The sequence below is a fragment of the Guptibacillus hwajinpoensis genome (assembly GCF_001039475.1).
Taxonomy (GTDB): domain Bacteria; phylum Bacillota; class Bacilli; order Bacillales; family Guptibacillaceae; genus Guptibacillus; species Guptibacillus hwajinpoensis.
The window spans coordinates 920,061-977,731 of record NZ_LELK01000001.1 but is presented as its reverse complement, the minus strand read 5'-3'; the positions used below and the strand labels follow the sequence as shown (position 1 = coordinate 977,731).

Annotated in this window: 58 protein-coding genes (1 of these 58 only partly in view); 54 read left to right on the top strand and 4 right to left on the bottom strand. The window is 38.9% G+C overall.

Annotated features, from left to right (window positions below; all coding sequences use genetic code 11):
• From AB986_RS04990 to hfq, 10 genes are all read left to right on the top strand, one after another.
• A protein-coding gene (locus AB986_RS04990; protein ID WP_048309751.1) for a 2-oxoacid:ferredoxin oxidoreductase subunit beta crosses the window boundary here: on the top strand, positions 1-602 show its 3' portion. Its footprint begins 265 nt before the window's first position; only the last 602 of its 867 coding nucleotides appear in the window; the start codon falls outside the window, past its left edge; the stop codon is at positions 600-602.
• A gap of 191 nt (positions 603-793) precedes the next feature.
• Complete coding sequence (tdh, locus tag AB986_RS04985) at positions 794-1,834, top strand: L-threonine 3-dehydrogenase (protein WP_201779258.1); 1,041 nt, start codon at positions 794-796, stop codon at positions 1,832-1,834.
• A 42-nt stretch (positions 1,835-1,876) separates the two neighbouring features.
• Entirely contained in the window at positions 1,877-3,052 is a 1,176-nt protein-coding gene (locus tag AB986_RS04980; RefSeq protein ID WP_048309750.1) for a glycine C-acetyltransferase, read from the top strand.
• A 275-nt stretch (positions 3,053-3,327) separates the two neighbouring features.
• The gene (gene miaB, locus AB986_RS04975; protein WP_084006400.1) at positions 3,328-4,860 is read left to right on the top strand and encodes a tRNA (N6-isopentenyl adenosine(37)-C2)-methylthiotransferase MiaB; all 1,533 of its coding nucleotides are present in this window, start codon (positions 3,328-3,330) and stop codon (positions 4,858-4,860) included.
• Positions 4,860-5,276, top strand: coding sequence for a YlbF/YmcA family competence regulator (locus AB986_RS04970; RefSeq protein WP_048309748.1), 417 nt, complete (start codon positions 4,860-4,862; stop codon positions 5,274-5,276). The genes miaB and AB986_RS04970 overlap by 1 nt, the downstream gene beginning before the upstream one ends.
• Positions 5,277-5,545: 269 nt before the next feature.
• Complete coding sequence (gene cotE / locus AB986_RS04965) at positions 5,546-6,094, top strand: outer spore coat protein CotE (protein ID WP_048309747.1); 549 nt, start codon at positions 5,546-5,548, stop codon at positions 6,092-6,094.
• 517 nt (positions 6,095-6,611) lie between these two features.
• Complete coding sequence (mutS, locus tag AB986_RS04960) at positions 6,612-9,221, top strand: DNA mismatch repair protein MutS (RefSeq protein WP_048309746.1); 2,610 nt, start codon at positions 6,612-6,614, stop codon at positions 9,219-9,221.
• Positions 9,222-9,240: 19 nt separating this feature from the next.
• On the top strand, positions 9,241-11,103 hold the full coding sequence (gene mutL, locus AB986_RS04955; protein ID WP_048309745.1) for a DNA mismatch repair endonuclease MutL: 1,863 nt from the start codon (positions 9,241-9,243) through the stop codon (positions 11,101-11,103).
• Positions 11,104-11,139: 36 nt separating this feature from the next.
• Positions 11,140-12,081, top strand: a complete 942-nt coding sequence (gene miaA / locus AB986_RS04950) for a tRNA (adenosine(37)-N6)-dimethylallyltransferase MiaA (RefSeq protein ID WP_048310901.1) — start codon at positions 11,140-11,142, stop codon at positions 12,079-12,081.
• A 46-nt stretch (positions 12,082-12,127) separates the two neighbouring features.
• Complete coding sequence (gene hfq / locus AB986_RS04945; protein ID WP_048309744.1) at positions 12,128-12,361, top strand: RNA chaperone Hfq; 234 nt, start codon at positions 12,128-12,130, stop codon at positions 12,359-12,361.
• A gap of 54 nt (positions 12,362-12,415) precedes the next feature.
• Here the strand turns inward: hfq and AB986_RS04940 are convergent, their stop codons facing one another.
• Positions 12,416-13,399: a tyrosine-type recombinase/integrase gene (locus tag AB986_RS04940; protein ID WP_084006399.1), complete on the bottom strand. Its 984-nt coding sequence runs from the start codon at positions 13,397-13,399 to the stop codon at positions 12,416-12,418.
• Between the two features lie 122 nt (positions 13,400-13,521).
• Here AB986_RS04940 and AB986_RS04935 point away from each other — a divergent pair, with 122 nt between their 5' ends.
• The 6 genes from AB986_RS04935 (at position 13,522) to glnA (ending at position 19,303) form a co-directional block, all read left to right on the top strand.
• Positions 13,522-13,707 carry a cold-shock protein gene (locus AB986_RS04935; RefSeq protein WP_048309742.1) on the top strand — a complete coding sequence of 62 codons (186 nt, stop codon included), beginning with the start codon at positions 13,522-13,524 and terminating at the stop codon, positions 13,705-13,707.
• 13 nt (positions 13,708-13,720) lie between these two features.
• Entirely contained in the window at positions 13,721-14,071 is a 351-nt protein-coding gene (locus AB986_RS04930; protein WP_152670925.1) for a hypothetical protein, read from the top strand.
• A gap of 91 nt (positions 14,072-14,162) precedes the next feature.
• On the top strand, positions 14,163-15,092 hold the full coding sequence (spoVK, locus tag AB986_RS04925; protein WP_048310900.1) for a stage V sporulation protein K: 930 nt from the start codon (positions 14,163-14,165) through the stop codon (positions 15,090-15,092).
• Between the two features lie 55 nt (positions 15,093-15,147).
• Positions 15,148-16,410, top strand: coding sequence for a GTPase HflX (hflX, locus tag AB986_RS04920; protein WP_048309740.1), 1,263 nt, complete (start codon positions 15,148-15,150; stop codon positions 16,408-16,410).
• A 12-nt stretch (positions 16,411-16,422) separates the two neighbouring features.
• On the top strand, positions 16,423-17,688 hold the full coding sequence (locus tag AB986_RS04915) for a methionine gamma-lyase family protein (protein ID WP_048309739.1): 1,266 nt from the start codon (positions 16,423-16,425) through the stop codon (positions 17,686-17,688).
• Positions 17,689-17,965: 277 nt separating this feature from the next.
• Entirely contained in the window at positions 17,966-19,303 is a 1,338-nt protein-coding gene (glnA, locus tag AB986_RS04910) for a type I glutamate--ammonia ligase (protein WP_048309738.1), read from the top strand.
• A gap of 143 nt (positions 19,304-19,446) precedes the next feature.
• Here glnA and AB986_RS04905 read toward each other — a convergent pair whose 3' ends face one another.
• From AB986_RS04905 to AB986_RS04895, 3 genes are all read right to left on the bottom strand, one after another.
• A complete protein-coding gene (locus AB986_RS04905; RefSeq protein ID WP_048309737.1) occupies positions 19,447-20,589 on the bottom strand; it encodes a site-specific integrase in 1,143 nt (380 codons plus the stop codon).
• A complete protein-coding gene (locus AB986_RS04900) occupies positions 20,573-21,073 on the bottom strand; it encodes an ImmA/IrrE family metallo-endopeptidase (RefSeq protein WP_048309736.1) in 501 nt (166 codons plus the stop codon). Before AB986_RS04900 ends, AB986_RS04905 begins: the two co-directional genes overlap by 17 nt.
• Before the next feature lie 100 nt (positions 21,074-21,173).
• On the bottom strand, positions 21,174-21,620 hold the full coding sequence (locus tag AB986_RS04895) for a helix-turn-helix domain-containing protein (RefSeq protein WP_053216045.1): 447 nt from the start codon (positions 21,618-21,620) through the stop codon (positions 21,174-21,176).
• A gap of 135 nt (positions 21,621-21,755) precedes the next feature.
• Here AB986_RS04895 and AB986_RS04890 point away from each other — a divergent pair, with 135 nt between their 5' ends.
• The 38 genes from AB986_RS04890 to AB986_RS04730 all read left to right on the top strand — a co-directional run bounded on the left by AB986_RS04890 (position 21,756) and on the right by AB986_RS04730 (position 57,249).
• Positions 21,756-21,977, top strand: coding sequence for a helix-turn-helix transcriptional regulator (locus AB986_RS04890; protein WP_048309734.1), 222 nt, complete (start codon positions 21,756-21,758; stop codon positions 21,975-21,977).
• A 21-nt stretch (positions 21,978-21,998) separates the two neighbouring features.
• Positions 21,999-22,268 carry a group-specific protein gene (locus AB986_RS04885; protein ID WP_048309733.1) on the top strand — a complete coding sequence of 90 codons (270 nt, stop codon included), beginning with the start codon at positions 21,999-22,001 and terminating at the stop codon, positions 22,266-22,268.
• 64 nt (positions 22,269-22,332) lie between these two features.
• Positions 22,333-22,854, top strand: coding sequence for a helix-turn-helix domain-containing protein (locus AB986_RS04880; protein ID WP_048309732.1), 522 nt, complete (start codon positions 22,333-22,335; stop codon positions 22,852-22,854).
• Between the two features lie 22 nt (positions 22,855-22,876).
• Positions 22,877-23,029: a hypothetical protein gene (locus tag AB986_RS22555; RefSeq protein WP_169749937.1), complete on the top strand. Its 153-nt coding sequence runs from the start codon at positions 22,877-22,879 to the stop codon at positions 23,027-23,029.
• Entirely contained in the window at positions 23,029-23,367 is a 339-nt protein-coding gene (locus AB986_RS04875) for a hypothetical protein (RefSeq protein WP_048309731.1), read from the top strand. Before AB986_RS22555 ends, AB986_RS04875 begins: the two co-directional genes overlap by 1 nt.
• Positions 23,368-23,458: 91 nt before the next feature.
• Positions 23,459-23,656, top strand: a complete 198-nt coding sequence (locus tag AB986_RS04870) for a hypothetical protein (protein WP_152670924.1) — start codon at positions 23,459-23,461, stop codon at positions 23,654-23,656.
• 339 nt (positions 23,657-23,995) lie between these two features.
• Positions 23,996-24,817 carry a hypothetical protein gene (locus AB986_RS04860; RefSeq protein WP_053216044.1) on the top strand — a complete coding sequence of 274 codons (822 nt, stop codon included), beginning with the start codon at positions 23,996-23,998 and terminating at the stop codon, positions 24,815-24,817.
• A 14-nt stretch (positions 24,818-24,831) separates the two neighbouring features.
• Complete coding sequence (locus AB986_RS04855; RefSeq protein ID WP_048309728.1) at positions 24,832-25,644, top strand: ATP-binding protein; 813 nt, start codon at positions 24,832-24,834, stop codon at positions 25,642-25,644.
• 14 nt (positions 25,645-25,658) lie between these two features.
• A complete protein-coding gene (locus AB986_RS22255; RefSeq protein ID WP_161797334.1) occupies positions 25,659-25,826 on the top strand; it encodes a hypothetical protein in 168 nt (55 codons plus the stop codon).
• Between the two features lie 180 nt (positions 25,827-26,006).
• Positions 26,007-26,171: a hypothetical protein gene (locus tag AB986_RS22250; RefSeq protein ID WP_161797333.1), complete on the top strand. Its 165-nt coding sequence runs from the start codon at positions 26,007-26,009 to the stop codon at positions 26,169-26,171.
• Between the two features lie 90 nt (positions 26,172-26,261).
• Complete coding sequence (locus AB986_RS04850) at positions 26,262-26,450, top strand: XtrA/YqaO family protein (protein WP_048309727.1); 189 nt, start codon at positions 26,262-26,264, stop codon at positions 26,448-26,450.
• Between the two features lie 368 nt (positions 26,451-26,818).
• Entirely contained in the window at positions 26,819-27,274 is a 456-nt protein-coding gene (locus tag AB986_RS04845) for an ArpU family phage packaging/lysis transcriptional regulator (RefSeq protein ID WP_048309726.1), read from the top strand.
• Entirely contained in the window at positions 27,271-27,813 is a 543-nt protein-coding gene (locus AB986_RS04840; RefSeq protein WP_048309725.1) for a site-specific integrase, read from the top strand. The genes AB986_RS04845 and AB986_RS04840 overlap by 4 nt, the downstream gene beginning before the upstream one ends.
• A gap of 112 nt (positions 27,814-27,925) precedes the next feature.
• Positions 27,926-29,812, top strand: coding sequence for an ATP-binding protein (locus AB986_RS04835; RefSeq protein WP_048309724.1), 1,887 nt, complete (start codon positions 27,926-27,928; stop codon positions 29,810-29,812).
• A gap of 248 nt (positions 29,813-30,060) precedes the next feature.
• Positions 30,061-30,606: a hypothetical protein gene (locus AB986_RS04830; RefSeq protein WP_048309723.1), complete on the top strand. Its 546-nt coding sequence runs from the start codon at positions 30,061-30,063 to the stop codon at positions 30,604-30,606.
• A gap of 342 nt (positions 30,607-30,948) precedes the next feature.
• Positions 30,949-31,110: a hypothetical protein gene (locus AB986_RS22245; protein WP_161797332.1), complete on the top strand. Its 162-nt coding sequence runs from the start codon at positions 30,949-30,951 to the stop codon at positions 31,108-31,110.
• 172 nt (positions 31,111-31,282) lie between these two features.
• Positions 31,283-31,594 (top strand): HNH endonuclease, encoded by a 312-nt coding sequence (locus AB986_RS04825; RefSeq protein ID WP_048309722.1) that lies wholly within the window; start codon positions 31,283-31,285, stop codon positions 31,592-31,594.
• Between the two features lie 8 nt (positions 31,595-31,602).
• Positions 31,603-31,773: a hypothetical protein gene (locus AB986_RS22240; protein WP_161797331.1), complete on the top strand. Its 171-nt coding sequence runs from the start codon at positions 31,603-31,605 to the stop codon at positions 31,771-31,773.
• A gap of 171 nt (positions 31,774-31,944) precedes the next feature.
• Complete coding sequence (locus AB986_RS04820; RefSeq protein WP_048310897.1) at positions 31,945-32,220, top strand: P27 family phage terminase small subunit; 276 nt, start codon at positions 31,945-31,947, stop codon at positions 32,218-32,220.
• Positions 32,221-33,867: a terminase TerL endonuclease subunit gene (locus tag AB986_RS04815; RefSeq protein WP_048309721.1), complete on the top strand. Its 1,647-nt coding sequence runs from the start codon at positions 32,221-32,223 to the stop codon at positions 33,865-33,867.
• 7 nt (positions 33,868-33,874) lie between these two features.
• Positions 33,875-35,008, top strand: coding sequence for a phage portal protein (locus AB986_RS04810; RefSeq protein ID WP_425545205.1), 1,134 nt, complete (start codon positions 33,875-33,877; stop codon positions 35,006-35,008).
• Positions 35,008-35,775, top strand: a complete 768-nt coding sequence (locus AB986_RS04805) for a head maturation protease, ClpP-related (protein ID WP_053216043.1) — start codon at positions 35,008-35,010, stop codon at positions 35,773-35,775. The genes AB986_RS04810 and AB986_RS04805 overlap by 1 nt, the downstream gene beginning before the upstream one ends.
• A gap of 13 nt (positions 35,776-35,788) precedes the next feature.
• On the top strand, positions 35,789-36,916 hold the full coding sequence (locus tag AB986_RS04800; protein WP_048309720.1) for a phage major capsid protein: 1,128 nt from the start codon (positions 35,789-35,791) through the stop codon (positions 36,914-36,916).
• Positions 36,917-36,942: 26 nt separating this feature from the next.
• Complete coding sequence (locus AB986_RS22550) at positions 36,943-37,305, top strand: hypothetical protein (protein ID WP_048309719.1); 363 nt, start codon at positions 36,943-36,945, stop codon at positions 37,303-37,305.
• A 12-nt stretch (positions 37,306-37,317) separates the two neighbouring features.
• A complete protein-coding gene (locus tag AB986_RS04790; RefSeq protein WP_048309718.1) occupies positions 37,318-37,629 on the top strand; it encodes a hypothetical protein in 312 nt (103 codons plus the stop codon).
• A complete protein-coding gene (locus tag AB986_RS04785; RefSeq protein ID WP_048309717.1) occupies positions 37,598-38,008 on the top strand; it encodes a hypothetical protein in 411 nt (136 codons plus the stop codon). Before AB986_RS04790 ends, AB986_RS04785 begins: the two co-directional genes overlap by 32 nt.
• On the top strand, positions 38,001-38,393 hold the full coding sequence (locus tag AB986_RS04780; protein WP_048309716.1) for a hypothetical protein: 393 nt from the start codon (positions 38,001-38,003) through the stop codon (positions 38,391-38,393). Before AB986_RS04785 ends, AB986_RS04780 begins: the two co-directional genes overlap by 8 nt.
• On the top strand, positions 38,377-38,781 hold the full coding sequence (locus AB986_RS04775; protein ID WP_048309715.1) for a hypothetical protein: 405 nt from the start codon (positions 38,377-38,379) through the stop codon (positions 38,779-38,781). Before AB986_RS04780 ends, AB986_RS04775 begins: the two co-directional genes overlap by 17 nt.
• Positions 38,781-39,368, top strand: a complete 588-nt coding sequence (locus AB986_RS04770) for a hypothetical protein (protein WP_048309714.1) — start codon at positions 38,781-38,783, stop codon at positions 39,366-39,368. Before AB986_RS04775 ends, AB986_RS04770 begins: the two co-directional genes overlap by 1 nt.
• A 54-nt stretch (positions 39,369-39,422) precedes the next feature.
• Entirely contained in the window at positions 39,423-39,884 is a 462-nt protein-coding gene (locus tag AB986_RS04765) for a hypothetical protein (protein ID WP_048309713.1), read from the top strand.
• Positions 39,885-40,087: 203 nt separating this feature from the next.
• Positions 40,088-43,075, top strand: coding sequence for a phage tail tape measure protein (locus AB986_RS04760; protein WP_048309712.1), 2,988 nt, complete (start codon positions 40,088-40,090; stop codon positions 43,073-43,075).
• A 4-nt stretch (positions 43,076-43,079) separates the two neighbouring features.
• Positions 43,080-44,543 (top strand): phage tail domain-containing protein, encoded by a 1,464-nt coding sequence (locus AB986_RS04755; protein WP_048309711.1) that lies wholly within the window; start codon positions 43,080-43,082, stop codon positions 44,541-44,543.
• On the top strand, positions 44,544-50,336 hold the full coding sequence (locus AB986_RS04750; protein ID WP_048309710.1) for a phage tail spike protein: 5,793 nt from the start codon (positions 44,544-44,546) through the stop codon (positions 50,334-50,336).
• A gap of 12 nt (positions 50,337-50,348) precedes the next feature.
• The gene (locus tag AB986_RS22235; RefSeq protein ID WP_161797330.1) at positions 50,349-50,519 is read left to right on the top strand and encodes a hypothetical protein; all 171 of its coding nucleotides are present in this window, start codon (positions 50,349-50,351) and stop codon (positions 50,517-50,519) included.
• Positions 50,520-50,580: 61 nt separating this feature from the next.
• On the top strand, positions 50,581-50,952 hold the full coding sequence (locus AB986_RS04745; protein WP_048309709.1) for a hypothetical protein: 372 nt from the start codon (positions 50,581-50,583) through the stop codon (positions 50,950-50,952).
• 4 nt (positions 50,953-50,956) lie between these two features.
• The gene (locus AB986_RS21065) at positions 50,957-51,964 is read left to right on the top strand and encodes a peptidoglycan recognition protein family protein (RefSeq protein WP_053216042.1); all 1,008 of its coding nucleotides are present in this window, start codon (positions 50,957-50,959) and stop codon (positions 51,962-51,964) included.
• Between the two features lie 12 nt (positions 51,965-51,976).
• The gene (locus AB986_RS04735) at positions 51,977-52,228 is read left to right on the top strand and encodes a phage holin family protein (protein ID WP_048309708.1); all 252 of its coding nucleotides are present in this window, start codon (positions 51,977-51,979) and stop codon (positions 52,226-52,228) included.
• A gap of 299 nt (positions 52,229-52,527) precedes the next feature.
• A complete protein-coding gene (locus AB986_RS04730; RefSeq protein ID WP_048309707.1) occupies positions 52,528-57,249 on the top strand; it encodes a DEAD/DEAH box helicase in 4,722 nt (1,573 codons plus the stop codon).
• Positions 57,250-57,671: the final 422 nt, after the last annotated feature.

Below are 57,671 nucleotides of genomic sequence, written 5' to 3'. Positions count from 1 at the left end.
CTGGAGGAGATGGGGACGGTTTTGCAATCGGCATGGGACACACGATTCATGCGATGAGACGAAATATTGACGTAACCTACATTGTAATGGATAACCAAATTTATGGACTTACAAAAGGGCAAACTTCTCCAACGAGTGCAGAAGGATTTAAAACAAAGAGCACACCTTCTGGCTCAATCGAATCATCTTTATCAATAATGGAGCTTGCGCTTTCAAGTGGATGTGGCTTTTTGGCGCAGAGCTTCTCAACAGATCTTAAGGATCTTGTTGCGATTATTGAGCAAGGCATCGAGCATAAAGGCTTCTCGTTAATTAATGTTTTCAGCCCTTGTGTCACATTTAATAAGGTGAACACATATGATTGGTTTAAACAGAATCTAGTTAGTTTAAGCGATATCGAAGGGTATGATCCTACGAACCGTATGATGGCCATGCAAACGTTAATGGAGCATGACGGACTTGTGAAGGGCTTAATTTATCATAATCCGACACGACCTTCATATCAGGAATCGGTAAAAGGATATAGCGGAGAAGCTCTATCTAAACAAAATTTGACACTACCAGAAGAAAAATTCAAAGAATTAATGACAGAGTTTATGTAAATCCTAATCAAGACCCTTCCTTCACAGGAGGGTCTTTTTTTGGTCGATTGAATTTTTGTCCATTTTCCATTTATAAAACTATAAGTGTCCGCATATAGAGGACATATCAACTTTACGGTTAACACAAAAAGTGATAGAATGATTGTGTTAACAGTGATTAATGAACGTTTTGAATAAGTGAGGTGTACGCTGTGGAAGGAAAGATGAAAGCGGTTGTGAAGCATGAGCGTGAAAAAGGTGCCCGACTTCAAACGGTGGATATTCCAAAAATTAATGATAATGAAGTATTAATTCAAGTTAAAGCAACATCGATTTGCGGTACAGATGTACATATTTATACGTGGGATGAATGGTCTCAAAGTCGTGTGAATCCTCCGTACGTATTTGGACATGAATTCGCAGGGGTAGTTGTAGAAAAAGGAAAGAATGTAACAAATCTTGAAATCGGCGATCACGTGTCAGCGGAAACGCACATTGTATGTAATCAGTGTCCGCAATGTTTAACAGGTAAATTCCACATCTGTGAGAACACCAAGATTATTGGCGTTGATACAGACGGCTGCTTTGCTGAGTATGTCGCATTGCCGTCCCAAAACATTTGGAAGAATCCTGAATCGTTATCTTTTGATGTGGCATCTGTTCAGGAACCAATGGGGAACGCGGTTCATACGGTTCTAGCAGGAGATGTTGCAGGGAAAACGGTAGCGATTATAGGTTGTGGACCAATTGGTATTATGGCTGTTGGTGTTGCAAAAGCAGCGGGCGCTTCACAAGTAATCGCACTTGATTTGAATGATTATAGGCTGGATCTTGCGAAAGAAATGGGCGCTACCACAGTTGTTAATTCACGAAATGAAAACCCTCTTGATGTTGTTCATGAACTCACAAACGGTCATGGCGTAGACGTTGTATGTGAAATGTCAGGTCACCCGATTGCGATGAATCAAGGATTTAAGATGGTAACAAATGGTGGAAGAGTGTCTATTCTAAGTCTTCCTGTTCGTCCGGTTGAAATTGATGTAACGAACGATATTGTTTTTAAAGGCATTACCGTGCAAGGGATTACCGGAAGAAAAATGTTTGAAACATGGCGTCAGGTTTCTGGGCTTTTACAATCAGGTCAGGTAGACGTTGAGCCAATGATTACACATCACTTTCCTCTAGAAGACTTTGAAAAAGGCTTCGAATTAATGATTAAGGGGAAATGTGGTAAGGTAGTATTGCATCCATAATGCTCGTAAAGAGCTGTTACATAATGAAGAGGAGGTCAACCAATGAAAGGTTTTGAATATCTTCAAGAAGAGTTAGATCAAATGCAAGAGGAAGGTGTTTTTCGTAACCTTATTCCATTAGAATCCGCTCAAGGGTCACGGGTAACAATCAAAGGGAAAAATGTCATCCAGCTATCTTCCAATAATTATCTTGGACTAACGGATCACCCTAAAATGAAGCAAGCCGCGATTGAAGCGGTTGAAAAGTACGGTGCAGGAACAGGTTCTGTTCGTACAATTGCTGGTACGCTATCTATGCATGAACAGTTTGAAGAAAAGCTTGCAGAATTCAAGCACACAGAAGCTGCACTTGTACTACAATCTGGGTTTGCGACAAACCAGGCCGTTCTTTCTGCAATTCTAACAAAAGAAGATGTTGTCATTTCAGATGAGCTGAATCATGCATCCATAATCGATGGCATCCGTCTAACGAAGGCCGGGCGTCGCATTTATAAGCACACAGATATGGAAGATCTAGAAAAAGCTCTTAAAGAAACACAAGATTATCGCACTCGTTTAGTCGTAACGGATGGCGTTTTCTCAATGGACGGAAATATCGCTCCTCTTACTGAAATTGTGGAGCTTTGTGAGAAATACAATGCCCTTGTAATGGTCGATGATGCTCATGCGAGTGGCGTACTTGGAGCAAATGGACGCGGAACAGTCGATCATTTCGGACTAAACGGTCGCGTGCACATTCAAGTGGGTACACTAAGTAAAGCCATTGGCGTTCTTGGTGGGTATATTGCAAGCACAAAGACGCTTCGCGATTACCTTATCCATAAAGGTCGTCCGTTCCTATTTAGTACATCGCACCCACCTGCCGTAACAGCAGCGTGCTCTGCAGCGATCGATGTCCTTCTAGAAGAACCAGAATTAATTGAAAAGCTCTGGGACAATACGAAATTCTTTAAAGCAGGGCTTGAAGATTTAGGTTTTGATACGGGCATTAGCGAAACGCCCGTAACTCCAGTGATTATTGGTGATGAAGCCTTAACACATAAGTTCTCTGATAAGCTATTTGAAAATGGTGTGTTTGCTCAGGGGATCGCTTTCCCAACTGTAGCAAAAGGAAAAGGCCGCGTTCGCACAATCGTAACCGCACAGCATTCAAAAGAAGACCTCCAAGAAGCACTTAATGCTTTTGAAAAGTCTGCTAAAGAGCTTGGTATATTGTAAGGAACAGCGAGGGGGAGCGATCCCCCTCTTTTTTGTATGTTAGGGAGTTAAAAGTCGTTTAGATGTTGTGAGGTCTCATTGCTTAAATACTCTGAAACCCTTATAATAAAGGAATGTCCACTAGTTACACATTTTTTATTTGACGTTAAAGGATAACGAATAAAACAGAGGCTTTTTGGTATCTTCCTTTCATAAGCCTAGTTTTCTAAGTTTAGGAGCACAGTGCTCTTTTTCATAGCATGGTCATCCTTTTAATTGGAAAGGAGTCGAACGACATGAACGAAAAGCAAAGACTAGATTCACAAATAAATGTGAAGAAGACAGAGAAAACGACAGAAGACTTTGCGAAATATTTTCAGACAACGTACCAAGCACCTAATTTAAAGGATGCAAAGCGCCGCGGAAAAGAAAATGTTAATGTTCATTACGATTTTGAAATTCCAGAGAACATTAAAAATCTCGGGAAAGATAAGAAGTTCTTGATTCGTACATACGGCTGTCAAATGAATGAGCACGATACTGAAGTCATGGCCGGCATTTTTGAAGAGATGGGTTTTGAAGCAACAACAGCGGTCGAAGAAGCTGATGTGGTTCTTTTAAATACGTGTGCGATTCGTGAAAATGCTGAGAATAAAGTATTTGGTGAACTAGGGCACTTAAAGCCATTGAAAATGGAAAACCCTGACCTCATTATTGGTGTGTGTGGATGTATGTCTCAGGAAGAGTCTGTGGTCAATCGCATAATGCAGAAACACCAATTCGTGGATCTGATTTTTGGTACACATAATATTCACCGTTTACCAGAATTAATGGAGCAAGCTGTATTCGGTAAAGAAATGGTGATGGAAGTTTGGTCAAAAGAAGGCGACATCATTGAGAACCTTCCGAGAACGAGAAAAGGTGAAATAAAAGCCTGGGTTAATATTATGTACGGTTGTGATAAGTTCTGTACGTACTGTATCGTCCCATATACAAGAGGTAAAGAACGAAGTCGTCGCCCGGAAGATATCATTCAGGAAGTCCGTCACCTTGCGGCAAAAGGGTATAAAGAAGTTACGCTTCTCGGACAGAATGTAAACGCTTATGGGAAAGATTTAGAAGACATTGACTATGGTCTAGGAGACTTAATGAATGAGATTCATAAAATCGATATTCCTAGAGTTCGATTTACAACGAGTCATCCGCGAGACTTTGATGATCGACTAGTAGAAGTACTAGGTCAGGGTGGGAATTTAGTTGACCACATTCATCTCCCGGTTCAAAGCGGAAGTAATGAGGTTCTGAAATTAATGAACCGTCGCTATACACGAGAAACGTATCTAGAGCTTGTTGGTAAGATAAAGAAAGTAATGCCACATGCAACATTTACAACGGACATCATCGTCGGTTTTCCTAACGAAACGGATGAACAATTCGAGGAAACAATTGAGCTTGTTAAAGAAGTAGAATATGATAGTGCCTATACATTTATTTATTCACAGCGTGATGGAACACCAGCAGCTAAGATGCAGGACAACGTTCCAATGGATGTGAAGAAAGAGCGACTTCAACGATTGAATGCTCTTGTAAATGAGATGGCAGCGAAGAACAATGCAGTCTTTGAAGGTGAGATTGTTGAAGTGCTCGTAGAAGGTGAAAGCAAGAAGAATGCTGACGTCCTTTCTGGTTATACGAGAAAAAATAAAGTAGTGAACTTTAGAGGTCCTAAATCTCTCATTGGTCAATTGGTACAAGTGAGAATTACAAAAGCAAAAACGTGGTCTCTTGATGGAGAATATATCGAAAAAACGGCTGAGGTGAATGCATAATGATGTCAAGAATGGAAGTAATCGCAAAAGCAAAAGATCTTGCTAAATTAGTTTCAGAAACAGAAGAAGTTGATTTCTTCAAACGTGCAGAAGCAAAAATCAACGAAAATAAAAAAGTGCAAAGTTTAATCGCGCGCATTAAGCTTGAACAAAAAGAAGCAGTTAATCTTCAACACTATTCAAAACATGAAGCGTTGAAAGAAAAAGATGAGCGTATTGATAAGCTCATGCAGCAGCTTGATGAAATTCCTGTTGTTCAAGAATTCAAACGTTCACAGTCTGATGTGAATGATTTGCTTCAGCTTGTTGCGAACACAATTTCAAATACTGTTACAGATGAAATCATCGAGGCAACTGGTGGGAATGTTCTAGAAGGAACAACCGGATCAACTCAAAGCGGACCTGGATGTAAGTAAGGTGAAAGTCGGGACAATAATCCCGGCTTTTTTTATTTGTTCTAAATAATAAATTTCATATACCGTACTTTTTTAAGAAAAATATCAAAAGGTTGTAAAGCATTGGACATTAAAGACATAGACTGATAGTGGAACAGCCTTGATAGAGTGAAACTTCCATATGAACATGGAAGAATTACTGCCACTTAAGGGTGGGATAAAAAAAGAGGCACACTAGTCGTTTGTCTTGCATAGGATGAGAATGAAGATTGGAAGAGGAGGTATGATCGATGTCAGAGGAATATAATTACAGAGAGATATTCGCCAAAGCAGTTTGCGGCAAAGGGCGTAAATTTACACAGGATACACACACCGTTTCACCGTCCAATAAACCATCAAGTATTCTTGGTTGTTGGATTATTAACAATGAATTTAAGTCAAAGAAGCACGGTGACACCGTAGTCGTTGAAGGCTCTTATGACATTAATATCTGGTATTCTTACAGCCATAATACGAAAACAGAAGTCAAAACAGAAAATGTAAAATACCGTGAAGAAATTCCTCTTCGCTATAAAGACAAAGACTCTGTGGCTGAAGAAGTAGTGGCGAAAGCAATCCAAGAGCCGAATGCACTTGAAGCTACCATAGCTCCAAGTGGTCAAAAAATCATTGTTCAGGCTGAGAGAGAGTTTCTCGTTGAAGTCATTGGCGAAACAAAAATGTGTGTTTACGTAAATCCTGATGGTTGTGAAGACGATGATGATTGGGATTATGAAGTTGATGATGAAGAGTTTGAAGATTTAGATCCGAACTTTTTAATTGGTGATCTTGAAGAATAGCTATGCCAGGGAGAAGCAAACCTTCTTCCTGGTTTTTATTTTGGTTTAGGGGTGGAGAAGGGGGTTCCAGTGCCTGCCGAGTCTAACCGCCCACTTCCGCTTTACATGATCCAGCTGCAGTGGGCAGACTCTCGGTCACTTCACCTTTCAACCTGAACACAAAGACCGTGTTCATTTTGAAAGGTTCCAGTGCCTATCGAGTCTAACCGCCCACTTCCGCTTTACATGATCCAGCTACGACTCGCAGAAACTACGATATTTCACTCCTGAACGGGAACACAAGAAACGTGTTCCCGTTCAAGAGTTCCAATATCTTCGTTTCTAGACGCTCGTCTCCGCTTTTCACAAGATCCAGCTACGTGGGCCAAATCCTCCGGCTGTTTCACCCTTTCAGTTGAGACAAAAAGCGTCTCATCTGAAAGGGCTCCAACATCCTACGGATTTTAACAGGCCCACTCCGCTTTTCTGATATGCTATACTGTTATTTGAATAGAAATAAGATTGGTGGAGAAGAATCATGGCGCGATATACACCTATGATGGAGCAATATCTTAGAATTAAGGCAGAGTATCAGGATGCCTTTTTATTTTTTCGTTTAGGCGATTTTTATGAAATGTTTTTTGATGATGCGACACGTGCATCGAAGGAATTGGAAATTACGTTAACGAGCAGAGATGGTGGAGAGCAGGGACGCATTCCGATGTGTGGCGTGCCTTATCATGCTGCTGATAATTATATATCTCAACTAGTGACAAAAGGTTATAAGATAGCAATTTGTGAGCAAACGGAGGATCCAAAGCAGGCAAAAGGGGTTGTGAGAAGAGAAGTTGTTCAGCTTATTACACCTGGGACGGTGATGTCGGATCACTTAATTAAAGAGAAAGAGAACAATTACATTGTTGCGATTTCTGAATTTGAAGATGATACGTTTGCACTTGCCGCGAACGATTTAACAACGGGTGAATCGATGGCGACGATACTAGCTGGGGATCATCATGAAGTGATTGGAGAGCTTTCGAACCTTGCACCACGAGAAGTTGTTGTAAATAGCGAGAGTGTGGAGCTGTCGAATGCCATTCAAGAACGGATGACTGTTACGATTTCGATTGAGGATGACACTAGGATTCCTGAAACATTAACACCGCTTAGTGACCACATTGACCAACCAAAGCTATTGCATGTGTTTGGTCGTCTTCTACAGTATTTAATTCGAACACAGAAGCGCTCGATGGATCACTTGCAGCCTCTTCGTCATTATCATATTTCTCAATATATGAAGCTAGATGTAAATTCAAAACGAAATCTTGAACTTGTTGAGACCATTCGTGATAAAAAGCGGACAGGCTCTCTTGTCTGGTTTCTAGATAGTTCTGTTACCGCAATGGGTGGAAGGCTTTTAAAGCAATGGGTTGAACGACCTCTATTAAAGCAACGTGAAATAGAAAAGCGCCAGGAGCTCGTTGAAACGCTGATGAAACAATTTTTCGAACGGGAAACAATCAGAGAACAGCTTCAAGGTGTTTATGATTTAGAGCGTCTAGCTGGTAAGGTTGCGTTTGGCAATTTAAATGCACGCGATCTTGTGCAATTAAGAAAGTCGCTAGAGAAAATCCCTGAAATTAAACAAGCTGTCTCATCGCTCGATAATCCATATGCAAAAGAACTCGGAGAAGAAATTCTTCCGTGTGAAGAACTTGTGAAACTATTGCAAGATGCGATTGAAGATAACCCGCCACTTTCTGTGAAAGAAGGGCAAATGATTCGAGATGGCTATCATGCGGATCTTGATACGTATCGTGATGCGAGTCGTAATGGTAAAGATTGGATCGCAGCCCTTCAAATGCAAGAGAGGGAGCGGACTGGCATTAAGTCGCTTAAAATCGGATACAACAAAGTATTTGGTTATTATATAGAAGTCACACGATCGAACCTTCCTAATCTTCCTGAAGGCAGATATGAGCGTAAACAAACCCTTTCGAATGCCGAGCGGTTTATAACGCCAGAGCTTAAGGAAAAGGAGACCTTGATTCTAGAAGCAGAAGAGAAAATTGTGGATCTTGAATATAGTTTATTTGCCAACGTTCGTGAAGAGGTTAAAGCGTTTATTCCACAACTCCAGCAATTAGCTAGGAAAATTAGCGAGCTTGATGTGCTTCAATCATTTGCCGTCGTAAGTGAAGAGAATCGATTTACAAAGCCAATTTTCTCAAAAGAACGGAAAGTAGCTGTTGAAGGTGGACGTCATCCAGTTGTTGAGAAAATGCTCAAAGGGCGAGAATATGTAGCGAATGATGTGATGATGGACCGTGATCGAGAAATTTTACTAATCACAGGTCCTAACATGAGCGGTAAAAGTACGTACATGAGGCAGCTTGCGCTGATTTCCATTCTTGGTCAAATTGGTTGCTTTGTGCCAGCCGAATCTGCCGTTTTACCTGTGTTTGATCAGATATTTACACGTATTGGTGCTGCAGATGATCTGGCGGCAGGCCAAAGTACGTTCATGGTTGAAATGTTAGAAGCGAACTATGCAATTACGCGTGCTACCCAAGATAGCTTAATTCTTCTAGATGAAATCGGAAGAGGAACGTCTACTTATGATGGTATGGCACTCGCGCAATCAATTATTGAGTACGTACACAGTGAAGTTAGAGCCAAAACGCTTTTCTCAACTCATTATCATGAGCTAACAACACTTGAAGAGGACCTTGATCGCGTGAAGAACGTTCACGTGAAGGCAGTTGAAGAAGAAGGACGAGTTGTTTTCTTACACCGAGTACACGATGGATCAGCTGATAAAAGCTATGGAATTCATGTAGCACAGCTTGCGAATTTACCTGAACCTCTGATCAAACGTGCTGAAGCGATACTAAAAGAATTTGAATCAGAGTCAGATACCGTTACAAAACCTGAAGTAGAATCAAATACGGTCACGAAAGAGAAAGTTACTGTCGAGGAAGAAGAAGCGCAGCTTGCTTTCTTTAATGAAGAAGCGAAACGTAAGCCAGCAAGAACGCCGGCTGAAAAAGCGATTCTAGATCGTTTAAAGTCCGTTGATATTATGGAGATGACCCCAATGGACGCGATTAATACGTTGTATGAGCTGAAAAAGCAGTTAAAGTCATAAAGAAAGAAAGGTGAGGATAATGGGAAAGATCGTGCAGCTTGATGATCAGCTTTCAAATAAGATCGCTGCTGGTGAAGTAGTCGAAAGACCGGCTTCTGTCGTAAAAGAACTGGTTGAGAATGCCATTGATGCAGAGAGCAGTGAAATTTCAATTGAAATAGAAGAAGGCGGTCTTTCCAAAATCCGCATCGTAGATAATGGTAGTGGGATGGATGAGGAAGATTGTAAGCTCGCTTTCTTCCGTCATGCTACGAGTAAAATAAAAAATGAACGGGATCTATTTCAAATTGAAACGCTAGGATTCCGTGGTGAGGCCCTACCGAGTATCGCAGCTGTTTCTCATCTTGAATTAAAAACGTCTACTGGTGAAGCTGCCGGAACTTATGTACGAATAGAAGCTGGGAAAGTAGCTGAATTTAAAGCGACTGACAGCCGAAAAGGGACGGAAATGACAATTACGGGGCTGTTTTATAATACACCAGCTCGTTTAAAACATATGAAAACCGTTCACACAGAACTTGCCAATGTTGCAGATGTTATTAACCGTCAAGCGATGGCGCACCCTGACATCGCCTTTCGTTTCTTTCACAACGGTAAGAAATTGCTTACGACAACTGGAAACGGTGATCTGTTGCAAGTCATTGCGGCAATTTACGGGTATAACACAGCTAGAAAAATGCTACCGCTGTATGCAGAAACGATTGATTTTACAGTAACGGGCTATGCGGCCAAACCGGAATTAACTCGAGCGTCCCGGCAGTATATTTCGCTAGTGATTAACGGTCGCTATATTAAGAATTTCACGATATCAAAAGGAATTCAGCAGGGCTATCATACGCTACTTCCGATTGGACGGTATCCGATTGTTGTTCTTCATATTAAGATGAACCCAACGTTGATTGATGTGAACGTACATCCTTCCAAATTAGAAGCGCGCATTAGTAAAGAGCAAGATCTTGCACTTGCGATCGAAAATGCTATTAAAGGAATCTTTAAGCAGATTGAACTTATACCTGAACAAACAGCACCGAAGAAAAAGGAACCCGAAAGCGAACAGCCTGCTTTTCGCTTTCAGCATGATCGACCTAAGAGTAGAGAAGAAGAGCCGCCAGTCAAGGATCCTGAAATTAAAACGGACGACTTTGAACCGGCACCCTTCATAAGGGATTTTAAAAAACCGTTTAGCGTGAAGGAAGAATTGAAGTCAGACGACTATGAGACGAATCAGTCTGAGCCTGATACACGCGATGAGCTTGAGATGGCAATGGATTATGTGAAAGAAACGAATGATAGCGATACTCGAATTCCGCCCCTTTACCCAATTGGTCAGATGCATGGCACTTACATTCTTGCTCAAAATGAGAATGGACTATATATCATCGATCAACATGCGGCACAGGAGCGAATTAAGTATGAATTCTACCGAGAAAAAGTCGGTGAAATTGATCCTGTGGTTCAAGAATTGCTCGTTCCGTTTACGCTTGAGTATAATACGTCAGAATCGGCCATTATTGATAGTAGGATAGAAGATCTTGCTAAAGTTGGCGTGTTTCTTGAATCGTTTGGTCGGAACAGCTATATGGTTAGCGCTCATCCGGTCTGGTTTCCGAAAGGAGCCGAACAGAATACGATTGAGGAGCTAATTCAAGAGGTCGTTGATAATCGTGCGATTGATGTGAAGAAGCTTCGCGAAGAAGCGGCTATCATGATGTCCTGTAAGAAATCCATTAAAGCCAATCGGCATTTGCGGGATGATGAAGTATTCACTCTGCTTGAGACGTTACGGCAATCGATTGATCCGTATACATGTCCTCACGGCAGGCCAATTATTATTCACTATTCCACATATGAGATGGAGAAAATGTTTAAGAGGGTTATGTAACGAGCTGAAAACATTGAAGGAAAGTACGTGAATCAAATGGACAAAAAGAAACAAAAACTAGTTACCGTTCTCGGTCCAACAGCTGTTGGGAAAACGAAGACAAGTATTGAGCTTGCTAAAGCACTTGACGGTGAAGTCATTAGTGGAGACTCAATGCAAATTTACCGAGGCATGGACATCGGAACGGCAAAAGTGACAACTGAAGAGATGGAAGGAATTCCTCATCATTTAATCGATATTAAAGATCCGACCGAAAGTTTTTCAGCCGCTGAATTTCAGGATCTTGCTACAGACCTCGTAGCTGATATTAATAGTCGGGGGAAAGTTGCGATTATAGCGGGTGGAACAGGTCTTTATGTTAAATCCGTCACGCATCAATATGCCTTTTCTGAAGCGAAGGAAGATCCTGCGTATCGTGCGAAACTAGAGCGATTTGCTGAAGAAGAAGGTGCTGTAGCATTCCATTCGAGACTAAAAGAAATCGATCCTGTAAGCTATGAGAACGTTCATCCGAATAATGTAAGAAGAGTTATAAGAGCCCTTGAAGTCTATCATGTAACTGGCGAGCCTGTATCGGCATCGAAAGACGCGCTTCCAGAACATTCTCCTTATCATCTCGTGAATGTTGGCCTTACGATGGATCGAGATTTGCTTTATGATCGTATCAATAGAAGAGTCGATCTTATGATGGAGGCTGGATTACTTGAGGAAGCGAGAGCTTTACACGCTGAGGGTGTTCGAGATTGTCAGTCAGTCCAAGCTATTGGCTATAAGGAAATCTACCGATTCATTGATGGTCGTGTTTCATATGAAGACGCCGTGAATGAATTGAAGCAGAACTCAAGAAGGTACGCGAAACGTCAGCTAACCTGGTTCCGCCATCAAATGGAGATGGATTGGTTTGATATGACGAATGATCGTGAAGAAAAAATCCAAACAATCTTGCAAGTTGTTGCAGGAAAGTTAGCAGAAAGCTAGAAATGTAATAATTGAATGCCTTTAGAGAAAAAGAGGAGGACTGACAATGAAGCAGCAAATTAACATCCAGGATCAATTTTTAAATCAATTGAGAAAAGACAATGTATTTGTGACGGTTTATCTGCTTAATGGATTCCAGCTTAAAGGGACGATCAAGGGATTTGATAATTTCACAATTATCCTTGAGTCCGATGGAAAACAACAATTGATTTACAAACACGCCATTTCTACTTTCGCTCCACAGCGATCAGTTGAAATAAATTTTGAGTCTGACAAGTAAAAATAGGTCCCTCGTTCTGATTTCTGCAGGATGAGGGACTTTTTTGTACCTATTTTAAGATGTCATTGGCTGCTTTTCCATATAATCAAAATAGCGTTTTAGCGTTAAATCTGATTTCATTCCGAATTGTGTACGGAGCTGATCGATCGACAAGTCGTTTTCGATAGCTCGAATAACACAAGTACGCCTCATATGCTGTGCAGAAACACCTTTTCGTAGTCCGGCACGCTGGACTTCCTGTCGAATCATTTTTTGTACAGCAATTTCTGTCAATCGTTTCGGGCGATCAACTTCATAGCTCCATCTATATGTTTGGCGCTGGAAATCAAAGGATACGAACAAAGGGTCATCACTCTTTAATCTTGGTCTAACAGGAGTAGGGATCGTTTGATAATAAGAAAAAAGGATCTTTTTATGTTCAACGTCAAGGTGCACAGTACGTTTTCCATAGGCGGACGTAACTAAAAGTTCATTCTGTTCAAAAGAGACGTCTTTCATAGAAAGACCACAAAGCTCCTGTAGAGTGAGGCCATATGAAAGAAAAAGACGAGCAATAATTAAATTGCGGTCAATTAAAAACGATCGAGCCCTCAACTGGTTTTCTGTTAGATCTTCGAGAGAGATGATTGTTTCTAATAATTTTTCACATTCTTCATCATGAAGGAAATCACTATCCATGTACCCGGCTACATCATTTGTTGGAAGGACAACTTCTTTCATTGGATTGTTCTTTGTACGATTTAACGACATATAATAACGATATACTTGGTTTAGGACAGTCATGATCCGTTTAAGTGTTCGTTCGGAATAATGTCGTTCTAGATGTAAGTATCGAATGTATTCTTGAAGCCTTTTTGATGTCAACTGACGAAAATTCTCGAAATCGACATCGCGGTTAAACGTCCTTAGCCAGAAGGTAAAGTCAACAAGGTCATAGCGGTAACGCCTTAAGGTAGATTCTTTTCTGCCTTTGCGTTCAAGCGATTGAAGGTATTGTTCAAGAAATTCAGGAAGTGTTTCTTCAAAGAGCTCCATCATGCTGCCCCCTTCTGTTTTCTTCTATTATAACAAAAATCACGATAGAATTATTTCGATGCAGTTACATGATTTTGGGATTTATGGGAATACTGTAGGTACCAAATAGAAAAGGAGCGTTTGTTATGGCCTTTTTTTCAAAACAGCAGCAAGAACCGATTCCAGAAGTAGATACAGATGTATGGTCATGTTCAGGAGGAGATTGTGCGGGCTGGATGAGGGCAGATTACTCGTTTTCTGATACGCCAGCTTGTCCGTTATGTGGAGCAGAAATGATGAGTGAAGTGCGAAACCTCCCAGAAATTAAGTAAAGCGAGGAATATTATGAGTAAAATTATGGAGAAAATCATTCATAAAGCTGACCAAGTCGTTAGTATCACGAAAGCGGCAGGTAAAGGCAAGCATATTGTTCCGCTAGAAAGATTCTGTGAAGTATTCAAAACGTTACCTGAAGTACAGAAGAACGAAATCCCCCATTTAAAAAGCGATTTTGTTTTATATACGCTTAAAGCCGGCGATGTATTCATGAAAATGCTTGAACGATCTAATGGGTATGTGCTTGAAATAGATGTAGTAGAGCATGGCGAAGAGCTTACCTTTTATCGATCGTATCAGCATCCGAAAGGGAAACAAAAAGTAACGATACCGGAATCATACGTATCACGATTTAATTAAACACTCTGTCTAGGGTGTTTTTCTTTTGGGCTTTTGTCACGATTTCTGGGCAGGTGCGTATACTATCGTGTCAGATCAAAGCGAGGTGAGCATCTTGCAGCATTCGATTACACAGCGGAAGAGTAGTCAAATTAATATCGTTCTTCGTCAGAATGAAGGCGAACGGGAAGTGGCTGAGGAGGCGCTTAGTGAAGCAGCTAAAAAGCATATGCCTCTTGAACGAATTCAACAGGAGATGGAGCAGCTTATCGGTCTTAAAGAAATGAAATACTTACTAAAAGAAGTCTACGCCTGGCTGTATGTGAACAAGTGCAGGGAAGAGAATGGTTTAAAGCAGAATACGCAAGCGCTCCATATGATGTTCAAGGGTAATCCTGGCACAGGCAAAACAACAGTTGCCCGCCTTCTTGGTACACTATTTCTTGAGATGAATGTCCTTTCGAAAGGACACCTCATTGAAGCAGAACGTGCAGATCTAGTCGGAGAATATATCGGTCACACGGCTCAAAAAACGAGGGATCTCGTTAAGAAGGCAAGAGGAGGTATTCTTTTTATTGATGAAGCATACTCCCTAGCACGTGGCGGGGAGAAGGACTTCGGGAAAGAAGCTATTGATACGTTAGTCAAGGCAATGGAAGACTATCATAAGGATTTTATTCTTATTCTTGCAGGCTACTCTGAGGAAATGGAGCATTTCCTATCATTAAACCCGGGCTTACCGTCACGCTTTCCGCTCGTTATTGATTTTCCTGACTACTCAAATGAGCAGCTGTTACTGATTGCTAGAAAGATGGCAGCAGAGCGTCAATATCGCTTTTCAAAAGAAACTGAGTGGAAATTGAAACAAACTTTTATGAAAAAGCGGGAACGTGAAACAGCTGCTTTTAGTAATGGAAGATTCGTACGTAATATTATAGAGAAAGCCATTAGGAAACAGGCAGTGAGACTACTCCAGGCTAAAGTAATCGACCGGTCTTCATTGGAGCTCTTATTACCAGAAGACATCCATGTAGAAGATTAAATGTGGTTCTGGTATGATGGGAACAGACTGATAGATAAAGGCAGGGAATGAACCTTTGAATAAAGAACGAATTGAAATAGCTGAACCAGCAATATTAATAGGATGTCAGCTTCAAAAATATACTGATGAGCAGTTTGCTTATTCGATGGATGAGCTGGCTGCTTTAACCAAAACAGCGGGTGGAGTTGTTGAAGGGACTCTCACACAAAAACGTGAACGCATTCATTCTGCTACATTTATAGGAAAAGGGAAAGTTGAAGAACTTGCCGAGCTCATAGAAGAAAAGGAAGCAAGTATCGTAATCTTTAATAGCGAGCTTTCTCCAAGTCAACTTCGGAACCTCTCGGAAGAACTTGATGCTAGAGTCATTGATCGGACTCAGCTTATTCTTGATATTTTCGCTCAGCGAGCGAGATCTAGAGAAGGTATGCTACAGGTTGAGCTCGCACAGCTTCAATACATGCTTCCACGCCTTGCCGGACAAGGAACATCTTTATCAAGGCTTGGAGGCGGTATTGGAACAAGAGGACCAGGGGAAACGAAGCTTGAAACGGATCGACGCTATATTCGTAATCGAATAACAGACTTAAAGAAACAGCTTGATCATACCGTTAAGCACCGAGAACAATATCGTGCAAGAAGGAAACGGAATGAAACGCTACAGGTTGCTTTAGTAGGGTATACGAATGCGGGTAAATCGACGATTTTTAATCGGTTAACGAATTCAGATTCCTATGAAGAGGACAAGTTGTTTGCGACACTTGATCCAATGACAAGGCAGTTGAAGCTTCCAAATGGTTTCAATGTTCTCTTAACTGATACAGTTGGTTTCATCCAAGACCTTCCTACAACACTTGTTGCGTCTTTTAAATCAACGCTTGAAGAAGCAACGGAAGCAGATCTTATTCTACATGTGATCGATGCTGCTCATCCTGACCGAGCACGACACGAAGAAATCGTGCTTAAGTTGTTGAAGGATTTAAAAGCATCACACATTCCAGTGCTAACCGTATTTAATAAAATGGACAAAGCAGATCCAGCTGTACAGAGCAGTGTGAACGAGCAAATTCATATTTCGGCTATAAAAGAATCTGACTTGAAGAGTCTAAATGACCGCCTTCAAAAAGAAGTTTTGAAGCAAATGGAGTATTTCTCTATCTCAATTCAAGCGGATCAAGGCGATAAACTTGCTTATTTGCAAAGTAACACCGTGCTTTTAGAACGGAAATGGGACGAAGAGAAGGACCATTACAGATGCAAAGGTTATGCACCAGCACATCTTTACGAACGAATCGTGAAAGACTGGAACAACGACTAGGAGTAGACAAACATGTTTAAACATTTTACACATCAAGATGAACTAAAGAACTTATCACGTAATGCAGAAGATAAAATTCAACCTGTTCTTCGAGAAATTGACGAACGGGTCGAAGCGAATCAATACCGCGTTTTACAAGCATTCCATCAAAATAGGATAAGCGATTATCACTTTACGCCATCAACAGGCTACGGCTATGACGATGACGGAAGAGATACGCTTGAGAAACTATATGCGGATGTATTTGGTGGGGAAGCGGGCCTTGTAAGACCGCAAATTGTTTCTGGTACCCATGCGATTGCTACAGCGCTGTTCGGCGTATTGCGACCAGGAGACGAGCTCCTCTATATAACGGGAGCGCCTTATGACACGCTGGAAGAAATCGTCGGAAAACGAGGGGCCGGTAATGGCTCGTTGAAAGATTTCAACATTGGTTATCAGGATATTCCATTGTCTGACGGAGCGGTTGATTATGATGCGGTTCAAGCAGCTATAACTGACCAAACAAAAGTAATTGGAATTCAGCGATCAAAGGGATATGCCAATCGTCCTTCTTTCACAATTGATGATATTCGTGAAATGATCGAGTTCGTTAAATCGATTAAAGAAGACGTAATTGTGTTTGTAGATAACTGTTACGGTGAATTTGTTGAAGAGCTTGAACCTTGTCACGTTGGAGCCGATTTAATCGCAGGCTCTCTCATCAAGAACCCCGGAGCTGGCATTGTTAAAACAGGTGGGTATCTCGTTGGGAGAGAGGACTTAATTGAACTTTGTGGTTACCGGTTAACGTCACCTGGAATTGGTAGAGAAGTCGGAGCTTCACTTTATTCCTTACAAGAAATGTATCAAGGGATCTTTCTTGCGCCTCATACAGTAGGACAGGCTGTGAAAGGAGCTGTTTACAGCTCTGCGCTTTTAGAAGCTGCCGGATTTGATACAACGCCGCACTGGAATAGTAAACGAACAGACCTTATCCAATCTGTGCAGTTCAACGATCGCGAACGCATGGTTGCATTTTGTCAGGCGATTCAATCTGCATCACCAGTTAATGCACATGTACGACCTGAACCTGCTTACATGCCAGGCTATGAAGATGATGTGATCATGGCAGCGGGTACGTTTATTCAAGGAGCAAGCCTTGAATTATCGGCAGATGGTCCGCTAAGACCACCGTATGTCGCATACGTTCAAGGTGGACTTACATTTGAACATGTAAAGATCAGTGTTTTGCGCGCAGTGGATGATTTGTTAATAAAAGGTTTAATCACCGTATAATGGGGAATGTGGACAGAGATCAAGTCGATCTCTGTTCTTTTTTGCTTAAAAATGATGTGAGATTATCTAACGTACTTTAACACGATGATGTGAAAGCTATAGTATATTGATAAGTAAGTGAAGAAGGAAGTGGCAATTGCGAATGCTCAATTAATTCTGAATTTTGGCATTTGCATCTATTGCCTACGTACGGCGAGTCGATCTTTACGTTAAACTCGTGCTGTTTGTCCAACGGATTCACTAAATCTTTATATTTCTTAAGGAGGATTCATTTTACATGGCTAACAAATTCACAACAGACGATATCAAAAAGATGGCGCAAGAGGAAAACGTTAAGTTTATCCGCTTGCAGTTTACTGACCTACTAGGGATTATTAAGAACGTTGAAATTCCAGTTGATCAGCTTGAAAAAGCTCTTGATAATAAAATGATGTTTGACGGTTCTTCTATCGAAGGTTTCGTTCGCATCGAGGAATCTGATATGTATCTTTATCCGGATCTTGATTCATGGGTCGTTTTCCCATGGTCATCTGAAAAAGGCAGAGTAGCTCGTCTTATCTGTGACATTTACAGCCCTGATGGCACTCCTTTCGATGGGGATCCTCGTTCAGTGCTAAAACGCGTTCTTAAAGAAATGGAAGAGCTCGGATTCTCTGACTTCAACATCGGACCAGAGCCGGAATTTTTCCTTTTCAAGATGGATGAGAACGGTGAGCCAACGCTTGAGCTTAACGATAAAGGCGGATACTTTGACCTTGCTCCTACAGATCTAGGTGAAAACTGCCGTCGTGATATCGTTCTTGAGCTTGAAGACATGGGCTTTGAAATCGAAGCTTCTCACCACGAAGTAGCACCAGGACAGCACGAAATTGACTTTAAATACGCTGATGCGATCACAACGTGTGATAACATCCAAACGTTTAAATTAGCGGTTAAAACAATCGCACGAAAGCACGGACTTCACGCAACGTTCATGCCAAAGCCACTCTTCGGTGTTAACGGCTCAGGAATGCATGCGAACATGTCTCTATTCAAGGATGGAGAGAATGCATTCTACGATCCTAAAGACGAACTTGGACTAAGCGAAACAGCGCGTCAATTTATCGCAGGAACAATGAAGCACGCTGAAGCGTTCACTGCAGTAACAAACCCTACAGTTAACTCTTACAAGCGTCTTGTTCCTGGATACGAAGCACCTTGCTACGTTGCGTGGTCTCTTCGTAACCGTAGCCCGCTTATCCGTGTACCAGCATCTCGCGGAATCAGTACTCGTATTGAAGTACGTAGTGTAGATCCATCTGCAAATCCATACCTTGCAATGGCCGTTCTACTAGCAGCTGGACTTGATGGTATCAAGAACAACATGACGCCACCAGAGCCAACTGAGCGTAACATCTACGTGATGGACAAAGACGAGCGCGTAGCAGAAGGCATCACAGATCTTCCTGCAACACTATACGATGCACTTCAATTGCTTAAAAAAGATGAAGTTATGATGACTGCTCTCGGCGAGCACGCATCAGAGCACTTTATCGAAGCGAAAGAAATTGAGTGGGATATGTTCCGTACGCAAGTACACCCTTGGGAACGCGAACAGTATATGACGACTTACTAAGAGCCAAACCCCTTGATACGACTAGTATTAAGGGGTTTTTCTTATTTTGGTCAAAATCACATTTTCTTGTAAGTGGTTGTTTTGACCAAAAAATGACCAAAAAAAGTTCAAAAAAAAGATTTTGACCAAAAGATTGGCCAAAATCATTTCAAGATATTCTTCATGTATTCCTCGTATTTCTCCAGTGTATCTGTCTCGATTTTTTTACTAACGTGTGCATAAACGTTTGATGTAATTTCCATACTTCCATGGCCCAAACGAGTCTGGACATACTTCATATCTGCACCAGCTTCTAAAAGTAATACAGCATGTGTATGGCGGAGAGAGTGGATAGGCAACTTCGGTTTGTTCGTTCTTTTTAGTATCCGGTTAAATGCATTAAACAAACTAGACTTCGGCATAATGTTCCCGTTATTACGACAGAGGACCAGGTTCAAATCGTGGTGATAAATTTCATTAAGTGCTAATTTATTTTGATTTTGTTGTTTCTTATGAAAGTGGAGATCATTGATTAAACTCTTGCTGATTGTAATCGTTCTTTGTGATTTAAAGGTTTTAGTGTCTCCAAACAATTCTTCTTTCGAACGCGCTTTGAAATCGAGTGTCTTATTAATGGTGATCGTGCCTTCCTTTAAGTCTAGATCCGTCCATTGCAGAGCAGCAGCTTCACCTTTTCGCATTCCAGTCTCTATGAGTATTTTGAAGAAGATCCAATACTCATAGCCATACTTATAAGCTTCCTGTAAAAAATCATGGATATCTTCAGAATCCATATATTTTAATTCTGAGCTCTCTTTTTCCTTCCCTTTAATATCAACTCCTTCGCAAGGACTTCTCTCAATCTTACCGAGCGTTACAGCTTTCTTCATAGCATTTGCCATTGTGGTATGGATAATTTCAATCGTACGCTTACTATATCCGTGGTCAGTAAGACTGTTTAAGAATTTTTGATACATAATAGGCTTTAAGTCTACTAAATTGATTTTTTTAAAATAAGGAAGTATGTGCTTATTGATATTTCTTTCATGGATTTCATAAGTGTTTTTTCGCACTACACCGGATTTATAGTTGATCAGCCAATCGTTAAGGTAATGTTCTAGAAGAAGAGAGGAGTTGTCCACTTCAAACCCAGAATTAAGTTTTGCTTTTTCTTGGGAAGCAGCATGTTGAGCTTCTCGTTTTGTTTTGAAGCCCCCCTTGGATTTTAATTTGTGTTTTTGTGTAAAGAGGTCTTTGTATGAAATTCTATACTCCCATTTTTCTCCTCGTTTACGATATGTAGCCATGGAAAGTCCTCCTTGATTGAAACGTTTTCTTTTTTACTTGTAATAATCGGTCTACACACAGTTCTTGTGAAACCTTAAATGTAGAAGACATTTGCTCAATAACATTAGGATTGTCGAGATCAATATCTGAGATCATGTGATATGGAATAGAAGCGTATTTTGTAAAATGTCTGGCATCTCGTTCTTGAAGCTCTCTAAAAGCTTCAGGCATCATGCCTTGCATTCCTGCATGGCGAAGGATATGACATAGCTCATGGAATGCAACTTCACGCTGTTTTTCTATGGATAATCGGCTATCAACTGAAATGATTTTAAAGTTTCCATTCTGTTTCGAGTAAGAAGGTAAAGGTTTCTGAGAATAGAAAATCCTATAAGTCTTACAAATTTTATGGATACTTATGTCAGAGGGTTTGTAAATGTTCATTTTTAGATACCAGTTCGAAACCCATGACTCAAGTGGGGAGGATGTATACGATAGAGACATTTTCTCACTCCTATAATTAAACGAATGTATGTTCGCCTTAAGATTAAAAATAAATTATACATACGAACGTCTAATAACGAGTTATATGTATAATTTATCTTTAATTATCATCTTTAGTAGAATCCTTCTTTGCTTCTTTTTTCATTTTCTTTGCTTCAAATGCTTTGTACTCAAGAAATGATTCAAAGTCTCTTCGAAGTTCATCAACTTGTTCTGGATTTAAGTCCTTCCAGTCTTCAATATTGTGCATGAAAAAATCTGTTACACCAAGGTCAGTAAGTATTTTATTGATTTCTGACAGAGAATCATAATTTTTATCACTATTGTTACTTGAATGCTGTGGATCGTCTGTATCACCAAGTAGATAAGCTCTAGAAACCTCAAATAGTTCACTTAAAGCTTTAAGTGTTTCAAAAGAAGGTTCTCTTTCATCTCTTTCATACATACTAACTGCACTTTCACTCAATTTGAGAATTCTAGAAAGTTCCTTTTGTGTTATTCGCTTAGATTTTCTTAATTCTTTTAATCTAATGCCAAAAGTGGCCATATCCATCACCTACTTGAAATAATAACACGAAACGTGTTATTTGGATAGTTAACTTCACAAAAAGTGTTGACAACACTTTAAGTGTGGTTTAATCTAGTAATAGAAACACAATATGTGTTGAAAGGTGGTGTATTTATGAATAAAGAAATTATTGGAAAGAAGCTAATTAATTTACGTGGTGATCTAACAAGAGAAGAAGTAGCTGATGAACTTTCCATAAGTGTAAGTGCGCTTGCTATGTATGAGCAGGGAAAGCGGACACCTAGAGATGAAATTAAAATTAAGCTTTCAAATTTTTATGATGTATCAATTGAGTCTCTTTTTTTTAATATAGAACCGCACAATATGTGTGGTTAATGAACTAAGGGGTGTTCAAAATTGCTAAACATACAAATCGATGATCAAGAAGCAAAACAGCTTTACCTTCAAAAAGTGGAAGAAAAGATTAAGCAAATTGATGCTGAGCGAGTTTTCTGGGATGCGAAAGAGCTTCAAAAGCGAACATGTATGTCCTGGGGATCGATCCAGGAGAAGTTCTTTTTTGACTCACGCTTTAAGAAATACAAGGTAGGGCAGAAGTGGTACTTCCCAGCTGGAGATACAAAAGATTTCTTGCTCACATGGTTGAGTGAACAAAACACTCGTTAATTAGTTTCTAAGTTTATTTTACCCATTATCAACAAAAAAATTGGTAGAAAGGTGGTCAATTTTAATGCTAAATGGTAGATCAGCTTCTGAAGTGCGATCTGCAAGGAAAGAAACCGGTATGACGCAATTGGCATTGTCAATGGATTTGCATACATCTCGTGAAGCTGTTTCTAAACAAGAAAACGGAGAATACCGTGTTCAACCTGATATGGTGAAATATTTTGCTGAAAGTCATAACAACCCATTTGTGGGAATGACTGCTGCAGCAGAATATACAGGCTGGGGAAGCGGAAGGCTTGATGGTGATGATATTGATCTTCATCGATCCAGTGTTAAATGTAAGGCTCAGGAAGAGTTGCAAGAAGCTCTCATTGCGATTAATAAAACAAATCTAGTAAATCATCCTAGAAAAGTAGAGCCATTTCAATTTAATGATGTGAAGGAATCAGTCATTCAAGCGATGGATGCCATCATTGCATTGAATCATTATATTGCTGTTATTTGTAAAGAATATTCTATTTCATGGGCTGAAATGTGGCTAACTCATAGAAAGAAACTCATTTCTCGCGGTTATATGAAAGGTTAGAAGAATTAGGGGGGCGTACTGATTGAAGGCAGTTTCTGAACGCATTTTTTATTACACAAAAAAAGTAGCTGAATATACAGCAATTCATCCAACGCGTTATCAAAATCCATACAGATATAACCGATTGCTTAGTTATAAAAAAGAGCTAAATCATCGAATTAAGGAGGCTAAATAATGGAGACTAAAGCTAGTTTTAGATTTTTGCCAGTAGAGAGAAACATGGCAGTTGAAGCCATGTGTGCGTATAGAGATAAGTTAAAGGGGTGGGCTCTGAAACAGTTTGACATTGCATACAACAAAATGAAAGAAAGCTCTAATGGAGTCATAAAGTTTGATGGGATGGAATTGGAGTATCTAAAAAGAGCATTAAATTTTCGAGGCTGGCAGTTTTACCAGGAACGCAGAAAGATCAAGGCGGATACTTATTTTACCCTAGCTTTTTGGATAAAAGAGCAAAAGCGAATATTTCAGGACAATAACAATCCATTGAAACAAAAAAATACAGCAACCTAAAAGCTCACTGTCAATCTTTGACGTAATTAATTATCAATAAAATACCACTAATTGAATTTATTGTAAACAATAATATTTGGAAGGTGTTGAAATGATGTTTGGACAAGCTGAATTGTCAGGATGTATACAGCTTAAAACATTCTGTAATGAAATAGATGCGAATTGCTGGCTACAAGAAAACCCTGATCTTGAAGTAGTAGATATAAAGTTTTCTGCTACTGAAGCGGATGATTGTATTTTACTTATTTATCGAATAGAAGAGCAAGGATTATCTGTAAACAAAAAATGACCGCGCTGCAACGCGATCATTCAGGGTCTTGTGATTAATCATCTTATTTTAATTTTACTCCAAGACCCTATCAAAATCAAATACACTCTGGGAGGCATATATGTGAAGTCTGAAAAAACAGAGATTGCCATTCCTATACCCCTACACTATTTATCAGTTATTAAACACATCCAAAACAAGCAAACTCAAAAGCTATATTTTAAGTCCTATGTAACGAAGTACATTAAGAAAAACTATCCTGAACTTACCTTTGAGCGAATTAAAGGTATGAATGCTTTGTGTTATATCAAGGCAGTACCCCCAACTAGATAATCGTCAGTGTATGTAAGGAGGAGAAAGATGTCCGAGAGTTATCCGTTTTCTACTTATTCTGGCATATTGGACCCAACACATTATCAAAACATAGGATCAGGTTTGTGGCTCTTTCTTTGGGCTGTAAGTTCAACCACAGATGAAATTGAAAGAGAAGGGACTGTGTGGGGTGTTGTGTTAGGAAATAAACCCTTGAAGCTTGGAGAACTTTCAATTGTGTTTGGAGTTAGTGATAAGACGATTCGTCGCTGGTTAGATGTCCTGGAGAAACATGAATATATAAAAGTGACTCGCGCTCCATATGGGTTAATTTTAACCGTTAAAAACTCAAAAAGAGGATATATTCAAAAGAAAAAGAGGGTGGACAAAAATGTCCATTCTGAAAAAAGAGAAAGGACAAAAGTGTCTCCTCTCAATAAGAGAGAGGACAGAAATGACCACTCTGGAATGGACAAAAGTGTCCAATCTAATAAAGATATTAGTAATGTTGTTGTAGTTGATAATAAACCTCATAAAACTGAATCACAGTCCAATGCTGATTACTTGCTAGATTATTACATGGTAGTACGAGGGAAACCGGGCATGCCTCCCAAGGTCTCCGATTACCAACACGTTCAAGCGGTATTAAAGGCGGGTGTTTCGATCGAAGAGGCGGTACAGGGAATTGACCAAGCGTTTAGGGATTTTACAGCTGCCTATCATGGTGATGAGATCAATTCGTTCGCTTATTGCAAGAAGGTTATCCTTGCCCATCATTATCGATTGCAACAATCTGAAAAAGCGAGTAATGTTCGCCCGTTTCGAAAGCCAGAACAGCAAGATGAGCAAAGATATGATTATGGATTTTGATTGGAGGGAGAATCATGAAGGAAACATCATCTTTGTTAAAAACAAAAATTGCCCCGATGAAGGTGCTTCGCCAAATTAAATGTTCAGGTTGTGGAGAGATAGTTAACGAAGTGGAAGGAACGGTTGCACTTGGACCTGAAGCAGGAAAGCTTTTCAGAGCTTTCAAAGGGTGCAGGTGTGAAGAAAAGCGATTGGCCGAAGAAAGCAGAAAAGTCCAGTCAGCTATGCTTGAACGGAAAACAAAAGCAATTTTCAATCAAAACTCTTTAGTGAACCGTAGTTTACAGAGAGCTACTTTTGAAAACTATGAACCTACTAACAAACAGCTTTTAGATGCAAAGGAAACCGTAGAAGAATTTGTTAAGGAATTCAAAAGTTCCAATCCTGAAAACCTTCTTCTTGCAGGATCATATGGAACGGGGAAAAGTCACTTATCATATGCAGCTGTTCGAGCGTTATTAGATAAGGGCTATTCAGGACTTTTTCTCTCGGTTCCAAAGCTTCTTACAAAAATTAAAGACACATACAACAGTCACAGTGAATTTTCAGAAGCAGAGCTATTAGAAGCTGTTGAAAAGGTAGATTTACTAGTGCTAGATGATATTGGTACAGAATACACGAACGCAAAGAGTAAAAATGACAACTGGACTCAAACCAAGTTATTTGAAGTCATGGATAGTCGAGCAGGTAAACATACGATATTTACCACCAATTTATCTAGTGATGACCTTTCTAAAAAGGTTAATGAACGGAACTTTTCACGCATGATGGATGGAACGACAGTACTTAAAATGACTGGTAATGACTATCGAAGAAAATCATTTTGAAGGGGGTATTTTGAATGTTATGTTCCTATTGTTTCAATCGAGGGGTCACTTATAAAAAAAGCTTTGCTGGTACTGAGGTTAATCCTTGTAAGAAATGTGACTCTGCAAGTCACTCTAAACAAGAATTTGAAGCGTGGAAGAAACGGTTCTATAAAAAGCATTTTAAACAGGAGGCAAGTTAATGAGTCAACTGAGGAATGCAGTGACAAAACGAAAAAAATTTTAGTAATCAAGCTTAAGAAAAGAGGCCATAATTCTAATTGGTTGCTGAAGCAAACACTAACAACACTTGAGAACTTATGGGCCAATGAAAAATAGATTAATAATTTCTATGTTTAATTATTGTTAAAGGTGGTGTTTTGATGAGTTCAGCTCATGGTGAAGTTATAACTTACTATTTATCAGATAGTGAACTAGAGTACTATCGCAATCTTCCAAGTAAATATGATCCTGAAGATCGACCAAAGGTAAATTGGAAATGGGAAAGAGGAAATTCAAGAAAGAGAGAAGAACAGAATACAAAGTGACTTTGAAAATCTTCATAAAAAAAACCACCTGAGCGTCCAGGCGGTAAAAGTTCCCTTACATCTTATTTTACCACAAAAGGGGCGCTTAGGATGGAAAGAAACCATAAACAACTTAGTGATATTGAGAATCTAACAAAGGTTCTTGAAGAAGATCATTGTTATATCGTTAAAGATGGTAACTTAATTTCAAAACAATTGCCATCACATGGAAAAACAACGATTTTCACATATCAAGGAAAGGTAGATCGGTTCGAATTCCAAATGTCTGAGAAAGTTTGAGAAAGGAGCTATAGCAGTGATTGAATACTACTGTCCTGATTGCGAAGTTTCTGAGGTTTTACCTAATATTATTCCTCAAAAGAAATGCAACAAATGTTCTTTTATTATGGATGCTCATGAGTGGGAGGGAGAATGAAAAGCGCTTTTCATTTCGTTCTTTACCACTATCATCATTTTCTATATAAACACCAGGTAAACGGTAAATACATCGACTATCATTATGTAAGGATGCAAAGACATTACGTGAAAATCAAGAATTGTGACAGAATTAAATAAGTCCTGAGCCATAACGCAGGGGCACCAACTAAACAGAAGTGTTTTCTGTTTGATTGGTGTTCCTTTTTTATATAAATCAACGGAGGTGCCATATGGCAAAACAAATTGATTTTAATCTACCAGAAATTGATCGTGAGCAAACCAAAGCTGCTGTTGAAGGAGCTCTTGAAAAATACACCATATATCTACTTATGGAACCAGATGACCATTTGCCTAAAGTAACCCAAACCTTTTCTATCGTACCTCCATCTCATTCAAATGAATTTCGTTCATCTACTGAAAATGCAGCAATTAAAAATATAGATCAGGCAACTGTTCGTAGGAAGTATCTTAGTAAAATTAGAAAAGCTGTCAATCGCCTCTCTTATCAAGAAAGGTCGATCATTATTCAGCGCTATATGAATGAAGAGGATGTATTTGATTATGAAGTTTATAATGATCTAGGCATGAGTGAGAGAAAGTACTACAGAGTAAAGGCAAGGGCCTTTTATAAATTAGCTTTCATCTTACGTATTGAAGTGACTAAAGAGAAGGTGTTCGCCGGATGAACTTCGTGCAACCAATTCGGGATCCTGAACTGATTAGAGCAATAAAACTTTTTCTAAAAGAGAAAAATGAAAGAGATTATATGATGTTCATTCTCGGTATCAATAGTGGGCTTCGCATTTCCGATATTTTACCTCTTCGTGTTAGCGATGCAAAAAGACCCTATTTTAGTATGAGAGAAAAGAAAACTGGGAAGCAAAAAAGATTGGATATGACTCCTGCTCTAAATAGGGAATTAAAAGAATATGTGGATGGTAGAGAAGATCATGAGTTTCTTTTCAAGAGTAGAGAAGGTATTAACAAGCCTATTGGGCGAAGCATGGCTTATAAAATTCTACGAGAGGCAGCAGAATACATTAATTTAAATGAGATAGGTACTCACACTCTTAGAAAAACATTTGGATACCATTTTTACAAACAAACAAAAGATGTTGCATTACTACAAACAATTTTTAATCATACTAGTCCATCTGTTACCTTAAGGTATATTGGTATTGAGCAAGATGGTATAGATAAAGCAATAAAAAAATTTAAAATTTAAATCGATAACATTGAATAAAAAATTATTGATGTTTAAAAATTAATGAAGGTCTTTTTTCATGAATGTAGAATTTGTAATTTAGTGGAAATCCATCATATCATGGAGGTAAAAAATGAAATTAACTAAATTACAATTAAAAAATTTTCGTGGGTATGAAGAATTAGAAGTAAAATTCAATAAAAATTTAAATGTAATCATTGGAAGAAATGATGTAGGGAAAAGCACTATTCTTGATGCTTTAAACATATTTTTTAATGATGAAAAACCTGAACCTAATGATTGTTATAAATATGCGTTTGAAAAGGTTATTGAAATTAGTGCTTTTTTTGAAGTAAAGGAAGAAGATTTGGTAATATTAGATGCTTCAAATCCAACTTCATTAAATGATGAGTATCTATTAAACGAGGAGGGACTTCTTGAAATAAAAAAAGTAATAAAAGCGAGTGGTAATACAATCAGCGCAAGCAATATTACTGTTCACCTAAATACATATCATCCTATTTTATTCGAAAACCCACTAATTACTTATAGCCTTGCAGAATTAAAGAGTGCGTTGGAAGAATATAAGGATGAAATAAGAGATTATAATGGTATTAATAAAACGAAAAAAGCAGATATAAGAAAAGCAATATTTAATCATTTAATAAGTGAAGATACAGTTTTAGATGTTTTACCTATTAATGTTAAAGATATTCAGGATGAGAGTATGAAAAACTGGCTGAAATTGAAAGAAAATCTGCCGCTTTTCAACCTTTTTCAATCTGATAGAGCAAATACAGATAGCGATAAGGAAGTACAAGATCCAATGAAGGCGATTACTAAAGAGGTGTTATCTGAGCTTCAAAGTGATCTAGACGCTATAAGAGACAGAGTTGTAAAAAGAGTTGAAGAAGTTGGGGAAAAAACAATTGAGAAATTAAAAGAGTTTAATGGTGAAATTGCAAACCAATTAAAAACGTTGCCCGATCTTAAAAATTGGGACACTGTTTTTAAATTTAATTTGGATACAGATAACGATATACCATTAAATAAAAGAGGGAGCGGTGTACGAAGATTAATACTATTGAGTTACTTTAGGGCACAGGCTGAAAAGAGCTTAATGGATAGACAACATCAAAATATAATTTATGCTATAGAAGAACCAGAGACTTCTCAACATCCTGACTTTCAAAAAATGATAATAGACTCTTTATCGATTATTGCTGAGCAGGAGAATAGTCAAGTATTTATAACTACTCACACACCTGAAATAGCACAGATGGTTGATGAAGAGTCGTTAATATTGGTTTCAAAAGATGAAGAAGGTTGTCCAGAAATAGTAACAGATGAAAAAGTTAAAATCAGTGAAATAGTTAATACTTTAGGGATTTTACCGACGATACATTCAAGTATGGTAATTTGTGTGGAAGGTCCTAATGATGTGAATTTTATTAAGAATGTAAATCAATGTGTACCAGAATTCAAAGAAATAATAGATATAGAGCAGACTGATATTAGTATCTATAATCTGGGGGGTAGTAGACTTATAGACTGGATTAACCTTAACCACTTTCAACACTCAAACATAAAGGAATTTCATTTGTATGATGGAGATGTTGAGAAGTATAAAGAACTAGTTGATGATATGAACGCAATGAATGATGGTAGACGCACAGGAATGATAACACAGTTACGTGAAATGGAAAACTACATCCCAATTGCTTTAATAGAAGAAGAGTTTAATTGTAATTTATCTGAGCACCGTTCAAGGTGGGGCAATTTCGATATACCGAACCATTTAAAAGGGATTGCTATGAGTCAAATCAGAGATGATAAAAAAAGAGATATGGCAATCAAAGCTAAATTGAATGGCCAATTAACAAAAAAGGTTACTGCAGAAGATTTAAAGGAAAATGGAGTTTATAGTGAAATGGAAAGTTGGTTTAATACTATTAAAGACATATATTATTCCACAGCTAAAGTTGGCAACCCAAGAGGTGTGCAAATAGGTAAATATTGAACTCCTAACAAAAACTCCCCTGAATCGGGAGTTTTTTGTTAGGAGTTATTATATTCTTTGCCAGTTCTTCTTAATAAGATAATGTATAATTCATAATTGCATTTTAATATTAACCGCATTCTACTAGGACATTCAGGAGTTAAATTAATTACACACAATATAAGATATGGGTAATTAATGCAAGATAATGGTAAGTTAATCTATGAGGGAATGAAATAATTGACTTGATATTTATGGGAGGTATGAAAATGGATAAAGACAGAATGAAATGGATGTCTATACAAGAAACTAAAACTTGGATGATGGCCGTATTAATTGAAGGCGAGGATTTAATTAAATTAAGCAATGAATCCGTTAGTTTAATGGATGATTTTTTCGATCAGCCAGGAGTAAATCTTCAAATGAAGAACAGAATGGATTACATTCGAGAGTTAAGCAGAGTTCGAGAATACTATTTTGTTATTGCTTTAAATAAAGTTCAAAAGTGGTTAAATGTTGCCGTAAAGTATGATGAAGAATATCAGCAAATGATAGATGAAATAAATGAAAAAATTCCTTATATAAAAGAAGTTAGAAACATGCGAGAGCACGAAATTGAATACTTTGAAGGAAAAGGCAACAAACAAAAGGATTTTATTAGAGGCGATGATAATGTAATGTCAGATGCAACTTCAACCATTAATAATCCAGATAATTATTTAGTTGGTGGGAGAATTAGCGTTCAGCAGGTAAACGTGTTGTTTAGGAAGTTGCATCCAAAAGCAAAATTAAAGTTTGAGAATATGTTTTCTTAAAATCTTCTTCGTCTGCATATAATTTTCTTGGCAGAAAAATGGCTGACTACTGGCAGAACATTCATGCATTTAAATGATAAAATGTTATTAGTTTGAAAAGCAGAGAAATACAACAAGGTTATGTATAAATGCTCGAGCAAGAAGAGTAGTCACATTTGATTATTCGTTATAGAAAGCTTAATTGTAATAGATCAATACCAATTGTATGAAGCGCTTCTAATACAAAAATAAAGTCACCTATTGCACCAATATATCTATTTCATGAAGACACTCCTTTTTTTACAGATTAAACAGGATTCAACTTCCTTTTGCTGAAATTAAACAGTGAAGGGAGGGAGGATTATGAGCATACAAAACTCGTTAGATGAGTTTCTAAAAGACATGAGTATAGAAGAAAAAAACAGTTTTATAGCTGAAGTATATACATGTGTTGATAATGGAGGCGATTTTGACACAATCAAAGAAATTTGTAAGAGAAGAATTACAAATGAATTCGGAAGATGAGATTTAAAACTTAGCACCCAAGTGGTGCTTTTTCTTATGTGAAAATACACATAAACAGATTATTAAAGAGTCACTTCAAGAATTTCATTCTTTTTCTACACACAATCAATATTAATAAACCAACCTCTTCATACAAGGTGATCCTTGGTTGTGTGTAGAGAGGTGAATGTAGATGGAACTACAACGAATTATTGAACTCATAGCCCAAGATAAACTGGTTAAGTTCTACCAGAGTCTAGCTTGGAGAAAACTTAGACAACGTGTACTGGTTAGAGATAATCATGAATGCCAGACTTGCAAGCGTTCAGGTAGAGTAGGAAGGGCAGAGAACGTGCATCACATAAAGGAAGTTAAACAGCATCCAGAGCTTGCGCTTGTTTATAGTAACTGTGAATGCATATGCATTCGTTGTCATAATGAAGAGCACGGTCGATTGGAGAAGTACATTCGAAAGAAGAAAGTATTTGATGATGAGAGGTGGTGACTATAAGGATGGAAGAGATGATAAGAGAACAGTTAAAGGATGCTTTATCAGAGCTTCAATTACTCTTAGACTCAGGGATGACAACAAAGGAAGCTTTAGATCGATTCATGGAGTTTGAGGACATTACAGAAGATGAGAAGAAAACGATAGTTAAAGCATTTGAGCTTAGAGAAAAATAATTTTCAAAAGCCCCCCCGTCAAAAATTTTCTGAAGTTTTTGGGGACCCGTGAAACGGGGAGGGGGCTCGACTTTCCAAATTTTTTATCAAAATCTCACGATAGGGGGGTGGCCATGATTGAAAGCGGCCTTAAGAACTGACGTAAGTATAGATAAAATAAAGGATTATCTGATGTCCAGCGTTGATACAACTAGTCCTGTTGAAGTGGAAAAAGTCGGTAGGTACTTGAAGCATATTGAAATTTATAGACGAATGGAACGCACAGTTAAAAAAGAGGGCGTTTCGATCATGGTAAAGAATGCGACCCAAACATTTGTGAAGTCCCACCCTCTGTTGAATGAAATGAGCAAAGTAAATGCATCCATCATGAATATAGAACGAACCTTTCATTTTATAGACGAAGAGAACAAGGGAAATCCGAAGTATTCAGCAGATGATTTGATATAAATGAAAATAAATCAGCATGTTACCTTTTATATGGACCAATACGAAGCTGGCAAGATAAAAGTCAGTAAGTATGTGGTCCTTTTATTTTCTTACTTAAATAACCATGTTCTTAATCGTGATGATATCTACTTTGATGAAATAACTCATAAGCGTTATATCGCTTTTACAGAAAAGAATTATTTTACATTAATGCCGTTTCAAAAGTTTATTACAGCATTCGTTTTTCTCTATTACACAGAAGGAAACTTTCCTTTTTTCGAACAGTTCTTTTTATACAAAGCACGGGGAGCTGGTAAGAACGGATTGATCTCATCCCTTACAAATTTCTTTATCAGCGATTTGCATGGAATCGAAAACTACAATGTATCGATCGTAGCGAATAGCGAAGAACAGGCTAAGACTTCTTTTAATGAAATTTACAGCACTATTAAAAACTCAGATAATCACAAAGTGTTGGAATCATTGTTTTATGCGACGAAATCCGAAATTAGTAGTCGAACGAACAATAGCAAACTCAAGTTCCACACTTCTAACCCTAAAACAAAAGATAGTTTGCGTGACGGTTGTGTCGTATATGATGAAGTCCACGAATATGAAGATTCAGCAATCATTGATGTCTTTTCATCCGGTCTGGGAAAGGTTAAGCACTCCAGAGAATTCTTTATCACTACAGATGGATTTGTTCGCGGTGGTTATTTGGATGATCTGAAAGAACGGGCAACGAGAGTTCTGAATGGGGAATCATTAGAGGATCCGTTATTTGTCTTTATGGCCACGCTGGACAGTGAATCGGATATGGATGACTTTTCAAACTGGCAAAAAGCAAATCCGATGTTCCATGAACCCATGAGTGAGTACGCGAAAGAGTTATTTCGTAAGGTTAGAACGCAGTACATCTCTTTAGGGAATTCTAAGCCATCTGCACGCATTCGATTTATGACAAAGCGTATGAATTTACCTGCTACCGATTTAACTGCATCTGTGGCGACTTGGGAAGAAATTAAAGCAACTAATAGACAAATTCCTGATTTAAAACATAGGGAGGCAGTCGGAGGTTTGGATTTCGCTTCCATTCGGGACTTTGCTGCAGTCGGATTATTATTTAAAGTTGGTGAAGATTATATTTGGAAATCACATTCATTCGTAAGAAGAGGTTTTCTAAAGGATGCAAATTTACAGGCGCCAATCCATGACTGGGAAGAGGAAGGCTTATTGACCATTTTAGACGGACCGGTTATTGATATAAAACAAATCGTAAATTGGTTCGTAAGAATGAGAGAGCAATATGGGGTTAGCACCATTGTAGCGGATACCTTTCGTCTTGATCTCGTGAAAGCTGCACTTGAAGCAGAAGGCTTTCTTTTAATTTATATACGGAATCCTAAAGCCATTCATTCACAACTTGCACCAAGAGTTGAAACGGTATTTGCTAATAAGCAGATTATATTTGGCGACAATCCATTAATGCGATGGTACACAAATAATGTGTATGTGAAAATCAAAAAGGATGGCAATAAAGAATACTTAAAGAAAGATGAAATCAAACGTAAAACCGATGGATTTCAGGCATTTATCCACGCCTTATGGCAAGCGGATAATGTCCTGGTAGAGGAAGAAGAATTTTACCTGGACGATATTTCATTTTAGGAGGTGAGTGACAATAGGATTATTAGACATATTCAAACGTAATACTGAGCTGGAGTGGATGTATGATGTCGATTTATTAGAAGGCACTTCCGAACGGATTAAAATGAAACAATTGGCGATTCAAACCTGCGTCAATATGATCGGTCGAATCATCAGTCAATCTGAATTTCGAGTGAAGAAGAATAAAGAAACGATAAAAGATGAACTCTACTACCGGTTAAATGTTCGACCAAATAAAAACATGTCAGCAAGTTTTTTTTGGCAAACGGTGGTTTATAAACTTATCCATGACAATGAATGTTTGATTATCAAATCTGCTACAGATGATTTGTTAATTGCTGATGATTTTGATCGCGTTGAGTATGGAGTAGTGGAGGATACGTTCAAAAACGTTACTGTCAAAAACTTTACCTTTCAACGAACCTTCACGATGAATGATGTGCTTTATTTGGAATTCGATAATGAAAATCTATCAAAATTGATTGATAGCCTTTTTATGGATTACGGATCCTTGTTTGGAAGAATGGTAGAATTCCAGAAACATAAAAATCAGATTCGTTCGACGGTTGATCTAGAGACGACAGGTGCGAAGGATCCTGAAACTCAACGAAAGTTACAGAGTTTCATTGATCGGATGTATCAAGCGATAAAAGAAAAAACATTCGCCATCATCCCACAACAAAAAGGATTCACTTATACCGAACAGGCAGCTTCTTCTGGTGCAAGTGTAGATGAGATCAATAAAGTCAGTAACGGATTTTTAGATCATGTAGCAAAGGCATTAGGTATTCCAGTCGCTTTAATTCATGGTGAAATGGCTGATGTGGAAAAAGCGACTCGTAACATGATGACCTTTTGTATTGATCCATTACTTAAGAAAATTAAAGATGAGTCAGATGCCAAGTTTATCGATAAGAAAGAGTACCTTGCTGGTAAGCGAATCGATATTAAGCGCGTCTCCTACAGTAATATGTTTGATGTGGCAACTTCAGTCGATAAATTAAGGTCATCCGGGGTGGCCAATGGTCATGAGTTAAGAGATGCGATCGGTCTCGAACAGATGGATGATCCGATTCTTGATAAATTCGTGATCACGAAAAACTACCAAGAAACAAACGAACTTGAAGGGGGTGATAAATAATGTCAAAAGAATTCAAAGATCAAATTAAGAACATGATGAACAAAAAAAACGATGTTCGTTTTGAAGCGGGTGAAAAAGACAAGGAGTATTCCCTCTATATTTATGGACCCATTGGTGGTTTCTTCTTTAGCGACAATAGCGCACAGAGTATTCGAAGAAAGTTGCAAAGTGTTGATGCTGAAAAAATTCACGTCCACATTAATTCTCCAGGCGGTTCTGCATTTGACGGTGTAGCCATTGGCAATATCCTTAAAAACCATAAAGCAGAGATTATTGTTCATGTAGATGGTATGGCTGCAAGTGCTGCTTCTGTAATAGCGGTTGCTGGCGATAAAGTCATCATGCCTGAAAACACCATGATGATGATACACAGAGCATCCACCTTTGAATATGGTAATGCTGCAGTTTTTGATAAGACAGCTTCAGATTTAAGGAAAATTGACGCCTCACTTGCTGCATCGTATAAAAAGCGCTTCGTTGGTGAGCAGTCTGAATTGGAACAACTTCTTGATGAAGAAACCTTTCTTACCGCAGAGGAAGCCGTTGCTTTTGGACTTGCTGACATCGTAGGCGAAGAGATAGAAATTCAAGAACTTGAAGATCTAGGTGATGAGGAAGAAGACGAAGAAGAGTTCGAAAATCTAAAGGACAAGTTAGTTGCAAAGTATTCAGCTAAGAAAAACAAACAAAAAAATGAACCACCAGAACAAAAGCCTACTCCTGCTAATAAGCAGAATATGAGTAAGCTTTTTTTAAATTTAAAATAAGGGAGCTTAAGACATGACCATTAAATTTAACAATTTTGAAGAAAAGAAACAGGCCTTTGCTCAGGTCGCTATAAATGGCTCAGAGGCAGAACAATCTGAAGCCCTATCTAATATGCTTGAAGCCCTAGCAAACGACGTTCAGGGTGATATTTTGAATCAAGTAAATACCCAAATGTCTGATAATGCCGTCATGCAAGCTCGTGGTCAAAATGTATTGACTTCAGAAGAGCTCAAGTTTTTCAATGCTGTTGTCGAAGATGGTGGTTTCAAAGAAACAGAGACCTTACCTAAAACCACACAAGAGCGCGTCTTTAAGGATTTAGTAGAAGTTCATCCTCTCTTACAAGAAATTGGGATTCAAAATCTAGGAGCCGTAACCGAATTTATTTATTCCGATCCTGAAGGAGCTGCTGTCTGGGGGCCATTATTTGGGGATATCAAAGGACAGTTAAATGGTGCCTTCCGTAAAGAAACCATTAGTCAGTTGAAATTAACAGCGTTTATTCCACTTGCAAACGATATGTTGAAGCTGGGTCCAGTATGGATCGAACGTTATGTACGTACCATGATCAAAGAAGCCATGTCCGTTGGACTTGAAAAAGGATATGTTGCTGGAACGGGAATCAATCAACCTATTGGACTTCTGAAAAGTGTGGATGCTAGCACTGGGGCCATTTCAGATAAAACTTCATCCGGCACTCTAACGTTTGAACCAGGTAAAACAACGATTCAAGAATTGAAAGGTGTCGTCGAAAAATTATCGATCCGTAAAGTAAATGGAAAAGATAAAGTTCGAAACGTATCCGGAAAAGTTGTGATGGTTGTGAATCCCTTTGATAACTTTGGCATTCAAGCGAACGCCACGATTCAAAATGCGAATGGTGTCTATGTAACGAGTTTGCCATTTAATCCAAAAATCACAGAATCACAATTTGTTCCACAAGGCAAAGTACTCTTCTTTGTTAGAGGTGAATACATTGCTGCTATTGGTGGAACGGAACCGATTAAAAAGTACACTGAGACGATGGCATTAGAAGATGCGACGTTGTATATCGCTAAGCAATTTGCTACTGGTAAGCCAGTGGACAATTATGCTGCTCAAGTCTATGACCTACAGTTAACGGAAGAACCAGCAGTATAAACAATTTGAAGGGAGCATAAGGACTTATGATTTATAAAGTAATGAATGGATTTAAAGATATAGATGATCATGGGACAATCTATAAACCTGGTGAAAAATATCCAAAGGGAGATTACAAACCCAGTCAGAAACGCATTGCAGAATTATCGAAAGAACATCCGAAATATAAGCGTGTCTTCATCGAAGAAGTGGAAGAAAAGTCCAATGAATCTATCGAACGTTTAACTGCAACGGATATTAAAAAGATGAATAAAGCTCCTCAAGAGGAATTAATAGTGAATTTAAATGGAGATCCAAGCGAGGCTAGTAACGAGGAAGAACGAATTGCTCTTATTTTAGATCTGCAAAAACAGCTAGAAGAAAATGAAAAGCCATCTCCAGAAAAGTAGGGGGTGGCTTTCTTGGGTGAAGAACAACTTGAAGGTTTAAGAGATCAATTGAAAAGTTATCTGCACATTACGTGGAATGAAGAGGATGCTACCCTGCTAGATAAGGTGAAAGAAGGGATAGCTTATCTTGATGATATTGCTGGTACTAAAATTGACTATACCACCGATCTGAAAGCAAAACCTTTGTTAATGGATTATGGACGTTACGCTTATAATCATTCCTTGGAATTGTTTGAGATTAACTTTGAAAGAGAGCTCTTCAAGCTTTCTCTAAGAGAGGGAATTAACGCATATGAAGCGACAAATACAGAGGCCGGTTCATGAGACGTTTAATGACGGGTTTTTATATTATGGGTTTCAATCTGTCCAACGATCATCAGAGGGGAAGAGGATAGGCGAAACGTATCAACAAAAAGGGAAATTAGCATTTCGGCTGATGAGTGCACGTGATCAAGATTTTCAGCTAGCTGGCACCATGAGTAGTCGCCTGGATCTTAAAGTGAAAACCAAACTGCCACCATCTGCTCAAGAATCTTCCACTATTCCGTCTTCCTTTTTTGAAAGCTATAAAAACTTACGGAAGTCTAATATTAAAATAAGGATAGGGACAATGGAATATGATGTTATTACCGTGGACTTTGATACAAGTCGACGGTATTTATTTTTTTACTTGCAGGAAGTAGGAGGATTTAGGGATGAATGAAAAAGCTAAAGTGCTTATTAGCAAACAAAACGAACAAATTTATAACCATCTTGTACAAACCTTTAATCTTCCTGTCTTTCAGGATGATGTATCAGAAAGCGAACGTCCTGAAAAATTGAATTTGTTTTTAATCATTTATGGTGATCTGCAGCAAGGGGAAAACCAGGGGAATATGAGGCAAGATGTTTTTATTACCTACCTGGCTGAAAATAGTCGTTCCCTCGAAACAGATCAATTAGACATTATCTCTTCGATAACCAAAATCAACGCTATGAAATTTGTACGAACAGAACGTGATCGTGTCCAAAAATTAGACACCGATGAATATGTAGATCGAGTTAATTTTATTTTTTCAAGGAGTATTCGTTATGAGTGTTCGATTTGAAATTGATGCTGAAGAGCTAAAGCTACTGCAAAAAAAATTCAAGAGAATACCTGATCAAGTTGAAAAGAGAGTGAATCGGATCTTGCATTCTTTTGGGATAAAGACAATTGAGGATAGGATCCTCTTAAGAATCCCAGTATCCCAATCACCAGCGAAAAAGAGACATGCGAGCAATTCGAAGTCTCTTCGAAGTGCAACCTTCAACTTAGGATTTGAAACAAAACCAAAAAAGACTTACAACTATCTGGTTTTCCCTGATAAGGGGTTAGGAACGTCTATCGGAAGAGCACCAGACGAATTCATGACTGAGGGAATGAATGATGGGACGCCACGTATTCTGCAAGAAATCAATGACCAATTAGACCAATTAATCGAGGAGGAATTTTAATGGCCACTGTTGTCGAATCATTTGATTCAACAAAAATCACGAATGCGAGCACGCAATTTTTCGCAGAGGACGGGACCCAGCAAGATGGGGTGAAATTCCCCTGTATTGGCTCTGTAGAAGGCGAAACGACCTTAAAGGAATTAATCAAGAAGTGTGAAGGTGTGGAGGTTGCCAAAAAGACCAAGCCTGAAAAACATGATCTTACCATCTCAGCTCATGTTCCAGTAGCTATTGTTCGTGAGTTATTTGGTATTACGAATGAGGATTTAAAGCCTGGTGTATACAAATACTCTCAAAATTCCAAAGGAAAACGATTTGTGTTCACAGCTGACGTTATCGACGAATTTGAAGAAATCACAAAATTAATCTCTTTTCCGAATGTGGTATCAACCACTGGATTTAAATTTGCGATTGAAAATGGCGCTGATGAAGTGGCAGAAATGGAAGTGGAAGTAACAGCTTATCCTGATGCCAAAACTAACCTCTATTACGAGGCATACATTTCAGAACTTGAAGATCCATCCATTGCGGATACCTGGCACATAGCATTTGATTATTCGTTAGTGGAGGCAATCCCTTCACCATAAAGGCTGACAAATTGTCGGTCTTTTTTGTTTGGTAAGAAAAAGGAGGAAATTAAGATGGGAACAAAAATAAGTACGATTGAACTAAAAGAGGTCGAAGTAATCGAGCTTGAAAACAATGAATTTGAAACACGGTTTGTGAATCCCAAGAAATATCCTGCATTTTTAACGAATCGTTCATTGGCTACAGGGATGCGTCTTGGGATTACAAAAACCTCGTTAATTACAAACTTGGTCCAGATGCAGGGATTAGTCGGAAAAGATGGCAAAATTGATCCTGAAAATATTTCAGAAGAACAAGCTGAATTTATCGATGCGGATCGCGACTTGCCTGTAATTTACCTCGGGATTATGGGAGCCAATAAAAGTCTAGACCTTACGTTCGAAGAATTTCTTGATCTCTATCATGGGGATCTCGAAAAACTCCTGAATGATTATCTCGATCTTGTCATGGTCTACTTGAATCAAAACCCGAATGAGTTCAGGAAGGGGTTAGAAGCGAGCACCTCAAAAAAGTAGAGAAAGGCGAGAAAGTAAAAGCGCCTCAACTTAACATTGAATGCGTTGAAGATTTGTACGTGCTTTATGTTCTTGTCTATGGGATTGATCCTGAAGTGTTCTGGGATTTTCCAATCGTGGAAGTCGATCGGATATTCGAAAATAAACAGGCTTATGATACTTGGTCCAATAATCCGAAAAAGCAATAGAAAGGGGGTGGATGAATGGCAAGAAACCCCGAAACGAAAATCAAGTTTAGTGTATTTAATAAAGATTTTAATTCAGCAATGCGTGATATGAAAAATGAAAGTTCTAAGCTGAGACAGGAATATCAACTACAAGCTGAACAACTGAAATTAAACGGAAGTGCAACGGAAAAGCTTCAGGCCAAAATGAACTATCTTCAACAGGCTCAACAGTTAGCATCAAGAAAAACACAAGAAACTGCTACACAATTAACGCGAGCTAGAGAAATGTATGGAGACAATTCTCGGGAAGTTGAAGCTCTTTCTCGAAGGTTATTAAGTGCTCAAACAGCTGAACAGCGTCTATCAAATGAGTTAGCCGAAACAACCGATCAATTCCAAGAACAAACGGACGTTGTTCGACAAACGTCAGAGGCCATATCAGAACAAGGGGATAAACTGAAAAATGTCGGCGGAGCCATGACAGCAACCGTAACCCCTGCTTTAACAGGTTTAGGTGCTGTGGCCATGAAAGCTGCTGACAATTTTGATCAGGCCCAAGGGAAGATTCAAGCTTCGCTCGGCGTCACAAAATCAGAAGCAGAAGAGTTTGCAGAAATTGCTGAAACGCTTTGGGCTGATGCATTCGGTGAGAATATTGATGAAGCAGCAGCTGCCGTAACAACTGTCTCAAAAAACATGAAAGAAATTCCTGTAGATCAATTACAGGCAGCGACAGAGAAAGCCTTTATTCTGTCTGACGCCTTTGAAGCAGATGTAGGAGAAAGCACAAAAACAGCCAATACGTTGATGAAAAACTTCGGCATTTCATCAGATGAGGCATTTGACCTTATGACAGTTGGTTTTCAAAAAAGCGGTGCTCATTCTGATGAACTTCTTGAAACCCTTAATGAATATGCACCTCAGTTTAAAGCTCTAGGCTACGATGCTGAAGGATTTACAGCTACTTTAATTGCCGGTGCTGAAAGTGGCGCTTTTAGTATGGATGTCCTTGCCGATACGGCAAAAGAAGGATTCTTACTAATGGGCGAAGGATCTGATGATACGAAGGACGCTTTAAATGCAATGGGATTAGATGCTGATAAAGTGATATCTGATATCAATGCAGGGGGACAAGATGCACAAAGTGCATTTATGGCCGTATCGTCTGCTATATCAACAATTGAAGATCCTGCTAAACGTAATCAAGCTGCCATTGCAGCTTTTGGTACGCCATTAGAAGACCTTGGACCTGAATTCCAAACGTTTTTTAGTAGTGTGAATCAAGATCTTGAGGGTGCTGAAGGAGCAACTGATAAGGCTGGTGAGGCATTATACGATAATTTTGGAACAGACCTTCAGGCTGTCATGAACCAATTGCAATTAGCTTTAGTGCCACTCGGGGAAGTGTTACTAGGTTTTGTGAGAGATATCTTACCCAAGTTAACAGCTGGGATCCAAAGTGTCTCAAACTGGTTTGGTAGTTTATCACCTTTAGGACAAAAATTAACCGTCATTTTTGGAATGATCGGAGTAGCGCTGGGTCCATTTCTTGTTGTTTTGGGGTACGTTGTAGGAGCAGTTTCAAATTTAATACCGATATTCGCAAAAATATGGAGCTGGTTATCAAAACTGGGTCCTCTTTTTAATGTTTTACGTACGGCATTGTTGTTTCTAACTGGTCCAGTGGGCATTGTGATCGGAATCATCGTCGCTCTTGTAGCAGCTTTTGTTCTTCTCTGGAATAAGAGTGATGCTTTTCGAAACTTCTTTATTAATTTATGGACCCAAATCAAAGCAGCTCTTGCGGTAGCTTTACCGGCCATAAGAGACTTCTTAATCATGGTTTGGAATGGTGTTTTAGTAGCGATTAAAATCACATTAGCATTTATGAAAAACGCTATCCTAAATACTTGGAACGGAATTAAGGCCTTTACCCTCATGGTCTTTAATGGTCTGAAAACAGCCCTTATTGCGATATGGACCGCAATTAAAACAGCGGTGATCATGATTGTGACAACCTATGTTGCTGTTATCAAAGCCATCTTCAATGCTTACGTAACAGCTGTTAAATTCATTTTTAACGCCTTAAAAATCTTTTTTACAACGGTTTGGAATGCGATAAAAAAAGCTGTTGTGGCTATCGTTACGGCTTATGTGAATGCTGTGAAAGCATTGTTCCAATTATTTGTTAGTGGTATTAAAGCGATCTTTAATGGGGTCAAAGTCTTTTTCTCAACCGTCTGGAACTCTATAAAAAATACCGTTACCTCCATCGTTACGGCTTTAAAAAGTACGGCTATTTCAATTTTCAATGCGTTAAAATCCAGTGTAAATGCTATTTTTAACTCAGTGAAATCAACTATCACGAGTATTTGGAAGGGTATTAAATCAATCATCATTCGTGTCGTTAATGAGGCGGAAAGTCGTGTGACATCTACGTTTGATTCGATGAGCAGTAGAATCAGTTCCATTTTCTCATCGATTAAATCAACGGCAACGAGCATATTTAACAGTGTCAAATCTGCTATCACGAGGCCGATTGAATCAGCGAAGGATACAGTGATCGGCATTATTGATTCCATTAAAAGTGCTTTCAGTCGAATGAAAATTACCATCCCAAAACCAAAGATTCCTAAAATCGATGTCAGTATGGGATCCAAGAAGGTCGGACCAGTTAGTGTTCCATACCCAAAGTTCAACGTTAACTGGCATAAAACAGGTGGCGTCATGACCAAACCATTTACGGCAGGGAACGCTGGGTTCGGGGATGTAGAAGAAGGAATTGTACCGTTTGAAGGACCACATGCGATGAAGATTGCTAAACTGATCGCCAGTGCTCAATCCAGGCTATCAAACGTTTCAACGGGGCTAGTTAATCGCGTAATGGACAAGTTAGTGGAAGTGAATATTGCTTCTTCTGATGTGGTGATGGACGGGCAAACCGTTGGAAGAATCACATGGGATACCGTCCGAGATGAAATTGAACGAGATGAAGAAATGAACAGTCGGGCTCTGGGGGAGTGAGAAGATGAAGAGTAAATTGAATTTCAAAATCGAATATGTGAACAATCAGATCATTGATATGCATGATATGGGGTTATGGGTTGATTCTTTTCACATCTTTTCTCCTGATGTTGAGCGAAATACCATTGACATCCCGAATCGACATGGGGCTCTGTTGGCTTCTTCTCGTATCAAAACACGGAAAGTCAAACTCTCTTTTACAGTGGATACTAATAGTGTCGAAGACTTAGATTATTATCGCCATGCGATTTTCCAAACCTTTTACTCAGAAAAACCGTATAAGATCATTCGAGATGTCAATCCCAATCGTGAGCTATTTGCCATTCAAGATGGGGAATACGATATCGAGAATGTGACTTTCTCAGATGGGGCTTGTGCAATTGAATTGATGATGTTGGACCCGATTCTGTATTCGCTTGAACGGAACCAGGTGATCAATGATCCAAATGGCTCTTTTGATCCCAATATCACCAATCATGGCACGGAAAAGACTTTTCCGACCTTCATGATCGACATCTTAAAGCCAACAACGTTTCTCTCGATTATTAGTCCTGAGGATTATATTCAATTGGGGCAACCAACTGAAGTAAAAGAAAGATCCGTGGAAAAGGAACAGCTCTTGTTGCGTCATGGTTGTAGTGATATGACGGGTTTTATGCCAGGCACAATGATAGAAGGAGGCACAGTTGCCGGTTCGATGTATTCAAACGGGAAAGGGCTACTTGCTAGTTCCTATGGGACGGGGACATATTGGCATGGTCCGGCTCAAAAATTGGAGTTGAGTGAAACCATCCAAGATTTTCGAGTTGAAGCGACGATCACCAATGAGAGCACTTCTCCCCTTGATGTAGGGCGAGTAGAAATCTCACTTCTAGACGATTTGAACCAAGTGATTGGCAAAATGGCGATGAAAGATACCAGCCAACAGGTGACGTCCAACCATGGCGAAATGAGAGCTGGTAACTTAATGGATGGCTATTACATGATTAATGAACGAAGAAGAACCTGGAACTACATGAAAGGGGGGCTTCTAAGTTTACAGCGGATTGGTGCTCGTTTCCGGGCTTATATCGCTCAACAAGATCCGAATGATTCCAACCATCATTATGCAAGAGAAACCGAGTTTTTCACGGACTTAGATGAGGTGTATTTAGATAAGTTGGCTCAAATCCAGGTCCATTTAGGGGCTTTTGGTACCCTTTCCATTCCGAAGCTTCAAGTGCAACATTTGCAAGTGTTTAAGATTAATAGCATTACAGAAGAAGAAATTCCTTACATCGCAGTCCCAGGGGACCAAATTGTGCTAAATCATAAACGATCACGGATCGAAAAGAATGGAGCTTTAATGAACAAACAAAAAGATCTCGCATCCAACTTCTTTGGGATTGGAAAAGGAGAATCGGAATTGAAGGTTTATCCGTCAGATGCAGCTAGAGTGGTGGCCAAGTGGAAGGAGGGGTCGATTTAATTGATTCATATCCTCAATCGTTTTGATGAAATCATCGGGTTTTTATCGAACGAAAACCCAGAAACCCCAGTTTACTGGGGAGGAAAGCATACGGAGAAGTTAAATAGTGCAGCCAATTATTACGAGTTTTCAACAGTGACCGATCATGAATACGTCCAGGAATTGACCAACATGAATAAGGTGGTGGCCAGTCACCCGGATGGTTATTTTATTCCGTTTCGCATTCATCGCGTGACACAGCGGAACAAAGATGGCGTTCGTGAAAAGGTGGTGGAAGTAGAAGGGGAGCACATGCGCCTTCGTACGGCGAAAGTGTTAAGTCCGATTACGCTCACGAGTGCAACTTTAAAGACAGCAGCTCGTTTTATCTTATCAGGGACAGGGTGGCAGGTGGGACTCGTTGAGTTTGCTGGGGCGAAAACCATTGAATTTAATGATTTTACGAATGCGTTGAAAGCCTTGCATCACATAAACGAACTTTTTGGTATGGAAATCCGTTTCCGCATCGTGATTCAACGAAATAAAGTCGTGGGTCGGTACGTCGATTTCCTTGAACGAATTGGGGAAGATAACGGAAAAGAAATCGTTCTTGCGAAAGACCTGATGAGTGTGGAACGGATCGAGGACTCTAATAATGTTTATACGGCATTAATTGGAATTGGAAAAGCCAATGAAGAAGGAAAATTCATAACATTTGAAGGCATCAATGGTGGGAAGAATTACGTGGAAGATCAAGACGCCTTTCAACGATGGGGGGATGAAAGTGGCCACCACATCGGTGTTTATTATGTCCAACCTGAAGAAGGCGAAGAGCTCACACCTGAAATCGTGAGGGAACGCACAAAAGAGGCATTGAAACGCCACATTGATAGTGTCGTGCAATATAAAGTGACGGGGGCTTCCTTGGAGAAGGTGTTCGATCTAGACCATGAAAAAGTGCGAAAGGGAGACACTGTTCGCATTAAAGATACAGGTTTTACACCCCCTCTCTATTTGAAAGCTCGTGTTCTAGAAACGTTTCGGTACGATGATCCCGGCAAAGAAGATGAGTTTCTTTTAGGGAACTATCATGAGTTGAAGATCAAACCAAATCAGTTACTACTGGATTTACAGAAGCGGCTGTTTCGAAATGAACGTAAATGGAGCAGTGCGGTTCGAAAAGTGCGAAGTGCGTTACCTCCACAGGATCAGACCGTAATCTGGATTGATACAACCGAGGTACCGAACATTGTAAAAACCTATAATGAAGCAGAAGCAGCGTGGGAAAAGGCAAGCCCTACAGTAGCAGCTGAAGTAGGAGCTGAAACGCCTGAGGGTGCTGAAGCGAAAGCCAATACGGCAAAATCAGAAGCCATCGCCTATATGAATACACAACTGACGAATTATGTAAATGCGACGCTCTATAGTGAGGAAATTTCCGACCTTCAGGCTCAAATTGATAATCAAATTCAATCACATTTTAAACCCTATGAACCTTCTTTATCCAATGAGCCAGCAAGTGACTGGCGTACTGATGAAGAAAAAAGGAATCATGTTGGCGATTTATTTTACAATACTGAAACCGGTCATTCTTATCGCTTTGCATTAGATGGCACGATCTATACATGGTTAATGGTTCGGGATGAGGGCATCGCCAAAGCATTAGCTGATGCTGCACAGGCACAAGATACAGCAGATAGCAAAAGAAGAACGTTCGTATCACAACCGAATACTCCTTATGATGAAGGCGACTTATGGGATAAGGATGGGGCTGTTTTCCGTTCCACTGTGACCAAAACAAAGTCGGCTTCTTTTTCATTGTCTGATTGGGTGAAGATTGGGGACGTGACGAGTGAAAATAAAGCAAAAGATACAGATTCTGTAGGTGGCGTTCCAGCAGAGGATATCGAAACGAAAGATGGTGCTTCTGGGAAAGCAAATCAAGCCAAAGCCGATGCCCAAACCTTTACAGAGACCTATGCTAATAAAAAGGTGACACAAAGCACCTCCCCACCTGAGAGCCCTTCCCATGATGATCTCTGGATTGATATTTCAGTGGATCCCTATGTATGGAAACGATGGGATGGAGAGACGTGGAAGAAAGCGACACCGACAACAGCTGATGAGGTGGGAGCTGAAACGCCGAATGGTGCTCAATATAAAGCTAATCAAGCGAAAGAGGATGCAATCGCTGTCGCTGAATCAAAGGCCGAAGATGCACGGAAGGATGCCGTGACCTCTGCTCAACAAGATGCAGCTGAAAAGGCAGCGAATGCTGTAAGTGAAGCCCAAGCCTTTACTGAAGAATTTGCGAATAAGAAAGTATCTCAAGGAACTTCTGCCCCACCTGGTGCGACTGCCAACGATTTATGGATCGACACTTCTCAAACGCCTTACGTTTGGAAACGGTACACAGGATCATCATGGGTGAAAGCGACACCAACAACAGCAAATGAAGTTGGTGCTGAAACCCCAACTGGTGCTCAAAGTAAGGCAAATCAGGCGAAAGCTGATGCGTTGAGTGAAGCCAACAGCTTTACCGAGGAATTTGCGAATAAAAAAGTGTCTCAGGGAGGAACATCCCCTTCAACTCCTTCCATGAATGATTTATGGATTGACACATCCCAAACGCCTTATGTCTGGAAACGTTATACGGGTTCTTCGTGGATAAAGGCTACCCCAACCACAGCGAGTGAAGTGGGAGCTGAAACGCCTTCTGGAGCTCAAGCGAAAGCAAACGCTGCAAAGGCAACTGCTGAATCAGCAGCTAAATCCTATACTGAAGGATATGCAGAAAAGAAGGTTACGAAATCAACGACTGCACCTTCTAGTCCGAGTAATGGCGACATGTGGATCGACAGTAGTGAAAACGTCTGGAAGCGTTGGAATGGGTCATTATGGGTGAAGTTGACCAGAACGTCACTTCCAGAATTGTCAGGGAGGATTAGTGCTGGACAATTGTCCGCAAATATCATCACAAGTGATCATATTGGAACTGCTGGTCTTGATGCAGGTGTAATCAAAACCGGCGTTCTGGATGCTGGTCGTGTTCGAATCGGACCTGGATCGGTTTTCGAAAGTGGATTCGATCCTTCCACAAAAGAAACACCTTCAGGTGCCCAGTCAAAAGCGAATTCAGCTAAATCAGCTGCGATTAGCACTGCCGCGAGCGATGCGACTTCAAAGGCAAATCAGGCGAAGACAGACGCAATTAGTTCAGCTGCTTCAGACGCTACTTCGAAGGCTAATTCGGCTGAATCAGCCGCGAAAACATATGCCAGCAACAGGTTCGACGGAACAAAAAATTTGGTCAGTGGGTGGAAGTACGGATCTACAACGTATATCGATGGCGGAAATATTTACGCAAATACCCTTACCGCGAATGCCATCGCTTCAAAAACAATTACAGCAAACGAACTTAAGGCTGGAATCATTGACTCCGATCTGATTGTGACTGCCGGGCTTGATGCTGGTGTTATCAAGTTTGGTGTAATGTCAGGATTACGTATCCAGGTCGGTACACTGAATGCAGATCGAATCGGAGCAGGTGTAATCGATGCACGAAGAATCGCAATTGGAAGCGGAACTTCCTTCGACAGTGGATTCGATCCTTCCACAAAAGAAACACCGTCCGGCGCCCAAGAGAAAGCTAACGCTGCTAAATCGTCCGCTATCAGTGCAGCTGCAAGTGATGCTACGTCGAAAGCGACCGCTGCGGAATCAGCTGCGAAGAAACACGCTGATGATACGTATTCTAGTACAAAGTCGCTAGTTGACGGCTGGAAGTACGGATCGACCACGTATATCAATGGTGGTGACATCTACACAAATACGATCACGGCAAATCAGATCGCTTCAAAAACGATTACCGCAAATCAATTGAAAGCTGGAATCATTGATTCTGATCTAATTGTTACTGCTGGTTTAGATGCGGGTGTCATTAAATTTGGCACAATGGATGGTGAGCGTATTACAGCGGAAACAATTACAACTGAACAATTAGTCGTTAAAGATTTTACAAACTTGGCAGAAAATCCTGACTTTGAAGATGATGTAACCGGAACAGTGCCACGAGGATATACTGCTGGAAGTGTGCGTGACATGTCGTCATGGAGTAGCGGAAATGGTTCTATTAAATGCCTTGAAATTCCAGCGCGTAGTGGTGGGAATTCAGATGTATATGGGGTTCGTTTGATTCCGGTACAACCAGGACAGAAGTTCTTTCTTTCTGCTGAAGTGCGTTACTTGAACACTAATGGGGATGGTTATGCTTCAATGGGATTCCGTGTTTACGGTAAGGACAAGAGTCATATTTCATGGCTAAGAAATGTCGCATGGTCGTCTAGCAAACATGCAAACTGGGTCACAAAATCAGCAGTATTCACGGTTCCAGCTAACGTGTACTATATGCAGATTTTCCTGGGATTCACAAACAATCACGAAAGCACGAACGCCGTCTTCATAGATAATTTGCGTATTAATCGAATGGCAAATTCCGAACTGATTGTCGATGGATCGATCACGACAGACAAAATCGTAACAAATGGTTTGAATGCAAACGTGATCAAATTCGGATCGATGGATGGTGAGCGAATCGCCACAAACAGTCTTCATGCGAATCGTATCCAGTCGCAAACAATTGATTCTGATCTAATCGTCACTGCTGGTCTTGATGCAGGGGTGATCAAGTACGGCACGATGCATGGAAATCGTATTATTTCAAACTCCTTACATGGCGATAAAATTACGGCTGGGACATTGAATGCTGACCGTCTGGAAGCCAACAGCATCATTGCAGATGACATCAAGTTCACCGGAACGCTGGATGGGGCAACAGGTAATTTCGCGGGTGAACTGACAGCCTATTCATTGAAAGTGGATACGCAACAGGGAGGCGAACTCCTTATCGGAACCGGGAGCTTCGGATCAGGTGGATCTGTTTGGCATGATGGCGGAGACGTTCGGATTGGGAACGACGCCATAAGTGGATCTGAAAGGGCAATTAATATTGAATCCTATACAGGAGACGTGGAAGTGGATGTAAAAGGAACGCTCCGGGCAAAGAACATCAACTACGTAGAAACTATTAGCGCAGATGAAGTCTACGGAACAGAAGTACGTGGGACTGACTTTTATAGCAAGAAGTATGCGGGGGATTTAGTTGTAGCAGACAGAGTGCAATCTAGTGTGTTTGAACTAGCATCTGGTGATAAAAACATCGTGATTTCTGACGATAACCCGAACTTTAGGGGATATAGCATGGGAGCTGTCATTCAGTTTAATGGTGACGGTCGTGCTGATGGTGCATTAATTAAAGCAGCTGGCATCCAGGCGACAAGTGTTCTGGACCTCGGAACGGGTCGAATGTATGGCAACCGAGGAAGCTTGTTTAAATTCGATCATGACGGGTCGAGCTATGAACATCACACAATGCAATTTGGTAACGCACTGATGAAATCACTAAATAGCTCGCAGTCTACGATTCAAATAAGAAACATAAGTGATACTGCCTATTCAAAAATGACTGCTTCTGATTTTCAAGTTGGGTCTCTCCGTTCTTATAAGAAAAATATAGAGCCTTATATGGGGGATGCGCTTCAGAAGGTAGTCAGAACTCAGGTTTATCACTATCATTTGAACAGTGATGATGATCGTGAGTTAAAGCGTGTGGGTTTGATCTATGAAGAGTCTGATGCCGATGTCGTTGATCCAGCTGGTGATGGAATGTCCTCTTATTCCATGACAGCAGTATTATGGAAAGCACTTCAAGATTTAAACAATAAAGTCGTGGATTTAGAAAATAAAATTGCATAAGGAGAGAATTTCATGAGTAACGTTTCAGCAGATGCGAACCGAGTCATTCACATTTTAAAAGAAAAGCTAGGTGATGCCCATCAAGAAAATGCAATCTTAATGGCCGTACTTGAGCAAAAAGAAGAAGAACTGCGATTGGAGAGACAAGAGAAAGAGCAGAGTTCTAAGGAAAGAGAAAAATAATTAACTAGTGAAGAGCATGAATCGATCATGCTCTTTTTCATTTGCTTGAAAGGGGGATTCCATGGGAGGTAGCGTCAAAACGGCAGAACAAATCGTGTCATCTGATCAAACCTTTGGAGTGTTATTTATTCTAGTTTTGATCATTGTTTTCTATTACATTAGGCAGCTGATTAATGACGCGAAAGAAGAACGAATGCAAAACAGAGAGGACAGCCGTGAGAGAGAGGCAGCCTTAATGACTCAGCTGGGTCGTTCAAACGATACTCTAGAAGAAATCAGTCGAACGCAAGCCAATATCCATACTAGCTTGTCAAATATTCAAAAAGATGTTGGGAAGCTAGAAGATCGATTTGATAATCAGTTTGATGATATTTGGGATTATGTGAAGCACAAAAATTTCCGCGAACTTAATATAACTGATAGGGGAGAATAAAATAATGAGTAAATTTGAAATTATTACTGCTGATCAAGTTATTGAAATGTTGAAAGGTCGTAAATATTCTAGAGCACAGGTTCACCATACATGGAAACCGAATCACAGTGATTTTAATGGGAAAAATCATATTGCCTTACAGGATAGTATGTATAGGTACCATGTGAATGTGAGAGGGTGGGATAATATTGGTCAACACTTAACTTTAATGCCAGACGGTTTGTTTGTGACTGGGCGTCCTTTCTGGAGCATGCCAGCAGGAATTAAGGGATATAACACGGGAGCCTTTATGATCGAACACCTGGCTAATTTTGATAATGGGCATGACAAGTTAAATGGGGCCCAATTAAACAGTAGTTTGAAAGTTTATCAATATCTTGTTAAAGAGTGTGGTGCTGAAATCATGTTTCATAATGAGCACGCTGCAAAGAGTTGCCCAGGAACTGGGGTTAACAGAGACGACTTCATTTATTCTGTTCTTGCGTATACTCCTAACCAAGTTGAGCCTAAGGTGATTCTCCATCCTACACAGGAGAAAGTGAAATCAGGTGTTGTTGAGTTTGTTCTTGGAGTAGGTGACGCTGGTGAACAGGTTAGAGATCTCCAAAACAAATTAAAATCACTAAAGTATGACATTGGAAAATATGGTGCTGACGGCAAATTTGGAAGAGATACCAAAGCAGCAGTTGAGAAATTCCAACAAGATCACGGTTTGGTGAAAGATGGACTAGCTGGTCCGAATACTTTTGCCGAGCTTAAAGAAGTTATTGCAGCAGAAAAATACACCAAAGCAAAAACAGTTTCTAGTTCGGCTGTTGTTACCTATCCTGGTCATTTAATTAAAAATGGCTCAAGAGGTAAAGATGTTGAACGGATTCAGAGAGCTGTTGGGGTTAGGGTAGATGGAATTTACGGTCCTAACACTGCCTCTGAAGTGAGGAATTATCAGGAACGTCATGGTTTATCAGTCGATGGTATCGTAGGTCCCAATACATGGAATACATTATTTTAGGAGGAATGTGAAATGGAATTACAACAGTTTATTCAGGAGAACTATTTGTTTTTAGTACCTGCTCTCTGGGTGATCGGCACAGCTTTAAAGAAGACTCCAAAAGTACCTGATTGGTCCATCATCTGGGTGCTTATTTTTGTGTCGTTAATTGTTGCTACATGGTCATTTGGATTTACTGGTGAGGCATTTGCAAACGCGATTGTAGCCGCAGGTGTTGCGGTGCTAGGGCATCAGTTAATTAAGCAGACCAAAGATCCAAATTGAAAAAGCAATACAAAATACTCCAGATGTGCTTTTAACGATAGAAGCGATGGAAGTGATAGAAACGTATAACGAATATAGTATCATCCTTTGAAAAAATATTTTAAATTAATTTAAAACAAAAAAAAGAGTGTAAAATCATGTGATTTTATACTCTTTTTTTTTGTCATGTGCTAGCGCGTGTTATAAATGATCTTTTTGAAGTGCTGCAAAAAATTAATAAAGCCTGCTATATAATCAAGCTATTATGATAAACTTGAGTTTGAAAATAGTACTTTGGTTATTAGGAGGGATTTATTGATATGGAAGAAATAAAGGGGCAAGTAATCCGTAATTCATTTGATAAGATCATTCATGATTTAGATATAGAACATAAGGATATGATACAGCGTGATCGTGGAACATTTTTTGAGTTGTTGGTTACAGCATATTTGAAAAATGAGCCTATGTATGCACGATTGTTTGATGAAGTGTGGATGTTAGGAAATGTTCCTGAAGAATATGGGATTCCTAAGAAAGACACTGGCGTAGACTTAGTAGCAAGGTATCGAGATACTGGTGAGTTGGTAGCTATTCAATGTAAGTATTTCTCAAAGGATACTACAATTCAGAAATTACATATTGATTCTTTCTTAAACGAAGTGGGGAAAAGTTATTATTCAGAAGGTATTATTGTAACTTCAACGGATAAGTGGAGTAATAATGCAAATGATGCATTATTGAATCGAGATAAGAGCATTGCTCGAATTGGATTGTCTCAATTACGTGATAGTGAGATTGATTGGAGTAAGTTTTCACTTGAGAAACCGAAGACTGTAAAATTAAAATCATCTAAACAACCTCGTCCTCATCAAATTCCAGCTATTGAAGCAGTAGTGAATGGATTTGATAATGTTGATCGAGGAAAGCTAATTATGGCTCCAGGAACAGGGAAAACATATACTTCAATGGTTATTGCCGAAAAGATGGCAGAAAAGAAGGATGGTATATTTAGAGTATTGTATTTAGTACCTAGTATACAGTTACTTTCTCAATCTTTAAGAGGTTGGACTGCTGATTCAAAATATAATGAACACATGGATACTTTTGCCGTCTGTTCAGACAGAAAAGTTACAAAAAAGGTAAAAGGCGAAAATGAAATGGAAGATATTGCAGCAGCAGACTTAGGTTATCCTGCAACAACTGATTATAATAAGTTATTGGAACGTCAGAAAGAGATTGATGCAGCAGATAATCAAAGTGCTTTTTTAGTGGTGTTTTCTACGTATCAGTCGATTGATGTAATAATGGATGCTCAGAAGAATGGTTTTTATGAGTTTGATTTGGTAGTTTGTGATGAAGCACACCGTACAACTGGTGCAACTGAAGTAGGAAAAGATGATAGTGCTTTTGTGAAAGTACATAACGATAACAACATTAAAGCTAAGAAACGTCTGTATCAAACTGCAACACCTCGTATTTATGGGGAAAATGCAAAGCAAAAGGCAGATGAAATGTCAATTGTTATTTCTGATATGAATAATGAAGATATTTATGGTAAAGAGTTTTATCATATAGGCTTTGGTGATGCTGTAAATAAAGGGATATTGTCAGACTACAAGGTAATGGTTCTTGCAGTTGATGAAAAAGAAATTGCCCGTCGATTTCAAACAATGTTGGCTAATAACCAAGATACAGAGCTTGAATTTGATGATGTAACGAAGATAATTGGTTGTTGGAATGGATTAGTTAAGCGAAGAAGTAATTCTAATGTAATTTCAGCCAATCCTATGAAACGTGCGATTGCTTTTGCTGGAACGATACGCGAGTCAAAGTTGATTAAGGAAATGTTCACTGAAGTTGTAGATATGTATATCAATGAGTCAGGTGACCAAGTCGATCCATTTCAAGTAGAAATAGATCATGCAGATGGTTCAATGAATGCAATGCAGAAAAATGAGAAGATTTCTTGGTTGAAATCAGATGTACCATCAAACACTTGCCGTATACTTTCCAATGCACGGTTCCTTACAGAGGGTGTTGATGTACCGGATTTAGATGCAGTTATGTTCTTAAAACCTCGTAAATCACGTATTGATATTGCACAGGCTGTGGGACGTGTTATGCGTAAAGCAGAAGGAAAGGATTATGGTTATGTCATTCTTCCTATCGGTATTCCCGCGGGGGTTGATGAAAACACGGTTTTAGATAAAAATGAGAAGTATAATGTAGTTTGGGATGTTCTAAATGCATTGCGCTCATTAGATGAGCGATTTGACTCAACGATTAATAAATTGGAATTGAACAATAAAAAACCTGAACAGTTAGAAGTTATTGGAGTAGGTTCTGCTCCAGACGAAAGTGAAGGAGGATTTACAGTAGCGGAACCAGCGACAGAACAATTATCGCTAGGACTTGATGAAGAAGAATTCACTGACATTGAACGAGCAATTTATGGGAAAATCGTAAAGAAAGTCGGGAATGTACGCTATTGGGAAGAGTGGTCCAAAGACGTTGCTGAAATTGCCAAAAACCATATGATGCGTATACATGTCATGCTGGAAGATACGAGTAGTGAGGCATTTAAAGCGTTCCAAAAGTTTGTTTCAGAGCTACGCAGGAACATTAATGGGGCTATTTCAGACGAACAAGCAATTGAAATGTTAGCACAACATTTGATTACAAAACCAGTATTTGAAGCATTATTTGATTCGTACAGCTTTGCTAATGATAATCCTGTCTCACGTGCTATGGATGCTGTTTTGAAAGTTATGGATAATCAGGGGCTGTTGAAAGAACAAAAACGATTAGAAGACTTTTATGAGAGTGTACGGATTCGTGCGCAGGGTATTGATAATCTTAAAGCTAAACAAGACATTATCATTCAACTGTACGACAAGTTCTTTAAAGTTGGTTTTAAAGAAACAACAGAACGATTGGGTATTGTTTTTACACCAGTTGAAGTTGTAGATTTTATAATTAATTCCGTTGATGAAGTATTAAAACAACATTTTGGAAAGTCACTCAGTGACAAAGGAGTACATATCCTTGATCCATTTGTAGGGACGGGTACATTTATTGTTAGATTGTTACAAAGTGGTTTAATAAATAAAGAAGACCTATTACGTAAATATATGAATGAATTACACTCAAATGAAATAGTTTTATTGAGTTATTATATTGCTGCAATAAATATTGAGGAAACATTCCATTCGATAATGAAAGAAGAAAATAAAGAATATCAACCATTTAATGGAATAGTATTAACAGACACTTTTGATAGTACAGAAAATACTAACTCTTTTATGGATGAGCTATTCAGTGAAAATAGTGAGCGGTTAAAAAGACAACAGAGTGAAGAAGTTTTTGCGATAATAGGAAATCCACCATATTCTATAGGACAAACAAATGCAAATGATAATAACATAAACATTAAGTACCCTTACTTAGAGAAGAGAATTGATGAAACTTACGCAAAGAATTCTTTATCTTCTCTTAAAAAATCTAATTATAATTCGTATATTAAGGCTATTCGCTGGGCATCCGATAGGGTTTCTAACAAAGGAGTAATCGCGTTTATCACTGCTAACGGATACATTGATAAAACTTCATCAGATGGTATAAGGAAGAGTTTGTATAATGAATTTAACCATATCTATGTTATTAACCTCAGAGGAGGTACCAAGGGAAGAATAGGAGATGAAGCTAAAAAGGAAGGAGGAAATGTATTTGATATAGTTACAGGTGTAGCTATATGTTTATTAGTTAAAGATGCTTCAAATGAAAAAAACATTTACTATTATGATATAGGGGAGTATTTAACTACAAAAGATAAACTCGAAACCCTGTGTAATAAAGAATCTATAAAACAAATTGAATGGGAAAAAATTATTCCAGATGATAATGGTGATTGGATAAATAAAGGAAATGTTGATTACGATAAACTTCCATCAATGTTAGATTACTTTTATGATAAGGGAATAGGGGTTAGCACAAATAGGGATATATGGGTATATGGGTTTAACAGGAATAAGGTACTAAAAAATGCTACTACAATGATCGGAAATTATAATTATGAAGTAGAAAGACTTACTAAATATAAGGATAAAGATGAGAAACTTGCTGCTCGAAATCTTAATGGAGATTTTATTAAGTGGACAAGAGGATTGAATAATTTGTTATTAAAAAATAAAAAAATTGATCTTGATAGAGATGATTTAATTTTAAGTAGTTATAGACCATTTACAAAAAAATGGCTATTCCATAATAAAAATATCATTGAGATGCCTGGTCGGTTAAAAGATATAATGGGAGGAAATAATAGAATAATAGTAATTACAGGTGTAGGTGCTAGAAGACCTTTTTCGGCTCTAGTGACAGATTGTATCCCAAATCTACATTTTCAAGATTCGGGGCAAGGGTTTTTTGAATCTAATCATACTAAAAATGTATTGTTTAAAGAAAATAGTAATATTTCTGAGACAATTGCAGGAAAATTAGGTGTGAATTTAGAGGATGTATTCTATTATGTATATGCAGTGCTCAATTCAAATGAATATAAAGAAAAATATGGTAATGATTTAAAGAAAGATTTGCCTCGGATACCTATCTTAAAGAAAAAAGAGGAATTTATAAAAGTAGGTAGAAAATTGGTTGAACTTCATTTGAATTATGAAAATGTACCGCCATATGAAGGACTTGAGATTGAATATAAGTCAACGAAGCCTTCATATGAAGTTAAAAAAATGAAATTTTCAAAAAAGAATATTAAAGATTCAATAATATTTAATTCCGATATTAATATTTCGAACATTCCAGAAAAAGCATTTAAATATACGGTAAATGGTCGTCCTGCAATAGAGTGGATTATTAATCAATACCAATTTAAAAAAGCTGATCAAAATTCAGGAATTAAAGATGATCCTAATCAATACTCAGACGATAAAAAGTATATATTTAATTTAGTGCTTAGTATAATTAATGTGTCAGTTCAAACAGTAGATTTGGTGAATAGTTTGCCTCCTTTGGAAAATTTAGAGGATTAGAAAGTAAAAATGCAATTTAAATGTAGGGGCTTCTGATTATTATAAAAATTTCTTTAGGATACCTCACCAAATTATGACCAAAATTATGACCAAAAAATGACCAAATAAAAACCATATAATAGCATTAAATTTAAAAGTTATTTTCTCAAAAGTCTTATAAATAAAGGGTTTTTCACTATGTGGAACCAGATTATAAACCATAAATTCTGTTCCGTACACAAGTACACCCTTGGGAACGTGAGCAGTATATGACGACTTACTAATATTCAAAAACCCCTTAGCATGTAATGTGCTAAGGGGTTTTTCATTTAACATATAATTAAGTCAAATATGGTATTGTTAATAGAGCAAGAGAGGTTTGCTATGGAAGACCGTGCGTAAAACTATTAAAACTAGTGAGGATCTTCTTTAATATAAATGGA

Coding starts and splice junctions, on each gene's coding strand:
- AB986_RS04930 (WP_152670925.1), top strand. CDS start 13,721: ATGAGTAAAATTATGGAGAAAATCATTCATAAAGCTGACCAAGTCGTT.
- AB986_RS22250 (WP_161797333.1), top strand. CDS start 26,007: ATGAGTTCAGCTCATGGTGAAGTTATAACTTACTATTTATCAGATAGT.
- glnA (WP_048309738.1), top strand. CDS start 17,966: ATGGCTAACAAATTCACAACAGACGATATCAAAAAGATGGCGCAAGAG.
- hfq (WP_048309744.1), top strand. CDS start 12,128: ATGAAGCAGCAAATTAACATCCAGGATCAATTTTTAAATCAATTGAGA.
- AB986_RS04825 (WP_048309722.1), top strand. CDS start 31,283: ATGGAACTACAACGAATTATTGAACTCATAGCCCAAGATAAACTGGTT.
- AB986_RS04895 (WP_053216045.1), bottom strand. CDS start 21,620: ATGGCCACTTTTGGCATTAGATTAAAAGAATTAAGAAAATCTAAGCGA.
- AB986_RS04830 (WP_048309723.1), top strand. CDS start 30,061: ATGGATAAAGACAGAATGAAATGGATGTCTATACAAGAAACTAAAACT.
- AB986_RS22235 (WP_161797330.1), top strand. CDS start 50,349: ATGAGTAACGTTTCAGCAGATGCGAACCGAGTCATTCACATTTTAAAA.
- AB986_RS04755 (WP_048309711.1), top strand. CDS start 43,080: ATGAAGAGTAAATTGAATTTCAAAATCGAATATGTGAACAATCAGATC.
- AB986_RS04880 (WP_048309732.1), top strand. CDS start 22,333: ATGCTAAATGGTAGATCAGCTTCTGAAGTGCGATCTGCAAGGAAAGAA.
- AB986_RS04815 (WP_048309721.1), top strand. CDS start 32,221: ATGAAAATAAATCAGCATGTTACCTTTTATATGGACCAATACGAAGCT.
- AB986_RS04780 (WP_048309716.1), top strand. CDS start 38,001: ATGAATGAAAAAGCTAAAGTGCTTATTAGCAAACAAAACGAACAAATT.
- AB986_RS04770 (WP_048309714.1), top strand. CDS start 38,781: ATGGCCACTGTTGTCGAATCATTTGATTCAACAAAAATCACGAATGCG.
- AB986_RS04760 (WP_048309712.1), top strand. CDS start 40,088: ATGGCAAGAAACCCCGAAACGAAAATCAAGTTTAGTGTATTTAATAAA.
- AB986_RS04855 (WP_048309728.1), top strand. CDS start 24,832: ATGAAGGAAACATCATCTTTGTTAAAAACAAAAATTGCCCCGATGAAG.
- AB986_RS04890 (WP_048309734.1), top strand. CDS start 21,756: ATGAATAAAGAAATTATTGGAAAGAAGCTAATTAATTTACGTGGTGAT.
- AB986_RS04775 (WP_048309715.1), top strand. CDS start 38,377: ATGAGTGTTCGATTTGAAATTGATGCTGAAGAGCTAAAGCTACTGCAA.
- AB986_RS04735 (WP_048309708.1), top strand. CDS start 51,977: ATGGAATTACAACAGTTTATTCAGGAGAACTATTTGTTTTTAGTACCT.
- miaB (WP_084006400.1), top strand. CDS start 3,328: ATGAACGAAAAGCAAAGACTAGATTCACAAATAAATGTGAAGAAGACA.
- AB986_RS04915 (WP_048309739.1), top strand. CDS start 16,423: ATGTTTAAACATTTTACACATCAAGATGAACTAAAGAACTTATCACGT.
- AB986_RS04730 (WP_048309707.1), top strand. CDS start 52,528: ATGGAAGAAATAAAGGGGCAAGTAATCCGTAATTCATTTGATAAGATC.
- AB986_RS04835 (WP_048309724.1), top strand. CDS start 27,926: ATGAAATTAACTAAATTACAATTAAAAAATTTTCGTGGGTATGAAGAA.
- AB986_RS04805 (WP_053216043.1), top strand. CDS start 35,008: ATGTCAAAAGAATTCAAAGATCAAATTAAGAACATGATGAACAAAAAA.
- miaA (WP_048310901.1), top strand. CDS start 11,140: ATGGACAAAAAGAAACAAAAACTAGTTACCGTTCTCGGTCCAACAGCT.
- AB986_RS04840 (WP_048309725.1), top strand. CDS start 27,271: ATGAACTTCGTGCAACCAATTCGGGATCCTGAACTGATTAGAGCAATA.
- cotE (WP_048309747.1), top strand. CDS start 5,546: ATGTCAGAGGAATATAATTACAGAGAGATATTCGCCAAAGCAGTTTGC.
- mutS (WP_048309746.1), top strand. CDS start 6,612: ATGGCGCGATATACACCTATGATGGAGCAATATCTTAGAATTAAGGCA.
- AB986_RS22240 (WP_161797331.1), top strand. CDS start 31,603: ATGGAAGAGATGATAAGAGAACAGTTAAAGGATGCTTTATCAGAGCTT.
- AB986_RS04850 (WP_048309727.1), top strand. CDS start 26,262: ATGGAAAGAAACCATAAACAACTTAGTGATATTGAGAATCTAACAAAG.
- AB986_RS04900 (WP_048309736.1), bottom strand. CDS start 21,073: ATGTCTCTATCGTATACATCCTCCCCACTTGAGTCATGGGTTTCGAAC.
- AB986_RS21065 (WP_053216042.1), top strand. CDS start 50,957: ATGAGTAAATTTGAAATTATTACTGCTGATCAAGTTATTGAAATGTTG.
- AB986_RS04935 (WP_048309742.1), top strand. CDS start 13,522: ATGGCCTTTTTTTCAAAACAGCAGCAAGAACCGATTCCAGAAGTAGAT.
- AB986_RS04745 (WP_048309709.1), top strand. CDS start 50,581: ATGGGAGGTAGCGTCAAAACGGCAGAACAAATCGTGTCATCTGATCAA.
- AB986_RS04785 (WP_048309717.1), top strand. CDS start 37,598: ATGAAGCGACAAATACAGAGGCCGGTTCATGAGACGTTTAATGACGGG.
- AB986_RS04820 (WP_048310897.1), top strand. CDS start 31,945: ATGTCCAGCGTTGATACAACTAGTCCTGTTGAAGTGGAAAAAGTCGGT.
- AB986_RS04870 (WP_152670924.1), top strand. CDS start 23,459: ATGATGTTTGGACAAGCTGAATTGTCAGGATGTATACAGCTTAAAACA.
- AB986_RS04905 (WP_048309737.1), bottom strand. CDS start 20,589: ATGGCTACATATCGTAAACGAGGAGAAAAATGGGAGTATAGAATTTCA.
- AB986_RS04940 (WP_084006399.1), bottom strand. CDS start 13,399: ATGATGGAGCTCTTTGAAGAAACACTTCCTGAATTTCTTGAACAATAC.
- AB986_RS22550 (WP_048309719.1), top strand. CDS start 36,943: ATGATTTATAAAGTAATGAATGGATTTAAAGATATAGATGATCATGGG.
- mutL (WP_048309745.1), top strand. CDS start 9,241: ATGGGAAAGATCGTGCAGCTTGATGATCAGCTTTCAAATAAGATCGCT.
- AB986_RS04970 (WP_048309748.1), top strand. CDS start 4,860: ATGATGTCAAGAATGGAAGTAATCGCAAAAGCAAAAGATCTTGCTAAA.
- AB986_RS04765 (WP_048309713.1), top strand. CDS start 39,423: ATGGGAACAAAAATAAGTACGATTGAACTAAAAGAGGTCGAAGTAATC.
- AB986_RS22255 (WP_161797334.1), top strand. CDS start 25,659: ATGTTATGTTCCTATTGTTTCAATCGAGGGGTCACTTATAAAAAAAGC.
- AB986_RS04800 (WP_048309720.1), top strand. CDS start 35,789: ATGACCATTAAATTTAACAATTTTGAAGAAAAGAAACAGGCCTTTGCT.
- AB986_RS04875 (WP_048309731.1), top strand. CDS start 23,029: ATGGAGACTAAAGCTAGTTTTAGATTTTTGCCAGTAGAGAGAAACATG.
- AB986_RS04860 (WP_053216044.1), top strand. CDS start 23,996: ATGTCCGAGAGTTATCCGTTTTCTACTTATTCTGGCATATTGGACCCA.
- AB986_RS22245 (WP_161797332.1), top strand. CDS start 30,949: ATGAGCATACAAAACTCGTTAGATGAGTTTCTAAAAGACATGAGTATA.
- AB986_RS04845 (WP_048309726.1), top strand. CDS start 26,819: ATGGCAAAACAAATTGATTTTAATCTACCAGAAATTGATCGTGAGCAA.
- AB986_RS04980 (WP_048309750.1), top strand. CDS start 1,877: ATGAAAGGTTTTGAATATCTTCAAGAAGAGTTAGATCAAATGCAAGAG.